Genomic DNA, 52,185 nt, shown 5'->3' on the forward strand with positions numbered 1-52,185 from the left:
CGACCTGGCCGTGCTGGCCGGAGCCGGCGCGCTGCTCGGCGACCGGTTCGGCGAGCGCGATGCCACGCTGCTGACGCTGCTGCTCGTCGCCGCCGTCTACGTGCCCCTCCGGGCCCCGTTGTGGCGCCTCGTCCGGCGTTGGGTCCTCGGGGAGCGGGACGATCCCTACCGGGTGGTCTCCCAGCTCGCGGCCCGGCTGGAGCGGTCCGACGGCGTCGAGGCGCAGCTCGTGGCGATCGCGGCGGCGGTCGCGGAGGCGTTCCGGTCGCCCTACGTCGGCGTCGAGGTCGAGCACGCCGGGGGCGAGCGGCTGGTGGCCGAGCACGGCCGGCGCCCGGCGGCGGTCCAGTCCCTCCCGATCGCCTACCGCGGCGAGGAGGTCGGCCGGCTCCTCCTGCCCAGGGACGGCGTCCGGGCGCACCTGGTCACCCGCGACGAGGGGCTGCTGGCCGACGTCGTGCGCCAGGCTGCGGCCGCCGCCCGGGCCAGCTCGCTCGCCGCCCAGCTGCAGCGGAGCCGGGAAGAGCTGGTGGCCGCCCGCGAGGAGGAACGGCGCCGGCTGCGCCGGGATCTGCACGACGGGCTGGGCCCCAGCCTCGGCGCCGTGGTCCTCCGCATCGACACCGCCCGCAACCTGACCTCCGCGGGGCGCGCGGAGGACGGCGACCGGCTGCTGCGCGCGGTCAGGGACGACGTCGCCGGCGCCCTGGCCGACGTCCGCCGGCTGGTGCACGACCTGCGGCCGCCGGCGCTGGACGACCTCGGCCTGGCCGGTGCCGTACGGCAGCAGGCGGATCGGCTCCTCGCGCCACGGGTCGCCGTCTCGGTCACCGCCGGTCCCGGTGCCGACGAGCTGCCGGCCGCCGTGGAGGTCGCCGCCTACCGGATCGCCTCCGAGGCGCTGGCCAACGTGGCGAAGCACTCCCGGGCCGGTTCCGCCACCGTCTCGCTGCACCGTGACGACGACGGGGCGCTGGTCCTCCGGGTCGCCGACGACGGGGCCGGGATCGATCCTGCGGCACCCGCGGGCGTCGGCCTGGTATCGCTGCGGGAGCGGGCCGCGGAACTGGGCGGCCGGTGCACGGTGGAGTGCCCCGACGAGGGCGGCACGGTGGTGCGGGCGATCCTGCCCGTGGAGAGGACCCGGTGATGACCTCGTCCGAGGAGCCCCTGCGGGTGGTGGTGGTCGACGACCACCCGGTGTACCGCGACGGCCTGGCGATGCTGCTGGGCTCGGTGCCGGGACTGCTCGTCGTGGGCACCGCCGCCGACGGCATCGACGCGGTCGCGCTGGCCCGCGAGGAGCAGCCCGACGTCGTGGTCATGGACGTGCAGATGCCGCGGCTGGACGGCATCGAGGCCACCCGCCGGATCACCACCGAGTCGCCGTCGGTCGGCGTCGTCGTGCTGACCATGAGCGAGGACGACGGCACCGTGTTCGCCGCCGTCCGCGCCGGGGCCCGCGGTTACCTGCTCAAGGGCGCCGACCAGGAGGAGGTCGTGCGGGCGGTGACCACGGTGGCCTCCGGCGGCGCCGTGTTCGGGGCGGCGCTGGCCCGGCGGATCACCGACTTCTTCGCCGCCGGGCCGGCCGGCCCCGGATCGGCGTTCCCCCAGCTGACCGCCCGCGAGCGGGAGGTGCTCGACCTGGTCGCCGCCGGGCGGTCCAACGCGCAGATCGCGGCCGCGCTCTACCTCTCCCCCAAGACGGTGCGCAACAACGTGTCGAACGTGCTGAGCAAGCTGCAGGTCACCGACCGGGCGCAGGCGATCGTGCGCGCCCGCGACGCCGGCCTGGGCCGCTGAGCACCGGGAATGGTGCTGCGGCGCGGCTCGTTCGACCTGGCATGACGACCTCCCCCGAGAAGCCCCAGGTCACCAAGACCGATGAGGAGTGGCGGGCGCAGCTGTCCCCGGAGGAGTACGCGGTGCTCCGCCAGGCCGGCACCGAGCGCGCCTGGACCGGTGAGTACGTCGACACCAAGACCGTCGGCGTCTACGAGTGCCGCGCGTGCGGCGCCGAGCTGTTCCGCTCGGAGACCAAGTTCGACTCGCACTGCGGCTGGCCGTCGTTCTACGAGGCCTCCGCCGAGGACAACGTCATCCTCCGCGAGGACCGAAGCTTCGGCATGATCCGCACCGAGGTGCTGTGCGCGACGTGCCACAGCCACCTGGGCCACCTGTTCGACGACGCCCCGCAGACGCCGACCGGCGACCGCTACTGCATCAACTCGGTGAGCATCAGGTTGCAGCCCGCTACGACATCGTGATCCTCCGGACCACACCGCGGCCAGGAGCCGTGCTCTGACACGGCGATCCTCCGGATCACACCGCGACCAGGTGCCGCGGCCGGGCTGCGCTGAGCTGTTCCGCGGTCGGCGTCGGGAGGCCTCCGGCCCCCGCGACGCCGACCGCCGGGCTCACTACGCGAGGTCGCGGACCAGCTCGGCGACCGGCTTGCGGGTGCCGGTGTAGAACGGCACCTCCTCGCGCACGTGCCGCCGGGCGCGGCTGGCCCGCAGGTCGCGCATCAGGTCGACGATGCGGTGCAGCTCGTCGGCCTCGAAGGCGAGCATCCACTCGTAGTCGCCCAGCCCGAACGAGGCCACCGTGTTGGCCCGCACGTCGGGGTAGGGGCGGGCCTGCATGCCGTGCTCCTTCAGCATGTCCCGCCGCTCCTCGTCGGGCAGCAGGTACCACTCGTAGGACCGCACGAACGGGTAGACGCAGACGAACCGCCGCGGCTCCTCGTCGGCCAGGAAGGCCGGGATGTGGCTGCGGTTGAACTCCGCCGGCCGGTGCAGCGCCATCTGCGACCACACCGGCTCCAGGCGCCGGCCCAGGGCGGTGCGGCGCAGGCGGGTGTAGGCGTCCTGCAGCGCCTCGGCCGACGAGGAGTGCCACCAGACCATGAGGTCGGCGTCGGCCCGCAGCCCGCTCACGTCGTAGGTGCCGCGGACGACGACGTCCTTGCCGGCCAGCTCCTCGACCAGCGCGGTGGCCTCGTCGGCGGCGGCGGACCGCTGCTCGTCGCCGAAGGGCTGCGCCAGCCGGAACACCGACCACATCGTGTACCGGATGGTGGCGTTGAGCTCGTTGGCCCGCTTGCCGGTGCTCCGCTCGTCCACCTGCTGCTCGCTCATGCCCCCATCTTCCTCCGCGCCGCGGACGACGCGAGGACCGGGCGGCTCAGGTGCTCGGGATCACCGACAGGTGCCGGCGGGTGCGTCCCGGCAGGCAGGCGAGCGCGGCCAGCGCCAGCGCGACGCCGTCCTCGACCAAGGCCGCCTGGGTGTCGGGCATCCGCTCCGCCGCCCACCGCCGCCAGGCCAGGCCGCCGAACGAGCCGGCCAGCGTGCCGGCGGCCCCCGCCACCACGGGGAGGGCGCCGTTCGCCAGCTCCCGCGCCGCCAGTCGCCACGCGCCCTCGGCACCGGCGAACAGCCGCGGCACCAGCGCCGCCGGCTCCGTGCGCGGCGGGATGCCCGACTGCTTGTCGGCGACCACCTCGACCAGCACCCCGGCCGCCGCGAAGGCCTTCTTCGCGCTGGACATCCGGCCGACGGCCCCGCGGCTGGCCGGAGCGGTCAGCACCGGCGCCGCGAAGCCGAGCGAGCTGCGGCTCCCGGCGGCCAGCCCGAGCACCGCCGCACGCAGGACCAGGCCCGGCCTTGCCGGGGCGCGCGGAGCCGTCCGCTCGCTCGGCGTGGGCACCGCCTCCAGCACCGCCTGCACCGCGCTGCCGTACGCGAGGTGCGGAACCGCGTCGGCCATCCAGTCCGCACCCGACCAGGTACGCGGATCGCCCACGCCCAGGGCGGCCACCGCGCCGTCGGTGACCGCCGCCGACGCCGCCCCGGCCAGCGCCGCTCCGACCGGGGCGGAGAACCGCACCCCCAGGGACCGGACGGTGCTGGCCAGGACACCCACGCCCAGGCCGTTCACGGTGCCGGCGAGCGCGCCGAGCGCGGTCCGCCGGGCGTCGCGGGCGGCGCCGCGGCCGGGGATCTCCCGTCCCGCCCGTGCGGCGACGGCATCGACCAAGCGCTCGGGCACCGTGCTCGCCGGGCGCCCGCGCGCAGCCATGTCGAGGTAGTTGACGGCGTCGAGGACGACGGTGCCCAGAGCACCGGCCGCCAGGCCACGGACGAAGGTGCCGGTCATGCTCCGACCCTGTGCTGCGACGGCGGCCCCGGCAACCGGAGGCTCAGCCGGTGGCCTCCTCCGCGGTCGCGGCACCGCGCCGGGGAGCGGGCGTGCGCGCGCCGGGTGTGCGGTGGGCGGGCGTGCGGTGGGCGTCGCGGCAGTCGGGGCAGGCGGCCATCCACACGTGGTGGCGCAGGCAGCGGACGGGGGTGACGGGGAACTGGTCGTGGCGGTGGATCGTGCTCACCGGACTTCCAACGCCGCGGCGGCACCGGTGATGCCCCGGTCGGCCGTGGTCCGCACCACGGGCGGGACGGGGCATCAGGTCAGCGCGTCGAGTGCCCGGTGGGCGTCGCGGATGCACGCGGGGATGCCCACCCCGCCGAACGCGGCCCCCGCGATGCCCAGTCCCGGGACCTCCGCGACGGCCGCGCGGGCGGCGTCCACGCGCGCCTGGTGCCCGACCAGGTACTGCGGCAGGCCACCGCCCCAGCGGACGACGGCGGTCTCCAGCGGCTCCGGGCGGGAGAGCCCCAGCAGATCGGCGACGTCGGCCACCACCGCGGCGGCCAGGTCGTCGTCGCCACGCTGCAGTTCGCCCTCGTCGCGGAACCGGCCCACCGACGAGCGCACCAGGAGCACGTCCCCGCCCAGGTGCGGCCACTTGGCCGAGGAGACCGTGACGCCCTTGACCAGCCGCCCGGTGACCGGCGGCACGAGCAGCCCGCTGCCGGCGTCGACGGGCTGCGCGGGGAAGGCCATGGCGACCACGGCCATCGAGGCGTACGGGATGCCCAGCAGCGGCTGCACCGCCCCGGGGGCGACGTCGGCGAGCAGCCGGGCCGCCTTGCCGGCGGGAGCGGTCACCAGCACGGCGTCGGCGCGCAGCACCTCCGGCGCACCCGCCGGGCCGACCGACACCTCGAACCCCGCGGGCGTCCGCCGGATCCCGTGCGCGGGGGTGCGCAGCCGGACCTCGGCCCGGGCCGCTGCCACCAGCGCCGCGGGCAGCGCGCCGATGCCCTCGTCGACCGTCTGGAACACGGGGCCGTCGGCGTCGCCCCGGCTCCGGTTCCCCGCCTCCCGGGCGGCCGCGGCCGCGGCCAGCATCGACTCCGCGCCCGGCAGGTGGGCGAACAGCGCCGGCATGGTCGCCTGCAGGGAGAGCTCGTCGGCCCGACCGGCGTAGACACCGCCCAGCAGCGGCTCGACCAGCCGGTCGACCACCTCGTCGCCGAGCCGCTCGCGCAGCAGCCCGCCGACCGCGACGTCGCCGTCCACGGCGAGCGGCGGCAGCTCCACCTCGGCCCGCACCCGGGCGACGCCCGCGGGCGAGAGGACGCCGTCGAGCCCGTCCGCCGACGCCGGCACGCCGAGCACGGTGCCGGCCGGGAGCGGGAAGCGGCCGTCGGGCAGCACGACCGACGCCTGGGTGGTGGCCGGCGCGACGAGCCGGTCCCCCAGCCCGAGGGCCTCGACCAGGCCGATCGCCTCGGGCACGCGGGCCAGCATCGCCTCGGGCCCGGTGTCGTACCAGTGCCCGGCCAGCTCGATGCGGTGCAGCTTCCCGCCGATCCGGTCACCGGCCTCGAGCACGACGATCTCGTCGTCGGGACGCCTGCGGCGCCACTCGAAGGCTGCGGCCAGCCCGGTGATGCCGGCCCCCACGACGACGAGCCGGGACCGGGTCATCGCGTGGTCAGCTCGTGGACGAGCTCGACGACGTGGGTGAGCACGTCCGGGTCGGTCTCGGGCAGCACCCCGTGCCCGAGGTTGAAGATGTGGCCGCGGGCGGCCTCCGCCTGCCGCACGACCCGGCGCACCTCCCGGTCGACCGTCGCCCGGTCGGCCAGCAGGACCGCCGGGTCCAGGTTGCCCTGCAGGGAGCGGTCGGGGCCCACGCGCCGCACGGCCTCGTCCAGCGGCACCCGCCAGTCGACCCCCACGACGTCGGCCCCGGCCTCGCCGATGAGCGGCAGCAGCTCCCCGGTGCCCACCCCGAAGTGGATCCGGGGGACGTCCCGCTCCCCCAGCCCGTCGAACGCCGCGCGCGAGTGCGGCAGCACCCGCTCGGCGTAGTCGGCGGCCGACAGCACGCCGGCCCAGGAGTCGAAGAGCTGCACCGCCGACGCCCCGGCGTCCACCTGGGCGCGCAGGAAGGTCGCCGCCGACGCCGAGAGCCGCTGCAGCAACCGGCTCCACGCCTCCGGCTCGGCGTACATGAACGCCTTCGTGCGGGCGTGCTCCTTGGAGGGACCGCCCTCGATCAGGTACGTGGCCAGGGTGAACGGCGCCCCGGCGAAGCCGATGAGCGGCGTGGGACCGAGCTCCGCGACCAGCGAGCGCACCGCCGTCTGGAGGAAGCCGAGCTGCTCGGGCGCCAGGTCGGGCAGCGCGTCGACGTCGGCGACGGTGCGCACCGGGTCGGCGACCACCGGCCCGATGCCCGGCTTGATCTCGATGTCCACACCGGCGACGACCAGCGGCAGCACGATGTCGGAGAAGAGGATGGCGGCGTCCACCCCGTGACGGCGGACCGGCTGCAGGGTGATCTCGGTGACCAGGTCGGGATCCTGGCAGGCCGCCAGCATCGCCGTGCCGGCGCGCAGGGCCCGGTACTCCGGCAGCGAGCGCCCGGCCTGGCGCATGAACCAGACGGGCGTGCGGCTCACCGGGAGGCCGCGAGCGGCACGGACGAGGTCGGAATCGGCCGGGGACGCCGACGCGGGAGCGGGACTCACGACCGCCGATCCTCCCAGACGGCCGGGCGGCACCGGTCCGCCGCGTCCTGCGGGCCTGCGGCGCGTCGGCGCCGCCGCGCCGCCTCCGGGCCTACTCTGCGGACGTGGAGCCGCGCAACCGGGCTGAAGCCGGGGACGGGAGCCGGGACGACGCCGTCCCGGCCGCCTTCCGCGCCGCCCTGGAGTCGCTGGCCGTGGTGCGCGTCCGCCCGGAGATCGAACTGGGCCGCATCCCCGCCCCGCAGCGGCTGGCCCCCTTCGCCTACGCGATCGGTGCCCGGGTGCCCGACCCCGACGCCGGGGACGACGAGGACGACCTGGAGATCGCCAGCGCGCGGTTCATCGTGCTGTTCGACCCGGAGGGCCACGAGGCGTGGCACGGCACCACGCGCTGCGTCGGCTACCTCTCCGCCGCCACCGACGAGCAGCTGGTCGACGACGCGATGTTCTCCGAGGTGGCGTGGAGCTGGCTCACCGACGCGCTGTCGGACTCCGGCGCGGCGCACCACACCGTCGGCGGCACCGTCACCCGCACCGCCTCGACCCGGTTCGGCGAGCTGGCCGGGCCCGAGCACTCCGTCGACGTCGAGATCCGCGCCTCCTGGACGGCCGACGGCGCTGACCTGGACCGGCACCTGCTGGCCTGGCTGGAGGTGCTCGGCAACGCCGCCGGGCTCCCGCCGCCCGGTGTCCGGCTGCTGGGTCCCTCCGACCGGGTCGGTAGCGAGACTCTCTAACATCGGTGCGGCACAGCGGCGCGGAGCCCGTTGCGCCGGTGCTCCTCCCCAGGATCGGCGCGGTCGGCCGCGGTGGACCCCGGCCCGGGCGCCGGTGACCGACAGACGAGGAGCGGCGAGAAGGTGGACGGCAACTGAGCACCGAGCCCACCCCCCAGCCACCGGAGGACCCGGCGGCCGCTGCGGCCCCCGAACCGACCCCGCTGCTGACCCCCCGCGACGGGCTGCCGCCGGTCATCGAGACCTCCACCCAGCTGGTGGAGTACGCCGAAGCACTGCGCGCGGGTCGCGGCCCCGTCGCCGTCGACGCCGAGCGGGCCTCCGGCTACCGCTACGGGCAGCGGGCCTACCTGGTGCAGCTGCGCCGCGACGGGTCGGGCACCGGCCTGCTCGACCCGATCCCCCTGCCCGACCTGTCGGTGCTGCAGGAGGCGATCGCCGACGCCGAGTGGGTGCTGCACGCGGCGAACCAGGACCTGCCCTGCCTGGCCGAGATCGGTCTGGTCCCCGGCCGAATCTTCGACACCGAGCTGGCCGCCCGCCTCGCGGGACTGCCCCGGGTCGGGCTCGGCGCCGTGGTCGAGTCGCTGCTCGGCTTCTCGCTGCAGAAGGGGCACTCCGCCGCCGACTGGAGCACCCGCCCGCTCCCCGAGGAGTGGCTGGTCTACGCCGCGCTCGACGTGGAGGTGCTGGTCGACCTGCGGGACGCGCTGGCCGCCATCCTCGAGGAGCAGGGCAAGACCGAGTGGGCGCGGCAGGAGTTCGAGGCGATCCTCGCCGCCGGCCCGCCGGCGCCCCGGCAGGACCCGTGGCGCCGCACCTCGGGCGTGCACGGCCTGCGCAGCCGGCGCCAGCTCGGCATGCTCAAGGCCATCTGGGAGGCGCGCGACGAGCTGGCCCGCAAGCGGGACGTCGCGCCCGGCCGGGTGCTGCCCGACTCGGCGATGGTCGCCGCCGTCCAGGCCGACCCGAAGAACGAGGGCGCCCTGCTGGAGCTGCCGGTGTTCCGCGGCCGGGCCAACCGCCGGCTGGTGGCGCACTGGTACAACGCGCTGGCCCGCGGCAAGGCGCTGCCGGAGGACGAGCTGCCGCCGCACAGCAGGCCCGGTGACGGGCCACCGCCGGTGAACCGGTGGGCCGACCGCGATCCGGCGGCCGCCGCCCGGCTGCAGGTGGTCCGCGCAGGGCTCGCCGAGCTGTCGGAGAAGCATGCCGTGCCGGTGGAGAACATCCTCTCCCCCGACCTGGTGCGCCGGCTGATGTGGAGCCCGCCGGAGCCTCGGGAGCCCGGCGCCGTGGCGGATGCGCTGCGGGCCGGCGGCGCCCGCGAGTGGCAGATCGAGCTCACCCGCGACCTGCTCGCCGACGCGATCACCCGCGCCTGAGGAAGGACCCCGACGCCCCCCACCGCTCGCACGCTCGCGGTGGGTCCCTGCGCCGGGGCCGCAGGAGGGCAGGTCCCTGCGCCGGGGTCAGGAGGACGAACGACGACGCCGGCGCCGCCCGCGGGGTGCGGACGACGCCGGCGCCGGCGTGGTCACCTGCCGCCCGCCGGCGCTGAGCACGGCGGGCGGCAGGGGTCATCGTCGGGCCGTGGCGGCCCGTCGGCGGGCGAGCGCGTCGACGCCCGCGGCGAGCAGGAGCACCCCGCCGGTGATGATGAAGTTGAGGTACGCGGCCACCCCCAGCAGCCCGAGCCCGTTGGCGATGATCGCGATGACGAGCCCACCCAGGACGGCGTCCCGGGCCCGGCCACGCCCACCGAAGAGGCTGGTGCCACCGATCACCGCGGCCCCCACCGCGTAGAGCAGGGTGTTCCCGGCACCGGCGTCCGGGGTGACCGAGCTGAGCCGGGAGACGGCGAAGATGCCGCTGAGCGCCGCCAGGCTGGAGGACAGGACGAAGACGCTCACCCGGATGCGGGTGACGTTGATACCCGCGCGCCGCGCCGCCTCCGCGTTCCCCCCGACCGCGTAGATGTGCCGGCCGTAGCTGGTGCGGCTCAGCACGAAGGTGAGCAGCAGCAGGAGCACGATGACGATCGGCACCGCGTAGGGGATGCCCTGCAGGTCGATCGCGGCGGCCAGCGCCCGGTCGACGCTGAGGATCGCCGTCGCCGCCAGCACGACCGCCGAGATGACCGCGACGCGGAGCAGGACGACGATCAGCGACTGGTGCGCCAGCCCCCGCGCCCGCTGGCTGCGCCACCGCCACAGCTCGGCGACGGCGTAGACCACCACGACCCCGATCGCCAGCACCCAGCCCCACACGACCGGGAGGTTCTGGTTGATCAGGCCGACGATGACCTCGTCCCGGACGGGCACGGTCCCACCCTGGCCGATCAGCCAGAGGGTGACGCCCTGCCAGCCCAGGAACAGCGCCAGGGTGACCACGAAGGACGGGATCCCGACGATGCCGACGAGGCTGCCGGTGAACAGCCCGATGAGCGCGCCGACCGCGACCGCGGCCAGCACGGCGACGTACCAGGCCACGTCCGCCTGCACCAGCAGCTGGGCGAGGACGGCGGCGCAGACACCGCTCACGACGCCGGCGGAGAGGTCGATCTCGCCCAGCAGCAGGACGAAGACCAGGCCCATCGCCAGCACCGTGATCGGGATGGCCTGGGTGAGCAGGTTGGCCAGGTTGATCGGCGTCAGGAACGTGTCCGGCCGCAGCACGGTGAACAGGATCCCCAGGACGACGATGCCCAGGATGGCCGGCAGCGCGCCGAGGTCACCGGCCCGCAGCTTGTTCACGTAGCCGCGGACGGCGCCGCCCAGGGAGTTGTCCTGCCGGTCGCCCTCGAAGCCGGCGGCCGGCTTGTGCGGCCCGCTCGCCTCCGCGGCGGTCAGGGTGTTGCTCGACATGGAAGTCCTCTCAGTCCTCGAGCGCGTCCGGCGCGAGCCCCAGCTCGCCGGAGCGGCCGGAGGTGATCAGCTCGATGACCTGGGTGCGGTCGACCTCGGAGATGGGGACGTCCGCGGCGACCCGACCCAGGTACAGGGCGGCGACCCGGTCGGCGACCTCGAACACGTCGACCATGTTGTGGGTGATGAACACGACGGCGTGGCCGGTGTCGGCGAGGCGGCGGACCAGGTCGAGCACCTGACGGGTCTGCGCGACGCCGAGCGCGGCGGTGGGCTCGTCCAGGATGACCAGCTTGGACTCCCAGAGGACGGCCTTGGCGATGGCGACCGTCTGCCGCTGCCCACCGGAGAGGCTGGACACCAGCTGGCGCACCGACTTCAGCGTGCGCACCGACAGCTTGGTGAGCGTGTCCCGCGCGGCCTCCTCCATCGAGGCCTCGTCCAGGACGATGCCACGCTTGCGCTCCCGGCCGAGGAACATGTTCTGGACGACGTCGAGGTTGTCGGCCAGCGCGAGGTCCTGGTAGACGACCTCGATGCCCAGGCGCGCCGCGTCGCGCGGGCCGTGCAGCTGCACCGGCCGGCCCTCGAACTCGACGGTGCCGGAGTCGATCGGGTGGATGCCGGCGATCGACTTGATCAGCGTGCTCTTGCCCGCGCCGTTGTCACCGACGAGCGCGGTGACCTTGCCGGGGTAGACGTCGAGGTGGACGTCGTGCAGGACCTGCACGGCCCCGAAACTCTTGTTGACCCCGCGCAGGCTGAGCGTGGGCTGGTCCGAGGTCGTGGTGGTCGGGCTCTGTTCGAGTGCGGACACCGATGCGTCCTTCCGCAGGGGGCCGGCCCGTCGGGGGCCGGAGGGAGACAGTCTGGTGCCCTGGGGTCCGCGGGTGGCCGGGGACCCGCAGGGCGGGCGGCAGAGGGCCGGGGCGCCCGACTGGTGGGCGCCCCGGCCGGACCGGCTCAGGAGATGCCGAGCTCCTCGCAGGCAGCCGCGTACTCGCCCGTGCAGACGTCCTCGGCCGACTGGTAGCCGTCCTCGATGACCTGGTTCACGTTGTCCCGGAAGATGGAGACCGGCTCGAGCAGCACCGCCGGCACCTCGCGCTCACCCTCGGGGTCCTCGACCGAGCCCTCCACCTCGGGCTCCTCGCCGTTGACGAGGGCGACCGCGAGCTCGGCCAGGGCGTTGGCCTCCTCCTCGATCGGCTTGTAGACGGTCATGCACTGACGCCCCGCGAGGATGTTCTGCAGCCCCTCGACCGTCGCGTCCTGACCGGTCACCGGCACCTGCCCGGCGACGTTGTTGCGGGCCAGGATCGACACGACCGCGTTGGCCAGGCCGTCGTTGGCGGCCAGCACGCCCTGGATGTCACCGCCGGCCTGGGTGTACATCTGCTCGAAGACCGTGGCGGCCTCCTGGTTGTCCCAGTCGCGGACGGCCTGCTCGGCCACGACGGTGTACTGGTCCATCGGGTCGAGGACCTCGTGCGCACCCTGCGAGAAGAGGGTGGCGTTGTTGTCGTCGGGCGATCCGTTGAGGAAGGCGATGTTCGCCGGCTCGTCACCCAGGCACTGGGCCAGGCCCTCGCCCTGCAGGCGACCGACCTGCACGTTGTCGAAGGAGACGTAGTAGTCGCTCTCCCCACCGAGGGTCAGCCGGTCGTAGTCGATCGTCTGCACGCCCTGCTGCTCGGCCTGGCGCTGGATCGCCGCGCCGGAAGCGGAGTCGAGGTTCGTGATCGCCAGGACGGTGACGCCCTCGGTGATCATCTGCTCGGCGATGGTGGCCATCCGCTGGGCGTCGCCCTGCGCGTTCTGGATGTCGTACTCGACACCGGCCTCGTCGAAGGCGGCCTCGAGGAGCGGGCGGTCCGCGGACTCCCAGCGGGCCGAGGACGCGGTGTCGGGGAGGATGACACCGATCTTGCCGGCGGCGTCACCGCCGTTGCCGCCACCGCTGCCACCATTGCCGCCGCTGTCGTCGCCACCACACGCGGCCAGCCCGAAGACCAGGGCCGCAGCGATCGCCGTCGTCACCGTGCGCCGTCGCGCCATGAGAGGGACCTCTATTTCGTTGGGGTTGCAGAGAAATTCCGGCGGGTCATCTTGCGCATCCGTTGCTTGTGACCGCAAGCACACCCTGAGGCCGTTGCCGGACCGTGATCCGGAACCCCCTCGATCGGGTCCGTGCCGCGCTTGGCCCGCCGGTTACCGACGGGTAACTTCTAGCCGGACGGGCCCCACCGGGCCCGCTACGAACTCCTGCGGAGGTCCCATGTCCCGCTCGCTGCGTGAGGTCGTCTTCGTCGACGGCGTGCGCACCCCCTTCGGCAAGGCCGGTCCGAAGGGCATCTACGCCGAGACGCGCGCCGACGACCTGGTCGTCCGCTGCATCCGCGAGCTGCTGCGCCGCAACCCGGCGCTGCCGGCCGACCGGGTCGACGAGGTGGCCATCGCCGCCACCACCCAGATCGGCGACCAGGGCCTGACCCTCGGCCGCACGGCCGCGCTGCTGGCCGGGCTGCCGAAGACGGTCCCCGGCTACTCGATCGACCGCATGTGCGCCGGCGCGATGACCGCGGTGACCACCACCGCGTCCGGCATCGCCTTCGGCGCCTACGACGTCGCCATCGCCGGCGGCGTCGAGCACATGGGCAACCACCCCATGGGCGAGGGCGTGGACCCGAACCCGCGGATCGTGAGCGAGAAGCTGGTCGACCCCTCCGCGCTGGTCATGGGCTCCACCGCCGAGAACCTGCACGACCGGTTCCCGCACCTGACCAAGGAGCGCGCCGACGCGTTCGCGCTGGCCAGCCAGCAGAAGTACGCCAAGGCCGTCGCCAACGGGCAGATCGGCCCGGAGCTGGTGACCGTGGCGACCCGCTCGGCCGAGCACGGCTGGGGCGTCGCCACCGTCGACGAGCCGCCGCGGCCGCAGACCACCCTCGAGGGTCTGGGCACGCTCAAGACGCCGTTCCGCCCGCACGGGCACGTGACCGCCGGCAACGCCGCCGGTCTCAACGACGGCGCCACCGGCTGCCTGCTCGCGGCCGAGGACGTCGCCCAGGAGCTGGGCCTCGACATCGGCATGCGCCTGGTCGGCTACGGCTTCGCCGGCGTCGAGCCCGAGGTCATGGGCATCGGCCCGGTGCCCTCGACCGAGAAGGCGCTGGCCCGCACCGGCCTCTCCATCTCCGACATCGGCCTGTTCGAGCTGAACGAGGCCTTCGCCATCCAGGTGCTGGCGTTCCTCGACCACTTCGGCATCGCCGACGACGACGAGCGCGTCAACCCGTGGGGCGGCGCGATCGCCGTCGGCCACCCGCTGGCGTCCTCCGGCGTCCGCCTCATGACCCAGCTGTCCCGCCAGTTCGCCGAGCGGCCCGACGTCCGCTACGGGCTGACCGCCATGTGCGTCGGCCTCGGCATGGGCGCCACCGTGATCTGGGAGAACCCGAACTGGGAGGGGTTCCAGAAGTGACGAACGCCGTCTTCGAGAACGAGGTCGTGACGCGCGCCCTGGTGCGGTTCGTGACCCACCCGGGCCTGGCCGGGGAGATCGCGCTGATCACCCTGGACAACGGGCACGACCACACCCGCCCCTCCACCTTCGGCCCGGGCGGCCTCGCGTCCCTGGACGCCGCACTGGACGAGGTCGCGGCGCACACGCCGGCCCCGGCGGCGATCGCCGTCATCGGCAAGCCGTTCATCTTCGCCGTCGGCGCCGACCTCTCCGGCGTCCCGTCGGTGACCGACGAGGCGACGGCACGGCAGATCGCCGAGACCGGCCACCGGGTGTTCCGGCGGCTCAAGGACTCGACGATCCCGACGTTCGCGTTCGTCAACGGCGTGGCGCTGGGCGGCGGCCTGGAGCTGGCGCTGCACTGCCACTACCGGACGATCAGCGGCACGGCCGCGGTCGCCTTCCCCGAGGCGTTCCTCGGGCTGGTGCCCGGCTGGGGCGGCACCCAGCTGCTGCCGAACCTCATCGGCATCGACGCCGCCGTCACCGTCATCGTCGAGAACGCCCTGGCGCAGAACAAGATGACGCCGGCGCCGAAGGCGGCGAAGCTGGGCATCGCCGACGCCCTGTTCGAGCCGGCCGACTTCCTGGAGCGGTCGATCGAGTGGGCCGTCGGCGTGCTCGACGGCTCGGTGGCGGTCTCCCGGCCCGAGGTCGACCGCTCGGCCTGGGACGACGCGATCACCCGCGCCCGCGGCATCGTGGCGGCCCGCACCCGCAACGCCTCCCCCGGCGCCGTCCGCACCGTCGAGCTGCTCGACCTGGCGCGGGCCGGTGTCGAGGGCGAGGCCTTCACCGCCGGCACCGCCGCCGAGGACGACGCACTCACCGAGCTGCTGATGAGCGACCCGCTGCGGGCCTCGCTCTACTCCTTCGACCTGGTGAACAAGCGGGCCAAGCGACCGGCCGGCGCGCCGGACAAGTCGCTGGCCCGGAAGGTCACCAAGGTCGGTGTCGTGGGCGCCGGGCTGATGGCCTCGCAGCTGGCGATGCTCTTCGTGCGCCAGCTGAAGGTGCCGGTGGTGCTCACCGACATCGACCAGGCGCGCGTGGACAAGGGCGTGGCCTACGTGCACGGCGAGCTGGACAAGCTGGCCCAGCGCGGGCGGCTCAGCTCCGACAAGCTCAACCAGCTCAAGGGCCTGGTCACCGGCTCGCTGTCCAAGGACGTCTTCGCCGACGCCGACCTCGTCATCGAGGCGGTCTTCGAGGAGATGTCGGTGAAGCAGCAGGTGTTCGCCGAGGTCGAGGCGGTCGTGTCCGAGACCTGCGTGCTGGCGACCAACACCTCGGCGCTGTCGGTGACCGAGATGGCCGCCAAGCTCGAGCACCCCGAGCGCGTGGTCGGCCTGCACTTCTTCAACCCGGTCGCCGTCCTCCCGCTGCTGGAGGTCGTGCGCGCCGAGCAGACCGACGACGCCACGCTGGCCACCGCCTTCGCCGTGGGCAGGTCGCTGAAGAAGAGCTGCGTGCTGGTGGCCGACGCCCCGGCGTTCGTGGTCAACCGGCTGCTCACCCGGTTCCTGGGCGAGGTCACCTCGGCCGTGGAGCAGGGGACGCCGGTCGAGGTGGCGGAGCGGGCGCTCGACCCGCTGGGCCTGCCCATGACGCCGTTCGAGCTGCTCTCGCTCGTCGGCCCCGCGGTCGCGCTGCACGTCGCCGAGCGCATGCACGAGGCATTCCCCGACCGGTTCGCCGTCGGCGAGGGGCTCAAGCGGGTCGTCGAGCTCGGCAAGTCGAGCGTCTTCGTCGAGCCGGGCGTCGTCGACCCGGAGCTGGCGGACGCCTTCGCCGGCGACCAGCCGCTCACCGCGGAGCAGGTGCACGACCGCGCGGCGGAGGCGCTGGCGCAGGAGATCCGGCTGATGCTGGACGAGGGCGTCGTGCAGGCGGTGCAGGACATCGACCTGTGCATGATCCTGGGTGCGGGGTGGCCGTTCTGGCTGGGCGGCATCTCGGCCTACCTGGACCGCACCGGCGTCTCGGAGAAGGTCACCGGCTCGCGGTTCCTCCCCCAGGGCGTGGCCTCCCTCCCCGCGTGATGATGATCAGGTGACCTGATCGTTCCGGGTCCTGGCTCACGGTCAGCGCTGAGCCAGGACCCCACACGGTGAGCCAGGACGCACGGCCCCGCACGTCGACGACGACGCGCGGGGCCGTTCGTCGTCCGCCACCGCTCAGCGGTAGCTGTCGACGTACTCCTCCGAGGGCGGGATCACCGTGATGACGTCGACCAGCACGCCCTCCGGGCCCGCGAGCACGAAGTGCCGCTGCCCGAACGCCTCGGTGCGCAGCGGCAGCACCGCGGTGAGCCCGGCGTCGAGGACGAGCCGGCGGTACTCGGCGTCCACGTCGTCGACCTCGATGTTGACCAGCACCCCGGCGGCAGCCGCGCCGCGGTGGGACGCCGGCACGGTCGGGTGGTCGGGATCGAGCACGGCGAGCTCCCAGCGCTCCCGCCGGAGGCTGACGTACCAGTCGGACTCGAAGGTCGGCTGGAAGCCGAGGTGCTGCCGGAAGAACCCTGCGGTCGCCTCGACGTCGTGGCTCATCAGCACGGGGTACACGCTCGTCACGGACATGACGGCTCCTTACGTACAGTCTGTCGGTAAGTGTCGCCGACGTTATACCTGCACGCTGTACGTATACAAGGAGGTCCGGTGCCACGACGCAGCCGGGAGGAGAGCGAGGCCACCGCCGCACGCGTGCTGGAGGCGGCCACCGAGCTGTTCGCCCGTGACGGGTACGCCCGGGTGGCCCTCGAGGCGGTCGCCGCGGCGGCCGGGGTCACGCGGGGCGCCGTCTACCACCACTACGCGGGCAAGGCCGAGCTGTTCCGCGCCGTGGTCAGCGGCGTCCAGTTGCGGGTGGCCGATGCGGTCGCAGCCGCAGCCGAGGCGGAGACCGACCCGTGGCGCGGGCTCGAGGCGGGCTGCCGGGCGTTCCTCGCGGCGAGCTCCGCGCCGGGGATGCGGCGGATCGTGCTCGTCGACGCGCCCGCCGTCCTCGGCTGGCAGGAGTGGCGGACGGCGGACGCCGCCGGGTCGGGGCGGCTGCTGGCCGAGGCGCTCACCCAGCTGCACGACGCCGGCCGGCTCGGGGACCGTCCGGTTGGCGCCACCGCAGCCCTGCTGTCGGGGGCCATGAACGAGGCCGCGCTGTGGATCGCGGCGGAGCCGGACACGGCCGCGGCGATCGAGGAGGCCTGGGCGCCCCTGTGCGACATGCTCCGCGCCCTGCGCCGCGACTGAACCGGCACCCGCCCGCCGTGCTGCGACGCCCGGGGTGGGACGCCCGTGCCCGGTCCCGTACCGCCCGGCGCGCCGGGACCGACCGCTCAGCCCCCTCCGGTCAGGAGCGGCTCACCCGACGCCGCGCACGGCCTCCTCGGTGATGTGCACCCCCTCGGCGAAGCGGGCGGCCTGCTCCGGCGACCAGCCCAGCGCCCGCGGGACCTGGACGGCGACCGGCTGGCCGGTCACCGGGTCGACGTAGTGCAGCAGGTGCTCGACGCCGATGTCGACGGCTCCCGGCGAGTCCGGATCGACACCGCCGTCCACGACCACGCCGTCGGTCGTCCCGACACGGACCGGCACTCCCCCGGACGGGGCGGGAGCGTGCGTCGAGCGCAGCAGCACGGTCAGCTTTCCCGCGTACTGCGCCGGGTCGGTGTTCTCCGCGTCGGCCGGCGCGATGGTGAGCGCGTGCTCGGTGACCCCCTGCACGACCCACCCCTGCGGCACCGCGTCCACCACGAAGCCGGCCGGCTGGACACCGGTGTAGTCGACCAGCGCGATCCCGGCCGTCGCGATCCGGGGCGGCTCGTCCGGCGGCGCGGACGGCGGCACCGCACCGCCGCCCAGCAGAGCGGCGCCGGCCAGCGCGCCGGCCGCGAGCAGCCCGGCGACGCCGGAACGCCGGACCCGCCGACGGGCCAGCGCACGACGACCGCGGGCGAGGTCGGCCCGCACGGTCTCGGGTCGCACGGTGGTGTCGACCGAGGCGGCGGCCTCGCGGAGCAGCGCGGAGAGGTTCACCGGTTCCTCCCGCAGGTCGAGGCGGTGCGGTTGTCGTCGACGGGTACCGGACCCGCCCGATCGGGTGTGGCATCCGGCACCGGGGCCGCACCCAGCGCGCGACGCAGGTGCTCCAGCGCGCGCGAGGTCTGGCTCTTGACGGTGCCCTGCGAGCAGTTCAGGACGTCCGCGGTCTCCGCGACGCTGAGCTCGTGCAGGTAGCGGAAGACGACGGCGGCCCGCATCCGCGGCGGGAGCTCGGCCAGCGCCGCCCCCACCCGGCCCAGCCGGTCGTCGGTCTCGGCGGGCGCGTGGTCGGCCGCCACGTCGGGGAGCTCTCCGTGGGAGCGCTCGCGTCGCCGCCACGGGCGTCGTGACTCGTCGACCAGGGTGTTGACGAGGATGCGTCGCGCGTAGGCCAGGCGGGCCTGGGGCGCGCGGACCCAGTGCCAGGCCAGGTAGAGCCGGGTGAGGGCGATCTGCACGAGGTCCTCGGCGAGATGGGTGTCCCCCGCGGCCAGCATGGTCGCGGTCCGCAGCAGGTCACCGCGGTGGCGGACCACGAAGTCGTGGAACGCCTCGTCCCGAGCCGTCCTCACGGCATGTCCGTTCCGTGCATGACTGGAAGACGGAACCGGCGTCGCGGAGGTTGCATGACCGCCGGCCCCGCCGGACGGACTCAGCGGAACTTGGCGGTCAGGCTCTCCATCGTGCGGTTCACCGACGCGACCTTGATGTGCGAGAGCCCACCGGCGGCGCCGGCCGCGAGCATCGCCTCGTGCGCGGCCCGCAGCGTCGCCCACACCTCGTCGGCCTCGCCCTCGAGGGTCGTGCCGAGCGCCCCGACCTCGTAGCGCAGCCCCGACGCCTGGATGACGGCGATCGCCGCCTCCACGTGGGCGTGCGGGTCCTCCGCGGTGCCGGGCGGCGACGGCGCCACCTGGATCTCGGCGATGACGGTCATCGCCGGCCCTCCTCGACCGACTCGACGACGTGCTCGTCGCGGGACTCGGCGAGCCGGGCCGTCCACTCGGCTATCCGGCGGGCGACGTCCTGCTCGGTCAGCCCCGCGTCGGCCAGCACCTGGCCACGGCTGCCGTGCTCGAAGAACTGCTGCGGCAGGCCGAGGGTGCGCACCGGCACGTCCACGTCCCGGTCCTGCAGCGCCTGGGAGAGCGTGGTCCCCACTCCCCCGGCGCGACCCCCGTCCTCGACGGTGACCACCAGGCGGGAGCCGGCGGCGAGCTCGAGCAGCTCTTCGGAGACCGGCAGCACCCACCGCGGGTCGACGACGGTCACCTCGATGCCGTGGTCGGCAGCGCGCTCGGCGACCGCCAGGCACATCGGCACCATGGAACCGACGGCGACCAGCAGCACGTCCCGCCGCTCGCCGCGGCGCAGCACGTCGACCGGCCCGCGCCGCTCGACCGCCGGGATGTCCGCCGGCAGGGAGCCCTTCGGGAACCGCACGACCGACGGCCCGTCGGAGACCTCCACCGCCTCGCGCAGCTCCTCGCGCAGGGTGGCCTCGTCGCGCGGCGCGGCCAGCCGCAACCCCGGGACGACCGAGAGGATCGACATGTCCCACATGCCGTTGTGCGAGGCGCCGTCCTCACCGGTCACCCCGGCGCGGTCGAGCACCACCGTCACCGGCTGGCGGTGCAGCGCGACGTCCATGAGCAGCTGGTCGAACGCCCGGTTGAGGAAGGTGGAGTAGACCGCGACCACCGGGTGCATCCCGGCCATCGCCAGCCCGGCGGCGGAGGTGAGCGCGTGCTGCTCGGCGATGCCGACGTCGAAGGTGCGCTCGGGGAACCGCTCGGCGAACGGCGCCAGCCCCGTCGGGTGCAGCATCGCTGCCGTGATGGCGACGACGTCGGGACGCTCGGCGCCGACCCGCACCAGCTCGTCGGCGAAGGCGTCCGTCCAGGGCCGCCCGGTCTTGCGGGCGCTGGTCCCGCTGTCGGGGTCGAAGACGCCGGTGGCGTGCCAGGCGTCGATCTGGTCGGTCTCGGCCGGCGGGTAGCCGAAGCCCTTGGTGGTGACGGCGTGCACGATCACCGGCCCACCGAACGAGCGGGCCCGCCGCAGCGCGGACTCCATCATCTCGACGTCGTGACCGTCGACCGGGCCGACGTACTTCATGCCGAGGTCCTCGAACATGCCCTGCGGTGACAGGACGTCCTTCAGCCCCTTCTTGATCGCGTGCAGCGCGTCGTAGAGCTTGGTGCCGACGACGGGGGCCCGGTGCAGCGCCTGCCGGACGGCGGCCAGCGCCTCCTCGTACCCGGGGCGCAGCCGCAGGGTGGCGAGTGCGTCGGCGACCCCGCCGATCGTGGGCGAGTAGGAGCGCCCGTTGTCGTTGACCACGATGACGACCGGGCGGTCCTGGGCCGCGGCGATGTTGTTCAGCGCCTCCCAGGCCATGCCGCCGGTCAGTGCGCCGTCCCCGATCACCGCGACGACGGGGCGGGAGTCACCGCGGATGGCGAAGGCCTTGGCCAGGCCGTCGGCGTAGGACAGCGACGTCGAGGCGTGGCTGTTCTCCACCCAGTCGTGCTCGCTCTCGGCGCGGCTGGGGTATCCGGAGAGCCCACCTCGCTGGCGCAGCCGCTCGAAGCCCTCGACCCGGCCGGTCAGCATCTTGTGCACGTAGGACTGGTGGCCGGTGTCGAAGACGATGGGCTCGCGCGGGGAGTCGAACACCCGGTGCAGGGCGATCGTCAGCTCGACGCAGCCGAGGTTCGGGCCGAGGTGCCCCCCGGTCCTGGCCACGCTGGTGACCAGGGCGTCACGGACCTCCGCCGCGAGGGCGGGCAGCTGCTCGGGGGGAAGGGCTCGAAGGTCCTCCGGACCCCGCAGCGATCGCAGGAGCGGCACGGTGCGGCGGTGTCCTCTCGGTCTGGGCGGAGGCTGCTGAGCAGCCGCCGACCCACTGTAGCTGCGCTTCACGGGTACTTCCGGTCGAGCGGGTGCTGCGGATGCAGCTCACAGCGCCCCGGTTCGCTCCACAGGGGCTCCACTCGTCGCTCACCCCGCGCTCACAGCCGGGGAACCCACCGTTCACCCCGCAGCGCACCGCCGACCACCTCCACCCCGCGGGCGGCGGCGGCCAGCCGGGCACCCTCCCGTTCGTAGGCACCCATCGCCGCCTCGATGGCCTCGGGCGGGAGCTGGTCGGCGAGCTCGACGCGCAGGGTGCGCCAGCCGGCGCGGGCGGCCTCGAGGCCGGCGGCGACGTGGTCCCCGGCGAACCGGGCCAGCAGCACGGGATACCGGCGGAGCACCTCGTGCGCGCGGTAGTCCGGCGGGACGAGGTCGAACAGCCAGGCGACGGCGGTGCGCTCCCAGTCGGGCGCGCCGGGTGGGCGCACCTCCTCCGGCCAGCCCGGCGGCAGCGTCCTGTCCACGGCGCCAGTCTGCCGCACCGGTCGAACATCCGTTCGACGGCGTGCCGGTGCCCGGGTGCCCGCGTCAGCCGGCGGGCGGCGCCGTCGTCAGGAGCCGACCTGCCGCTTGAGCCAGAACTGCTCGAACCCCCAGGTGCCGGCACCGCTGGAGTGGTAGCTGACGAGCTCCCACCCCTCGGCACCGAGCTTGTTGAGCACCGAGCTGGTGTCGCCCTGCTGCCGTTCCGACTGACCGCCGGGGAGCTTGACGCTCACTCCGGCCCGCTGCGACTCGGCGTCGTTCGCGGTGATGACCGAGGCGTATTCCCACGTGGGCACAGGGAGACGGTATCCAATGGGCGTCCGGCGGGTGACGGCAGCAGGACGGGAGGCGGTTCCGTCGCGGTCACCGACCGGCCGGCACCAGCAGCGCCACGCACTCCACGTGGGCGGTCATCGGGAAGGCGTCGAACCCGCGCAGCGCGGCCAGCCGGTAGCCGGCCTCCCCGAACGCCGCGACGTCCCGGCCCAGCGCGGCAGGGTCGCAGGCCACGTAGACGACGGCGCGGGCGCCGCTGCCGGCCAGCAGCCGGCTCACCGCCGTCCCGGCACCGGCGCGGGGCGGGTCCAGGACGACGACGTCGGGCGCGGCGCCGAGCTCGGCGAGCAGGCCCGCCAGCCCGTCGGCGTCCACCTCGCCCTGCCACACCTCGGCCTGCGGGAGCGCGGCCAGGTTGGCGTCGGCCGCGGCGCAGGCGCCCGGGTCCTGCTCCACGCACACCACCCGGCCCTGCTCGCCGACGGCGGGGGCGAGAGCACCGCCGAAGAGGCCCGCGCCGGCGTAGAGGTCGAGGACGAGCTCCCCTGGACCCGCCGCGGCGAACTCCGCCACCGCCGCGACGAGCGCGTCGGCCGCGGCCGGGTGCACCTGCCAGAAGCCGGTGCCCTCGACCTCCCAGTCGCGCCCGCCCGCCCGCCGCTCGGCGCGGCCGGCCGGCTCCGCGGGCAGTTCCTCCCCCGCCCGCAGCACTTCGGTGGCCTGCACCCGGCCCCGGCGGTCCAGCCGGGCGGTGGTCACCGTGCCCGCCGAGTCGACCGAGACGTCGACCGCGCCCGCCCCCGGCCAGCGCCGTCCGAGCACCGCCCGCGCCGCCGGCTCCACGGTGATCGGGCAGTCGTCGAGGAGCACCACGTCGTGCGACCGGTGCCGCCGCAGGCCGGGCGCGCCGCCGTGGTCGACGGCGAAGCGGGCCCGCGAGCGCCACCGCAGGGCGCCACCGGGCAGCTCCTCGACGGCGAGGCCGGCCACCACCGGGTCCTCGGGGTCGAGCCTGCCGAGCCGGACCAGCTGCTCCCGTACCACCGCGGCCTTGAGCCGGTGCTGCTCGGCCGGCTCCACGTGCTGCCAGTCGCAGCCGCCGCACTTCCCGGGGCCGCTGTACGGGCAGGGGCGCTCGACCCGTCCCGGTGCCGCGACCAGCACCTCGACGGCATCGGCGCGGCAGAAGCCGGGGTGCCGGTCCTCGGTCACCCGGACCCGCACCCGCTCGCCCGGCAGGGTGTGCCGGACGAACACCACCCGGCCCTCGTGCCGGGCGACGCAGTGCCCGCCGTGCGCGACCGGACCGACCTCGACCTCGAACTCCCGCCCGAGCCATCCCAGGCCCTTGGGAGCGTCGGGCGCCTTGGCCGCGGTGCGCCTGCGGCCCCGCTGCAGGGCCCCGCCCCGAGCCTGCGTGGGGCGGGGGGCAGCGGCGGCCCCGTCCCGAGGCTCGCCCCGAGCCTGCGAGGGGTGAGGAGAACGGGGTCCTTCATCCATACGGGGTCACGTCCATCTCGTCGTCGGTGTAGCCCCGCCGGAGGTCACCGGGCGCGGGCCCGCCGCGCCGCCCGTCGGCGTCGTCGTCGTGCCCGGCGGTGCTCTCCAGCTGCCACGGCACCGTGGTGATCATGACCCCCGGCTGGAACTGCAGCCGGGCGCGCAGCCGCAGCGCGCTCTGGTTGTGCAGGACGTTCTCCCACCAGTGGCCGACGACGTACTGCGGCACGAAGACCACCACGAGCTCGCGCGGGCTGTCCCGCCGGATGCTCTTGACGTAGTCGAGCACCGGGCGGGTGATCTCCCGGTACGGCGACTCCAGCACGGTCAGCGGCACCGGGATGTCGTAGCGCTGCCAGTCGGCCTGCAGCGCCCAGGTCTCGGCGTCGTCGACGTTGACCGTCAGCGCGGTGAGCGCGTCGGGACGGGTCGCCCGGGCGAAGGCCAGCGCGCGCAACGTCGGCTTGTGCACCCTGGAGACGAGGACGACGGCGTGCACCTTGCTCGGCAGCGTGCGGGCGTCGGTGTCGGGTTCCAGCTGCTGAGACACGTTCGAGTAGTGCCGGTTGATGGCTCTCATCAGGAGGAACAGCACCGGCATGGCCAGCAGCACCAGCCAGGCGCCGCGGGTGAACTTGGTGACCACGATGATCAGCAGCACGACGGTGGTGAGCGACCCGCCGACGAAGTTGATCGCCTGGGAACGGCGCATGCGCCGGCGGGTGACGGGGTCGTCCTCCGCGCGCAGCTCCCGGTTCCAGTGCCGCACCATCCCCCACTGGCCGATGGTGAAGCTGGTGAACACCCCGATGATGTAGAGCTGGATCAGCCGGGTCACGTCGGCCTCGAAGACGACGATCAGCAGCCCGGCGAAGCCGGCCAGCAGCAGGATGCCGTTGCTGTACACCAGCTTGTCGCCGCGGGTGTGCAGCTGCCGGGGCAGGAAGCGGTCCTGGGCCAGCACCGATCCCAGCAGCGGGAAGCCGTTGAACGCGGTGTTGGCGGCCAGGATGAGGATGAGCGCGGTGGCGGCCTGGATGTAGTAGAAGCCGACCGAGGTGTCGCCGCCGAAGGTCGCCGCGGCCAGCTGGGCGATGACCGTGCGCTGCGGCTCGGTCTCGCAGGCGGTGAAGCCCACCAGGTCGCAGGGGAACTCGGTGTACTTGACGTCGCCGAGCAGGGCCAGCGCGGTGACCCCGGCGAACATGAAGGCGGCCAGCCCGCCCATGAGCGCGAGCGTCGTGGCGGCGTTGCGGCTCTTCGGCGGCCGGAACGCCGGAACGCCGTTGGCGATCGCCTCGACCCCGGTCAGCGCGGTGCAGCCGGAGGCGAAGGCGCGGAGCGCGAAGAACACCAGCGCCAGCCCCGCCACCTGCTCGTAACCGGGTTCCGGGGTGATCGAGTACTGGGCGCTCTCGGCGACGACCGGGTTGTCGGTGAAGAAGTCCCGGATGAGGCCGGTGACGATCATGATCATGATCCCGGCCACGAACATGTACGTCGGCAGCGCGAAGGTCCGGCCCGACTCGCGCAGCCCGCGCAGGTTCGCCGCCGCGAGGATCGCCACCAGGCCCAGCGCGATGGCCACGCGGTGCTCGTTGAGCGCGGGGAAGGCGGAGATGATGTTGTCGGTGCCGGCCGAGACCGACACCGCCACGGTGAGCACGTAGTCGACCAGCAGCGCGCTGGCCACGACGAGGCCGGCGAACTGGCCGTGGTTCTTCATCGCGACCTCGTAGTCGCCGCCACCGGAGGGGTAGGCACGCACCACCTGCCGGTAGGAGAGCACCACCGTGATCAGCAGGAGCACGACGAGCAGCGCGAGCCAGGGGGCCAGGTAGAGGAACGCCGTGCCCGCCAGGGTCAGCACGATCAGGATCTCCTGGGTGGCGTAGGCCACGGAGGAGAGCGGGTCGCTGGCGAAGATCGGCAGCGCGAGCCGCTTGGGCAGCAGGGACTCCCCCGCCCGGTCGCTGCGCACGGGGCGGCCGAGGACGAGGCGTTTCGGGAGTTGTCCGAGGTCGGACAGGCTTGGCACGGCGCGATGGTACGGACGTGCGGGAGGCCCGCGGGCGTGACTCGGCGCACCTCGCCCCGACGGGGGGATACCGGCGTCCTGCCCGCTGGCGGACCGTGCGCGGGTGTAGCTTCGCGACCGGTGATGCGCGGGCGGTCCGCGCCGGCGCCGCCGGAGATCTGCGGGAGTGACGCGCGTGCACGTGGTCGTGATGGGCTGCGGCCGTGTCGGCTCGGCCATCGCCCGGCGCCTGGAGCAGATCGGGCACAGCGTGGCCGTGATCGACCAGGACCCCGAGTCCTTCCGGCGGCTCGGCCCGGAGTTCACCGGGCGCCAGATCAAGGGCCTCGGATTCGACCGGCAGACCCTGCTGGACGCCGGCATCGACTCCGCGGGCGCCTTCGCGGCGGTCAGCAGCGGCGACAACTCCAACATCATCTCGGCCCGCGTGGCGCGGGAGACCTTCGGCGTCCAGCACGTCGTGGCCCGCATCTACGACTCCAAGCGGGCCGAGGTCTACGAGCGCATGGGCATCCCGAGCGTCGCCACCGTCCCCTGGACGGTGAACCGGCTGCTGCGCGAACTCCTCTCGGTCAAGGTGAGCGAGCTGTGGCGCGAGCCCACCGGCAAGGTGCTGCTGGTGCGCGTGACGGTCACCGACGCCTGGGTGGGGCGCAAGCTCGCCGCCCTCGAGGCGGCCACCGGGGCCCGCGCGGCCTGGCTGGTCCGCTTCGGTGAAGCCCAGCTGCCCACGCCGGTCACGGTGCTCCAGGACGGCGACCAGCTCGTCGTCGCCGTCACCGACGAGCTGACCGCACGCGTGCACGAGGTCGTCGAGCGCGGCCCCCAGGAGGGGAGTCACTGATGCGGGTCGCGATCGTCGGGGCCGGCGCAGTGGGACGGTCCATCGCGGGGGAACTCCTGGGTTACGGCCACACCGTCATGCTCATCGAGAAGGACAGCCGCAAGGTCCGCACCCGGTCGGTGCCCGGCGCGGAGTGGGTGCAGGCCGACGCCTGCGAGGTCTCCTCGCTGGAGGAGGCGCAGCTGGCCACCTGCGACGTCGTGGTGGCCGCGACCGGCGACGACAAGGCCAACCTCGTCGTCTCGCTGCTGGCCAAGACCGAGTTCGCGGTCAATCGCGTGGTCGCCAGGGTCAAGGACCCGCGCAACGAGTGGCTCTACACCGAGGCGTGGGGCGTCGACGTCGCCGTCTCCACCCCCCGGGTGCTGGCCGCCCTGGTCGAGGAGGCCGTGTCGGTGGGCGACGTCGTCCGGCTCATGAGCTTCCGCAAGGGCGCGGCCAACCTGGTGGAGATCACCCTGGGCGACGACACCCCCTGGGTCGGCCACGCCCTGCGCGAGGTGCCGCTGCCCCGCGAGACGGTGCTGACGACGATCCTCCGCGGCGACCGGGTCATCACCCCGTCGCCGGACGAACCGCTGGAGTCCGGCGACGAGCTGCTGTTCGTGTCGCACGGCGACACCGAGGAGGAGCTGCAGCACGTCTTCGCGCCGGACGGCCCGGGCCGCACCGACCGCTGAACGAGCGACCCCGTCCTCCTCATCCCTCGCAGGCTCGGGGTGAGCCTCTCGACGGGGCCGCAGCGTGCCCCTGCACCGGAGTCGTGATCAGGTGACGGGCGGGCCGGGCGCGCGGTGCCGGTGCAGCCGGGCGACCACCCACAGGGTCACCACCAGCACGACCGCGGTGAGCGGCAGGCCGAGCACGACCGACGCCGTGCCGAGCAGCTCCACCTCGTCGGCGCGGTAGAGCACCCACTGCACCCCTGCCCGCAGGAAGAACGAGGCCGCCCAGAGCGCGGTCAGCCAGGAGTAGGCGCGCAGCAGCCGGGGCTCCCGGCGCCAGTGCAGCTGCGGCACCGCCGCCGGGTCGGGCACCGGCGGCGCGGTGGCGGGCGCGGGCGCGTCCTCGCGCGCCGCCCGACGACTCCAGGGCAGCGAGTGGGTGGCCATCGCGCCGAGGTGGCTCGGCGCCAGGAACTCGGCCACCACCCCGACCAGCGGCCAGCGCAGCGGGATCGAGCCCAGGAGCACCACCCCGACCACCAGGCTGCGGACGATGCCGAGCACGAAGAAGTCGCGGGCCTGACCGGTGTTGGCGGCGATGGCCACCGCGATGCCGACCCCGACCAGGCCGCTCACCGCCTGCTGCACGCTCTGCCGGCGGCTCAGCCGCAGCACGAAGACCGCGACCGCCGCGACCACCGCCGCCCAGATGCCGGTGCGCAGCCCGGCGATGCCGTTGGCCACGATGAAGGCGACCGTGGGCAGCGTGGCGTCGAGCATGCCGCGCCAGCCACCGAGCTGCGCCAGCAGCTGCTCGCGGTCGAACGGGGAGGCCGGCGCGCCCGCCTCGGGAACGTGCTCGCCGTCGCCCGGCCGGCCCGCTGCGGTCACCTTCGTCTCCCCCGATCGCTGCCCGGCCCACGCATGACGGCTCCCCGCCGCTGGGCGGTGGTCAGCCGGCGCTCAGCTCGTACCAGGGGTTGTAGATGACCTGCCGGCCCTCGAAGGAGGCGAACCGCCCCCGCGCGGTCAGCGACCGACCGGGCTCGATGCCCGCGATCCGCCGCCGGCCCAGCCACACCAGCGTCACCGACCCCGAACCGTCGAACAGCTCGGCCTCGAGCGTGGGCACCGTCTCGCGCGGCGTGTAGACGACCGACTTCAGCCGACCGGTGACGGTGACCACCGCGCCCTTGCGGCAGGTGCTGACCGGCTCGCAGCCGGCGGTGGCCGTTCCCGCGCGCAGCTCCTGCGCGTCGATGGCGTGGTCGTCGGCGGTGAGTCGCTGCAACGTGCGCGACCACCAGCCCGCCGGTCGGGTCTCCGTCACGGTTCCAGCGTAGTGCGCCACGGTGCCCACGGGGACGCGCGCGGGTGTTCCCTGCATCGCGTCGTCAGGCCGGGCCGGCAGCCGGCCCGCCGTCCGGCGACCGCGGGCCCGCAGCCGTCCCCGGGGCGGGCCGCTGCGCGGCCAGCTGGGCCGCGGCCTGCGGGGGCAGGGCGAGCGGGAGCGGCTCGCGCACCGGCATGGGCTCGCTGCCCCGGACGACGACGATGCCGCGGAACGCCGTCTCCAACGCCGCCGCCTCGGCCTCGGCGCCCGCGGCCGCGGAACCGCTGAGCAGCCCCCGCAGGAACCAGCGGGGTCCGTCCACGCCGAGGAAGCGGGCCGGTCGCCGGACCGGCGGCTGGGCGGCCTGCCCGGGCTGCGCCGGCGGGGCCGCCACGACGGTGCCGACGAGCTCCGCGCCGAACGGGCCCTCCACCTCGCGCAGCGACGCGCCCTGACCCGAGGCGCTGCGGGCCAGCTCGGCGCGGACGTCGTCCCAGATGCCGGCCGCCCGGGGCGCGGCGAAGGCCGCGATCTGCAGCAGCGAGTCCCCGTGGCGCAGGGTCGCGCCGATCACCTTCTGCTGCTGGTTGAGCTCCACCCGCAGGTCCATGCCGGGCAGTGCGGGCAGCCGGATCGCACCCAGGTCGATGCGCGCCAGACCGTCGTCGGGCGCGTCGGCCTCGTCCCAGGGACCGCTCGTGGGCGGGACGTCCCGGATGCGCTGCTGCGGCTCCGGGGGGACGCCCCGCTCGCGCAGGCTGCGGTCGATGCGGTTGCGCCGTCGTCCGAACGGCATGTCAGTTCCCCTCGGGTGCTGGAGTGTCGGAGGACCCGGCCGCACCGGCCTGGTACCCGCCGGTGGAGCCGTGCCCACCCCCGCCGCGCTCGCTGGGCGGCAGCTCGGGGACCGGCACGAACCGCGCGCGGACCACCGGCTGCACCACGAGCTGCGCGATGCGGTCGCCGCGCGACAGGCGCAGCGGGGCGGCCGGGTCGAGGTTGATGAGGTTGACCATGATCTCGCCCCGGTACCCCGCGTCGATGGTGCCGGGCGCGTTGACCATGCTGAGCCCGACCCGGTGCGCCAGCCCCGAGCGCGGGTGCACGAAACCGGCGTAGCCCTCCGGGATGGCCACCGCGACGCCGGTGCTCACCAGCCGCCGCTCGAAGGGGGCCAGCTCGACGTCCTCGGCTGCTGCCAGGTCGGCGCCCGCGTCACCGGCCAGCGCGTAGCGCGGGACGGCGGCGTCGGGTGCGGTGAGGAGGACGGGCACGTCCAGCTCGGCGGAGGGATCGGGCACGTCGGCGACCCTATAAGGTCCCCGCCTTCACGCTCCGGGCCCGCGCAGGTCGGACAGGACGCGGCGCGCCAGGCCCTCGGTCGCCCGGCGGTTGACCCGGCCGGAGAGCGCGGCGCCGACGAGGAAGGGGGCCGCGCCGGGGACGGCACCGGCCAGCCGGCGGGTCATGCGCCGGCGCAGGGCGCGCATACCGGCGGTGCCCAGGACGGAGCCGAGCCCCGCGGCGCCGACGCCGGCCACGGCCCGCTGCTGCGACCAGCCGGCCAGGTATGCCTGGGCGCGCGCGGCGGCGTCCCCGGGAGGTCGTCGGCCGTGCAGCTCGTGCAGCTCACCGATGAGGACGACCTCCACCGCGGCCACCAGCACCGTCTCCGCCCCCAGCTCCAGGGGCACGGCGAGCAGCGACGGCGGCGCGAACCAGTGCGCGGCGGACAGCCCGCCGGTGGCCGCGCCGATCCCGGAGGTGGCCCGGCCGGCGCGCTGGACGAGCGCCTCGGCGATCTCGTCGTCCGAGAGACCGGGATGGGCGGCGCGCAGCCGCTCCCGGTCACGGATCGGCAGTCGGGGCACCGCGGCCGCCAGGAGGTCGCCCAGCAGGGCGCCAGGTGCCCGGCCGTCCCCGCCGGGAACCCGGGCGTCGGCCGGGCCGGGCGTCGGCGGGCCGCTGCCCCCTGCGCCGAACGCTCCGGCCACGGCGCCGGCGACGGCACCGACGACGTCGCGCAGGCCGCCTCCGGCCGCCCGGTCGGCGCCGCTCCCGGTCAGCCCGGCGACGGCGTCGGCGACGGCCCGCCCGGCGCGCGCCAGGGGGCCTTCCTCGACCGGCGCGGCGCCGTCCGACGGCGCCACCGGTCGTGGCGGCGGGACGTCACGCGGCGCCCCGGTCCGCGGCCCCTCGGTCATCGGTCCCCCAGGTGAGGTACTGGAACGGCCCCCGTGCAGGGTCCCGCCGCGAGCCTGCGAGTGGCGGGGGGCACGGGGGTCCTTTCAGGCGCAGTCGCGGCAGAGCAGCTGGTCGCCGCGGGTGGAGGCCAGACGGCTGCGGTGCTGCACCAGGAAGCAGCGCGAGCAGGTGAACTCGTCCTCCTGCTTGGGCAGGACGCGGACGGTCAGCTCCTCGTTCGACAGGTCCGCTCCGGGGAGCTCGAGGTTCTCGTTGAAGTCGGTCTCGTCGACGTCGACCGACGAGGACTGGGCCTCGGCCCGGCGAGCCTTCAGCTCCTCGAGCGAGTCCTCGCCGAGCTCGTCGGTCTCGTTGCGGCGCGGGGCGTCGTAGTCGGTGGCCATGGGGTGTGCCCCTCCTCCGGGGTTCTCGCGGGCGTCGTGCCCGCTCGTCTGACGCGGCGCGGGGTGCGCGCCGTCGTCCTGGCCGATCGCCGGTGGGCGACCGGTGGGTCGGTGTGGGGCGTCCCTCACCGGGCGCCCGTCCACTGCGCCGGCCTCTCCTCGCGGAGTGGCCAGCAGCCCCCCAACGCCGTCCGGCCCCGATTTGTGCCCGACTCCGCGGAGGTGACACATCGGGCCCGGGAAGGGCCGGGCGGGCGGCGGAGCGCCAGAGGTTACCCTGCGCCGGTGGCGACTCCCCCAGGTGCTGATCCAGCCGTCGTCGGGCCGTACCTGGCCTCCGTCCTCGGGGAGGAGCGATGGCGATCGGTGGACGTCGAGCTGATCGCCGCGGGCATGTCCAACCTCACCTACGTGGTGACGCCCGAGGGCGGGTCCGCGGACGACGCGGTGATCCTCCGGCGTCCGCCGACGGGCGCCGTGCTGGCCACCGCGCACGACATGGCCCGCGAGCACCGGGTGATCTCCGCGCTGGTCCCCACGCCGGTGCCGGTGCCGCGGACACTGCACCTGTGCACCGACACGAGCGTGCTGGGCGCGCCGTTCTACGTGATGGAGCGCGTCGTCGGCCTGCACGTCATCGACCGGATCCCGGAGGGCTACGCCGACGATCCCGCCCGGCGGCGCGCGATCGGCGAGGGCCTGGTCGACGTCCTGGCCGATCTGCACTCGGTCGACCACGTCGCGGTGGGCCTGGGCGACTTCGGCCGACCGGAGGGCTTCATGCCCCGCCAGGTGCGTCGCTGGACCCAGCAGTGGGAGGCGACCCGCGACCGCGAGCGTCCGGGGTTGGACGCCCTCGCCGCCCGGCTGGCGGAGACCGTGCCCACCACCCAGCGGCACGGGATCGTCCACGGCGACTTCCGGCTGGACAACTGCCTCCTCGACCCGGAGGTGCCCGGCCGCGTCCGGGCGGTGCTGGACTGGGAGATGTCGACCCTGGGCGACCCGCTGGCCGACCTGGGCATGCTCCACGTCTACTGGCCGCAGGCCGGGGAGCGGAGCGTCGCCGGGCAGAGCACGGTGACGGCCCTGGAGGGCTTCCCCACCCGCGCGGAGGTCGCGGCACGCTACGCCGAGCGCAGCGGCCTGGACCTCTCCGACCTGCCCTGGTACGTGGGCTTCGCCTACTTCAAGTTCGCGGCGATCGTCGCCGGCATCGTCGCCCGCTCGGCCGCCGGAGCCATGGCGGGCAAGGATACGGCGGGCTACGCCGACCGGATCGACCCCTGCGTCGAGCGGGGACGCGCCGCGCTGGACGACGGTGCGATCTAGGGACGCCGTCCGCCCCTAAGCTCGCTGCTGACAGCCGTCCGCACCAGTCGTCGGCGCCGTCCGTCCCGTCCCGGCCGGTCGGCCCCCCGCCTGCCGGATCCCGCCCGAGGAGCATTCCCGTGACCGAGCGCACCGTCCAGCCTCCGGTGCGCCCGCGCAGTGGCCGTCGCCCGCTCCCCCCGCTGATCTTCCTGCTGGTCCTCGCGCTGGCCGCCGGAGCGGTGTGGTGGACGGTGGTCCGGCAGGACCGGGAGCAGCAGGCCGCGGACGCGCGGGCGTGCGCCACCGCGGAGGCGGCGCCCCCGTCGCTGGACCCGGCAGCCGTCTCGGTGCGGGTCCTCAACGCCACGGACCAGGGCGGGCTCGCGCAGACGGTGGCCGACGAGCTCGCCGCACGCGGCTTCACGGTGAGCGAGGTCGCGAACGACCCGAGCAGCCGCGAGGTGGAGGGCGTCGGGGAGGTCCGCCACGGCTCGCCGGGCAACGACGCCGCACGCTTCCTCGCGGTGCACGCGCCGGGCGTCGGGGACTACCGCGACACCCGGGCCACCGCGGTCGTCGACCTCGTCCTCGGCCCCGAGTTCACCTTCCCCGACAGCCTGGCCACCCCCGAGGAGGTCGAGACGGCGCTCACCGCGCCGGAGAGCGCCGCCGAGGACTGCTGAGCCGCACTGCCGGTCAGCGGTGCAGCTCGGACACCAGCGCGAGGAAGGGCTCGGCCACCGAGGGCGCCACCGCGACGACCATCGGCTCGCCGACCGGCGTGCCGTCGAGGCCCGTCACCACCGCGCCCGCCTCGGCGGCCACCAGCGCGCCGGCCGCGTGGTCCCACGGGTTCAGGTCGAGCTCGTAGTAGGCGTCCACCCGGCCGGCTGCCACGGCGCAGAGGTCCAGCGCGGCACTGCCGAACCGCCGGATGTCCCGCACGCGCGTGACCAGCTGCGCCACCACCGCGCCCTGGGCCCTCCGCTGCTCGACCCGGTAGCCGAAGCCGGTTGCGACCATCGTCCGGTCCAGCGCCTCCGGCGTCGGAACGGTGAGCCGGCGCGGCGGCCGCCCGGGCGACTCCAGCCACGCGCCGCCGCCGGACGTCGCCGAGAACAGCTCCCCGGTGGCCACGTTGAGCACCACGCCGGCCCGCACCACCCCGTCGACCTCGGCGGCCACCGAGACGGCGTAGGCCGGGATGCCGTAGAGGAAGTTCACGGTGCCGTCGATCGGGTCGACGATCCACCGCACCCCGCTCGTCCCCTCGCGTGCGGCCCCCTCCTCCCCCAGCACCCCGTCCGCCGGCCGGGCGGCGAGCAGCCGCCGCACCAGCAGCTCCTCGCTGGCGGTGTCCACCGCCGTGACGACGTCGACGGGGCTGGACTTGGTGGTGACGTGCTCGCCGGCGGACTCCCGCCCGCGGGCCACCAGGGCGGCGGCCTCCCGTGCGGCCGTCACCGCGAGCTCCAGCAGCGCGCCCGGTGCCGGCCGGTCGGAGGGAAGTGCGTGCGCAGAGGTCATGCGGCGATCCTGCCGCAGGGAGGGGACCCCTCGTCGGGGCCCGCTGCGAGCATGCGAGCTGCAAGGGGCGAGGGGGCCTTCCACTAGCCTGTCGGCGTGCAGGGCTTCGGGGTGGACATCGGCGGCAGCGGCATCAAGGGGTGCCTGGTCGACCTGGACGAGGGACGGCTGATCGGGGAGCGGCTGCGCATCGAGACGCCGCAGCCGTCGCTGCCCGAGCCCGTCTTCGACGTCGTGGCTCGCATCGTCGGGTCGTTCGGGTGGTCCGGACGCGTGGGGGTGACCTTCCCGGGGGTGCTCAAGTCGGGCGTCGCGCACACGGCCGCGAACGTCGACAAGACCTGGCTGGGCACGGACCTCGCCGCGGGGGTCGCCCAGCGCGTCCCCGGCCCGGTGGAGACGCTGAACGACGCCGACGCCGCAGGACTGGCCGAGATGCGCTACGGCGCCGGCCGCGACCGGCGCGGGGTGGTGCTCATGCTCACGTTCGGCACGGGCATCGGCAGCGCGCTGTTCGTCGACGGGAAGCTGGTGCCCAACACCGAGTTCGGTCACATCCAGGTCGACGGCGAGGACGGCGAGAAGCGCGCCTCCGCGGCCGCCCGGGAGCGGGAGGAGCTCAGCTACCCCGAGTGGGCGCAGCGCGTCGACCGCTACCTCGACGTCCTGGAGGCCGGCGTCTGGCCGGACCTGATCATCGTGGGCGGCGGGGTCAGCAAGAAGGCCCACAAGTGGGTCCCGCTGCTGTCCACGCGCACCCCGGTGGTGCCCGCGGAGCTGCAGAACGACGCCGGGATCGTCGGGGCCGCGCTGGCTGCGGCCGAGCGCGGCGAGGCCTGACCGCGGCGTCCCGGCGCCGGGTGACCCTCCCGGGGTGAGCCGACCGCCCCCTCGGAGCGAGGGGCCGGGGTGCGAGGCGCTGGTTTCACCCGGCGACGTCGTTACAATGGTGGAGCCCCAGCCCGCCGCGCTCCAGCCGGGAGGGATTCCCATACCCGATCGTGGCCAAACGCCGCGCCGGTCCGTGGGGTCCCCTCCCGCTCCGAGCACAGGGCCGGAGCCGCTGCCCGCGGGCCACACGGTCCCCCGGGGAACGCACCCAGCACGGGAAGGAACCTGAGTGCCCGCCGATCAGCCAGCACCGGAAGCAGCCGCAGCGAGCACCCCGCGCGCCAGGACGGCCGCAGCCGGTACCCGTGCCAAGAAGCCGGCCGGCGAGCCGGCCGCTGCGCGGAAGAAGGCACCGGCCAAGGCCGCCGGTACCACGACCGCGGCCAAGGGCCGCGCAAAGCCGGCGATCACCCCGTCCACGGCGGCCGGCGAGGGCACGGTCCTCACCGCGGTGGCCAGCGAGGACGGCGCGGTCGCGGTCGTCGACGCCGGCTCCGAGGGCCTCAAGCTCGACGAGACGGTCGTCACCGGCAAGGACGGTGTCGAGGTCGCCGCCGAGGAGGAGACCGCCGAGGGCGGCACCGACTTCGAGTGGGACGAGGAGGAGGAGTCCGAGGCCCTCCGCCAGGCCCGCAAGGACGCCGAGCTCACCGCCTCGGCCGACTCGGTCCGCGCCTACCTCAAGCAGATCGGCAAGGTCGCGCTGCTCAACGCCGAGGAGGAGGTCGACCTCGCCAAGCGCATCGAGGCCGGCCTCTACGGCGCCGAGCGGCTGCGCCAGGCCGAGGAGGAGGGCCAGAAGCTCTCCCCGCAGATGCGCCGCGACCTCAACTGGATCGTCCGCGACGGCGAGCGCGCCAAGAACCACCTGCTGGAGGCCAACCTCCGCCTCGTGGTCTCCCTGGCCAAGCGCTACACCGGCCGCGGCATGGCGTTCCTGGACCTGATCCAGGAGGGCAACCTCGGCCTGATCCGCGCGGTCGAGAAGTTCGACTACACCAAGGGCTACAAGTTCTCCACCTACGCCACGTGGTGGATCCGCCAGGCCATCACCCGCGCCATGGCCGACCAGGCCCGCACCATCCGCATCCCGGTGCACATGGTCGAGGTCATCAACAAGCTCGGCCGCATCCAGCGCGAGCTCCTCCAGGACCTGGGCCGCGAGCCCACCCCGGAGGAGCTGGCCAAGGAGATGGACATCACCCCGGACAAGGTGCTGGAGATCCAGCAGTACGCCCGGGAGCCGATCAGCCTCGACCAGACCATCGGCGACGAGGGCGACAGCCAGCTCGGCGACTTCATCGAGGACTCCGAGGCCGTCGTCGCCGTCGACGCCGTCAGCTTCACCCTGATGCAGGACCAGCTGACCAGCGTGCTGCAGACCCTCTCCGAGCGGGAGGCCGGCGTGGTCCGGCTGCGCTTCGGCCTCACCGACGGCCAGCCGCGCACCCTCGACGAGATCGGCCAGGTCTACGGCGTGACCCGTGAGCGGATCCGTCAGATCGAGTCGAAGACGATGTCGAAGCTGCGCCACCCCAGCCGCTCCCAGGTGCTGCGCGACTACCTGGACTAGGCCGCCGGCACCGGTCCCGGACGCCGCCGCCGGCCTCGCACAGCGCCATGACCCGGACGGGGCACGGAGTGCCGGTGGCGGTGTACGCCGACACCTGTCGGGTAGACGGCGTAGCGTGGGGCCCGTCAGAACAGCAGCGGACCCACGGCCGGACCGGTCACCCGACGGCCCGGCAGATGATCACCAGCACGTGCACCACCCGTCCCAGCCAGTGACGTCCCCTGCTGAACCCGCTCCACCCACGCCCGGCGTGTTACGGACTCATCTCAATCGGCGAGTCCGGGATGAACCGGGCGGGAACGGGAATCCGAGGGGCCATCCTGGCGCTGTGCAGGAGGCCGATCCGCAGCCGCGGGTCCGTGCGGTAGAGAGCGAGTGATGACCCAGATGACCCAGACGCTGACGACGACCCCCGCCGCCGACGACCTGGTCGTGCCCTTCCACTGCGACCGCTGCGGCGCACTTGCCAAGGTCCGTGTCGTGCTCGCCAACGGCAGCGACCTCGTGTTCTGCGGACACCACGCCCGCGAGTACGAGGGCAAGCTGCGTGACATCGCCGTCGACATCATCGACACTGAGGGCGAGCAGCGCGTAACTGCGTGAGAGAGGCGCTATCGTCGCGCCCGCGATGACCGCCTCACCCGACGACGCCGCCGCGTCCGACGTCCCGCCTCGTGCGGGCGCCGGGCCGGCGGCTCCGTCGTCTGTGGGGACCCCCGGTCGGCGGCGACCGGAGGAAACCCCCATGTCCCAGCACCACCCCGCATCCGACGAGACGGTGCGCATGCGTCCCGACGCCGGCGACGGGCCACCACCGCCCACGGGCTCGGTCCCGGCCTACCAGGCCGGGGCGGACGACACCCGTCCGGTGGGCCGGGACTGGCAGCCCGGCACGCCCGCTGCGTCCCCGGTCACTGCGGAGAACGCCGCCACCGGGTCGGACCCGGTGGACGACGACGCCGCCAGCACCCGCCGCATACCGGTGGACGCGGAGGCACCCGCCGCGGACGACGACAGCGCGCGAACCGGCGTCATCCCTCCCGTCGACGACCACGACGCCACGGACGCCACGGACGCCGCGCCCCCCGAGCCGGCCACCCAGGACGCCGATGCCGCCGGTCCCCCGCCGCCGGGACAGGAGGACCACGGCGGCCCTCGTGGCCCCTGGTGGCGGCGCCGCGCCGCCCTGGTCCCCGCCGGTGTCCTGGCCGCGCTGGCCGCCCTCTACGGCATCGACCTGGTCGCGTCCTCCGGCGAGGTGCCGCGGAACACCGTCGTCGCCGGTGTCGACGTCGGCGGGCTCTCCCCCGCGATGGCGGCCCAGCGGCTGGAGGAGCAGCTCGCCCCCCGGGTCGTGGCCGACCACCCCGTCACCGCCGCCGACGTGACGGCCACCCTCTCCCCCGCCACGGCGGGGATCACCCTCGACGTCCCCCGCACCGTGGACGCGGCCGAGGAGCAGCCGCTCAACCCCTGGACGCGCCTGGTCACGCTCGTCTCCGACCGCGAGGTGGAGCCGGTGATCACCGGCGAGGAGACGGCGCTGAACGCGCAGATCGAGGCCATCGCCGCACAGGTCGACCGCGCTCCGCAGGACGCCACGATCGCCATCGAGGGCACCACGCCGTCGGTCGTGGAGCCGGTGGACGGCCGGACCCTCGACCGGGAGGGCGCCGCCGACGCGATCACCGACGCCCTGGCCTCCGGCGGGGACCCCAGCACGCCGATCGAGCTGCCCGTGGAAGAGACCCCCGTCCGGGTCGACGCCGAGGAGGCCCGCCGCGTCCTCGAGGAGACGGTCACCCCCGCGCTCTCCGCGCCCGTCCAGGTCGTGAGCCAGGACGGCACCACCTCGGCCGAGGTGCCGGTGACGGCGATCGCCGACGCGCTCGCCTTCACCCCCGAGAACGACGGCGAGCTCGCCGTCGAGCTGGACCCCGGGTCGCTGCAGGCGGCGCTCGGCGACGAGCTGTCGGTCTTCGGCGCCCCGGCGCAGGACGCCACCTTCGACGTCTCCGGCGGCTCGGTGCGCGTCGTCCCGTCGGTCGACGGCACCGGTATCGCGCCGGCTCGGCTGGCCGAGCAGCTGCTGCCGGTGCTGACCGAGGACGCGCCCCGGACCGTCACCGCCGAACTGGGCCCTGTCCCCGCGGACTTCACCACCGAGGAGGCCGAGGCCCTCGGCATCCGGGAGGAGATCTCCAGCTTCACCACCAACATCGGCAACCCGGCCAGCGGGACGAACATCCGGGTGGTGGCCGAAGAGGTCGACGGCGCGATCGTCATGCCCGGGGAGACGTTCAGCCTGAACGGCTTCACCGGACCCCGCGGTCTGGCGCAGGGCTACGTCGAGGCCGGCGTCATCAACAACGGCGAGTTCACCACCGCCGTGGGCGGCGGCATCAGCCAGTTCGCCACGACGATGTTCAACGCCGTCTTCTTCGCCGGTCTCGAGGACGTCTTCCACAAGCCGCACAGCTACTACATCAGCCGCTACCCGGCCGGCCGCGAGGCGACGGTCTACTACGACTCGATCGACCTCAAGTGGCGCAACGACGGGGACACGGGCGTCTACATCGACACCGCCTGGACGCCGGGCACCATCACCGTCACCTTCTACGGGACCCCGCGCTACGAGATCGAGTCGATCAGCAGCGAGCGCTACAACATCCGCCAGCCGGTCGTGCAGAACAAGCCGGACAGCCCGACCTGCGAGCCCCAGTCCGGGTCGACCGGGTTCGACATCACGGTGACCCGCGTCTTCCGCGACCTGGACACGGGTGCGGAGATCAAGCGGGAGCCCTTCCGCACGCGCTACGCCGCCGAACCCGTGATCAACTGCGTCCCCGCCGAGGAGCCGGCCCCGCCGGGCCCCGAGGGCACCGCACCGGGCGGCTCGCCCGCGCCCGGAGGCCGGCGCCCGCCGCGTCCTTGGGCGGCCTGACGCCGGCCGCCCGAGGCGTTCCGCGGGGCGCCGGCGCCGGGAGTCCCGCCGGTCCCCGCTGGCGCGGCGTGCACACTGTGCAGGTGAGCGCCGTCCTCCCCAGCGGCTCGCCCGCCCGGGCCGGCGCGGACGAGCCGGAGCCCCCCGTTCCCGGCGCATCCGGCGCAACCCGGGCCGATGTGCCACCGCCCTCCCGGCTGCGCCGGTGGCCGACCCCGCTGCGGGTGCCCCTGCAGGTGCTCGGGCGCACGCTGGCCAAGGCCTGGCAGGACCGCATCATCGGCCTGTCGGCCGAGGCGGCGTTCTGGCAGATCCTGTCGGTACCGCCGCTGCTCATCGGGTTGCTCGGCTCGCTGGGCTACCTGGGCTCCCTCATCGGCGATGACGCGGTCACGATGATCGAGGAACAACTGCTGAACGCCTCCTCCGAGGTGCTGACCGACGACGTCGTCGACGACCTGGTACGGCCTACGCTGGCCGACATCCTGGGCTCGGGCCGGCTGGAGGTGGTCAGCGTCGGCTTCCTGGTCTCGCTGTGGGCGGGGTCCTCGGCGACCGCGACCTTCATGAACACCATCGTCATCGCCTACGACCAGCGCGACGTGCGTGGCCCGATCCGCACCCGGCTGAAGGCGCTGTGGCTGTTCGTCGTCGGGCTTCTCCTCGCGGTGCTGACGCTCCCGCTCCTGGTGCTCGGCCGCGGCACGCTGGTCGGCCTCGTCCCGGCCGACTGGCGGAGCACCACCGACATGCTGATCAACGCCGTGTACTGGCCGCTCGTGGTGATCGGGTTGCTGCTGGCGCTCACCAGCTTCTTCCACGTGACCCTGCCGAACCGGCTGCCGTGGCGTCGGCACCTGCCCGGCGCGCTGCTCAGCCTCGGGTTCTTCCTGGTGGCCGCGCTGCTGCTGCGCGCCTACGTCGGCAGCTTCCTCACCACCGCCCTGCCCTACGGAGCGCTGGCGGCACCGATCGGCGCCCTGCTGTTCTGCTTCTTCTTCGGCATGGCGGTGCTCCTGGGTGCGGAGCTCAACGCCACCATCCAGGCCCGCTGGCCGGCGCCGCTGCGCCGGCACGAGCGCCGCCGCCGGGAGCGGCGGCAGGCCAAGCTCGACGAGGAGGCCCGCCGGCTCGGCCTGCGGTAGCGCTACTCCTTGCGGAGCTGCTGGTAGACCTCCTTGCACGCCGGGCACACCGGGCTACCGGGCTTGGGGCTCTTGGTCACCGGGAAGACCTCGCCGCACAGCGCCTCGACCATGGTGCCCATGACGGCGCTCTCGGCGATCTTGTTCTTCTTGACGTAGTGGAAGACCTCGTTGGCGTTGCCGGTGTCGGAGTCGCGGACGTCCGGCCGCTCGAGGATGTCGCTGCTGCTCATGCGGTCTCCCTGTTCGACGGTGCAGTCGTGCGACGGCCGCGCGGCCGGGATCGCCGCGGTGCTCGGCGCACCCGGCGACCATTCTGACAGGGTGCCGGCCGCGAACACCGCTCCCCGCCCGGTCCTGTCCCCCGAGGTCGCCGACGGCCGGCGGCCGCCGCCGTCGCAGCGGCGCTCCGCACCGGCGCGGTCGTGACCTGCGCGGCCGGGGTGGTCGGTCAGCCCGGAGCGCGCCGGCCCGCCCTCACCGGCTATCCCTCGATGACGCGCCCCGTCCGGGCGGGGTTCTCCAGCACCCGGTCCGGCCGGGCATCCACCCCGGCGAGGCGGGTCCGGCTCTTGGGCGGCCGGTCGTTGGCCATGACGACCGCGACCCACGGCAGCACCGTGCCGAGGATCGCCAGGATGATCATCAGCCAGACGATCTTGTAGAAGACGGCAGCCAGGATCAGCGCCAGACCGCGGATCGCCATGGTGATCACGTAGCGCCGCCTGCGGGCGGCCTGCTGGTCGGTCAGGCTTGGCGCAGCTTCGGTGATCAGCACCGGCTCCGGCTTGCGCGACCGCGGGAACTGCTGGCTCGAGGCCACGGGCACCCTTCCCTCCGCTGGCCGGTGGCCGCGGGGGATCAGCCCCGCCGGCTCCCCGGACCACCCCCATGGTGCCACCGGGCGGGGCCCGGTGCAGGGGCCCCGGTCAGCCCGTCGTCACCTGCTTCGCCGCCTTCGCGGCCCGCTTCTGCTCCTGCTTGAACGCCCGCACCTCGGCCAGGGTCTCCGGGCCGGTGATATCGGCGACCGAGCGCCGGGAGCCGTCGGCGCCGTAGTCACCGGCCGCCTCCCGCCAGCCGGGCGGGGTGACGTCGTACTGCTTCCCGAGCAGCGCGAGGAAGATCTTCGACTTCTGCGCCCCGAAGCCCGGCAGCTGGTTCAGCCGCCTCAGCACCGTGGCGCCGTCGGGTGCGTCGGCCCACAGCCCCTCCACGCGGCCGTCGTAGCGCTCGACGAGGGTCCGGCACACCTCCTGGGCGCGGCCGGCCATCGAACCGGGGTAGCGGTGCAACGCCGGCGGTCCCTGGAACACCCGCACGAGCTCCTCGGGGTCCATCGCCGCCAGCTGCTCGGCCGAGAGGCTGTCCACGCCGAGCCGGTCGGCCAGCAGGCGCGGGGCCCCGAAGGCCCGCTCCATGGGGAACTGCTGGTCCAGCAGCATCCCGATCAGCAGCGCGAGCGGGTCTCGGCTCAGCAGCTCGTCGGCGGCGTCGTCCTGGGCGATGCGCAAGGTGGTCACGTCGGAGATGGTGCCGTAGAGCGGTCCTGCCGCAATCACCCTCGGACAAGGGGCAGCGTCTCGATGGCGAGTTCCTGTGAGGTCAGGGACAGAGCGCTGATCGGAACACCCTTCCTGCGATCGGCGCAGAACGGTGGGAGCGAGAGGTGTGGGTGGGTGGCGATGCGTGTGGTCAGCTGGCTGGGTCGGCGGGCCGGGCTGCGGCCGGACCGCTGGGCTCGGGATGACGCCATGCGGCGACACTCCGCACCGCCCAGCTCGTACGGGTGACGCCCAGGCCGACCAGCCGGCGCAGCGCCGGACCGGCGGGACTGCCGCCGACGTGGACGGTGATGGCGTGGAGGCCCCGTACGCCGTGCGGGAAGGGTGTTGTGGTCTCCTCCTCCTGCCACTGGCCGGTGGTCGTGCGGCACCGGACGCGCAGCCGGTGCGTACCGGGCGTGGCCGCCCATCGGGCCGCCCATGGCCGCCAGGCGTCCGGGCCGAGGTCGACGCCGAGGGTGGCCTCGGTCCACGGGCCGCCGTCGATCTGCAGCTGCACGCGATCGACGCCGATGGGCGGCGCCCAGACGTAGCCGCGGATGGTGACCTCGCCGGGCTGGATGTGGGCATGCGGGCCGGGGGCGTCGATGCGGGAGGCCGGGTGCACCGGGTAGGTGCCGTCGGTCCAGCCGCGCGAGCCCCAGTAGGACGGCGGAGGTGTCGCGGTGACGGTCAGGCGCCGCAACCACTTGAGGTTGCCGTCCTGCCCGTGCCGGCCGGAGACGAGCAGGCGGGCGGGGCTGCCGTGCTCGCGGGGCAGTGGTTGCCCGGCCATCCCGACGGCGAGGAAGCCGTGCCGGCGGGCCACGGCCAGCGGTAGCACGTTGGCGTAGCCGTCGACGGCCTCGGCGACCAGCCAGCCGTCGTCGTCAGTCACGCCGGCCCGCTCGAGCAGGTCGGCCAGGCCGAAGCCGGTCCAGCGGGCGCAGCCCATCCGGTCGCCGCCGACGGGGTTGTGCACGCAGATCACCAGCAGGTCGCGCTCCTCCAGGGGCAGGGCGAGGAGCTCGCGGAGGGTCAGGGACAGCGGCCGCTCCACCTCGCCGTCCACCTCGAGTCGCCAGGTGCCGAGGTCGGTGCGCGGCTCGGGGACGGTGACGTCGATGACGACCAGCTCGCCGGGCTCGGCCAGGAGCGGGGCGACGCCCGGCTGCGGTGCCGCGTCGGCGGCAGGCACCGGCGGCAGCGACCGGACGGGGGTCGGCAACGCCACCTGGTCGCGCAGCGCGGCGGCGCCACGGCGACGTGCGCGGCGGTCCGTGGCGACGACCGCGCCCGTGGCCCCCGCGGCGGCGGCCAGCACCGCCGACGGCGGTACCGTCAGCGGGGCGACCGCGACCGCGGCCGCGGCGGTGAACATGCCGGCGGCCGTGGCGGCTGCGGTGTCCCGGGCCGAGGCGTCGCCGCGGCGCAGCGCGAGGTAGCCGCCGACGGCGTGCGGAGCAGCGGCCACGGCGGCACCGAGCAGCGGGCGACGGCCGGCCACGGTGCCGCCAGCGGCGGCGGCGAGGCCGCTGGCACCGGCCGCGAGCACGGCCAGGCCGGGCTTGTCGGCCCGGCCGACGAGGGCGACGCCGCCGTCGACGAGCATCGCGGGGGCGGCGTCGACCAGGCCGCGGGCCAGGCCGGAGGACGGTGAGCGGCCACGGCGCGTGGCGGAGGCGGCGATCTCACCGGCCGCGGCGGCGAGCAGCCCGGCGAGCAGGCCGGTCCGCGCGGGACGTGCAGCAGGGGTGGGGTGGTGGGCCATCCAGGGCTCCTCGGGTGCGCGGTCGGTCGCGGATCAGTGGCTCGGTGGGCTGAGGCCGACGCTAGGAACGGACCGCCGGCGTCACGCCGGGAGAACCGCCGGGATTGCCGGGGCCGGGCCGGTGGGCTGCTGCGGCCCGGCGGCGTCCGCGATGAGCCGGGCGGCCAGCGCCCGGGCGTGAGCGCCGAGGAGGCGAGCAGAGCGGAGCCGCGGCAGGTCTGCCAGGGCAGGCCGGGAACGTGCCGGCCGGGAACGTCGCGCCGGCCGGTCCGGGCACCCGGGGAGAACCTCCAGGTCGGTTCCGGACGCCCGCACGGCGCCGGAGCAGGCCCGAGCCCTGCGGCTAGTCGACCGGAAGAGCGGTGAGCTCCGCCCGGGAGGCCACGCCGAGCTTGCTGAACACGTTGCGCAGGTGGAAGTCGACGGTGCGGGGGGACACGAACAGCCGCGCCGCGACGTCCCGATTCGACAGGCCCTGCCGGACGAGTGCGGCGACCTGGCGCTCCTGCGCGGTCAGTTCGGTGGTGGTGGTGACGTCGCGGCGGCGGGCGGTTTCCCCGGAGGCGCGCAGCTCCTGGGCGGCCCGTTCGGCGTAGGGCGCGGCGCCGAGCTCCTCGAAGACGGTGAGCGCGGCCCGCAGGTGCTCGCGGGCGTCGACCCGCCGCCGGGTGCGCCGCAGGTGCTCACCGAAGGCAAGCTGGGTGCGGGCCCGGTCGGGCAGCCGCGGTGAGGCGGCGTGCGCATCGAGGCCGGCCAGGAAGTGCTTCTCGGCGTCCGGGCCGTCGGCGAGCAGCGCGCGGCCGTGCTCGGTGACGGCGACCGCCGAGGCGATGCCGGTGGCCGCGGCGAACTGCTCGACCTCGGCCAGCCACGTGCGCACGACGTCGGTCCGGCCGGCGCGGACGGCGATGTCGAAGACGTCCAGGGCGGCCATGCGGCGCAGCATCGGGTTCTGCAGCTGCTCCAGGTGGTGCAGCGCGGGCGCGGGCCGGTCGGCGCCGCGCAGCGCCTGCGCCCAGTGCGCCAGGTCGGTGACGAGGCTGTCGGTGATTCCGACCGGGTGCGCCGCGCGGACCGCGGCGACGTCGGCGAGGTGACGGCTGGCGGCATCGTCCCCGCGCAGGGCCGCGATCACCGCCAGCTGCGCGGTGGGCAGGGCGGTCAGCCCAGTGGAGCCGGTGCTCGCGGTCAGCGGCAGCGCCTCGGCGGCGGCTGCGGCCGCTCTCGTCCACGCCCCGGTCGCCAGCTGCGCGGGGAACCCGCGGGTGAGGGCGTGCTCGACCATGTTGAGCGCGCCGGCGCGGCGGGCGGCGGTCAGCTGCTCGGCGTGCAGCCGCAGGCTGCGCTCGTCGTCGTCGATGAGCCAGGCGGCGATGCCGAGGTTGGGCTGCAGCACGTGGTCGCCGTCGAGCGGCTCGGCGTCGGTCAGGTCGAACGCGCGCCGGAACGCGGCCGCGGCGTGCGCCCAGTCCCGCCGGCCGACGGCGGCGAACCCCTGCAGCAGCTCCCAGGCCGCCCGGCCGGTGGCCGGTGCGTCGGCGGGAGGTTGGCCGACCAGCGTGGCGGGGTCGACCGGGCGCGGGGAGCGCGCCCCGAACGCCGACAGCGCCGCGGCGAGCATCGCCAGCGGCCGCGCGATCGCCTCGTCGGCTGTGGCGGCGAGGGTGGCGGCCTCCAGGACGAGGTCGTAGCCGTCGTCGAGGGAGTGGGTGTTCCACTCGATCTGGCCCTGCAGCAGCAGCAGCCGTGCGCGCTGCACCGGGTGGGTGAGGTCGGCCGCGGCGGCGGCCGCCAGCCCGGCGGCGTGCGACGGATGGGCGCCGAGCCAGGCCGAGGAGGCAGCGGAGAACAGCCGCCGGCCGCGGGCGGCGCTGTCGACGGTCAGTTCGGCCGCGCGGGCCCAGGCGGCGGAGGCGGCCTCGTGTCCTCCGCGGGCGGCGGCGCGCTCGGCGACGCCGTCGAGCGCGCCGACCACCGTCTCGTCGGGCCGATCGGCCGCCGCGGCCAGGTGCCAGGCGCGCCTGTCGAGGTCGGCGCCGAGGACGTCGGCCAGCGCTCGGTGGGCAGCGCGGCGCTGCGCGCTGGTGGCCGCCCGGTACACCGCCGAGCGGACCAGCGGGTGGTACAGCGCCAGGGTGTCGCCGTCGACGCGGAGCAGCCCGATCCCCTCCGCCTCGTCCAGGGCGTCGTCGGCGATGTCGAGACGCGAGGCGGCGTCGCGGACCACGGTCAGCCGGCCCGTGTCGTCGGCTGCGACCAGGAGCAGCAGCCGCTGGGCCGGCGCGCTCAGGCGACGGACCCGGTCGAGGAACCCGCGCTCGACCCCGCCGGTCAACGGAAGCGGGGTCGGCAGCGGCGCCCGCCCGGCCAGCTGGTCACCGGTCAGCGCGGCGGCGAGCTCACCGAGCGCGAGCGGGTTGCCACCGGTCGCGGTCACCAGCCGGTCGCGCACCGCCGGGTCGACCTCACCGTTGCCCTGGGCGGTCAGCAGCTCCTCGGCGTCGGCACCGCTCACGCCACCGAGCACGGCGGTGGGAAGATCGGGCGCCTCGAAGCCGTAGCCCTCGCCCTCGCGGGCGGCGAACAGCAGCGCGACGCGCTCGGCCTGCAGCCGGCGAGCGACGAACAGCAGCGCCGCGGCCGAGGCGTCATCGAGCCAGTGCGCATCGTCGACCACGACCAGCACCGGGGCCTCCTCGGCGGCGTCGGCGAGCAGGCTCAGCGTTCCCAGGAACGCCAGGAACCGATCGCCCTCGCCGTCGGCCTCGCCCAGTGCCGCGCCCAGCGCGGCGGCCTGCCGCGCCGGTAGCGCGTCCAGGCGGGCGCGCAGCGGCCACAGCAGCCGCTGCAACGCGGCGAACGCCAGCGGCGACTCCGATTCCACCCCCGACGTGCGCAGCACTTGCATGCCGGCCGCAGCGCTGACCGCGTCGGCCAGCAGCGTCGACTTGCCCGACCCGGCCACGCCGCGGATCACCAGGGATCCGCCGGCCCCGGCGCGGGCGGCGCCGAGCAGCGCAGCGATCGCCGCGCGTTCGGCATCCCGTCCGGCCAGCACGAACGGGACCGTACCGACCGCAGCGGACAGGTCCCGTGATCGCGATCCCGGTGGTTTTCCCGGCGTGAGGGCCCTCGACGGCGGCGAGCGTGGCAGCCAGACCCGCAGACCCACCTCGAGGAGGAGCCATGTCGGCCCACCCCACCATCGAACCGGCGGCGCCCGCTCACCAGCACCCGCACGCCTGCGGCCACGGTCACGCGGCACCTGCCGCGGACGAGCCGCGCCGGCCGTGGACGGTCTTCGCGCTGATGATCGCCGCCCAGTTCATGGTCATCCTGGACGTGTCGGTGGTGAACGTCGCCCTGCCGTCCATCAGCGAGTCCCTGCGCCTGTCGGCCGCGGACTACCAGTGGACGATCAGCGCCTACGTGCTGCTGTCGGGCGGGCTGCTGCTGCTCGGCGGCCGGATCGCCGACCTGCTCGACCGGCGCCGCGCGGCCCTCGCCGGTATCGCCCTGTTCACCGCCGCGTCGCTGGTCAGCGGTCTGGCGCAGACCCCGCTCACGCTCATCGGAGCCCGGGCGGCGCAGGGTGCCGGTGCGGCACTGCTCACCCCGGCCGCCTTGTCGATCATCATGACCGCCTACGCCGGAAAGCAGCGGCAGACCGCGCTCGCGGTGTGGGGCACCGTCGGCAGCCTCGGCATCGCCGCCGGCGTGCTCTTCGGCGGGGCGCTGACCAGCGCGCTGGGCTGGCGGGCGGTCTTCTTCATCAACGTGCCGATCGGCATCGCCGTCGTGCTCGGCACCCTGCGCACCGTGACCCGCGGCAACGCGAGGACCGGTGCGCTGCGCCGCCTCGACGTGCCCGGTGCGCTCACCCTGGTCGGCGGGCTGCTGGCCCTGGTGTTCGGCATCGAGGCCACCCGCTCGGCCGGCTGGGCCGCGCCGCGCACCTGGCTCGCGCTGGTCGCCGCCGCCGCCCTGCTCACGACGTTCGCCCGGCTCGAGCGGCGCGCCGCCGATCCGCTCATCCCGCCGGCCACCTGGCGGATGCGGTCGCTGGTCTCGGCCTCGGCGGTGATGGCCGGTGTCACCGGTGTGGTGGTCGGCGCGATCTTCCTGACCTCGCTGTACCTGCAGGCCATCGTGGGCTCGACGCCGGTCGTGGCCGGCTTGCAGTTCCTGCCGCTGGCCGCCGCGATCACCCTCGCCGCCGCCGCTGCGTCGAAGGTCATCGGCCACCTCGGCGCCCGCACCCTCATCCTCGGCGGGTTGGTCGTGCTGGCCGCCGGCGTGCTGCTGCTGGCCACGAGCGCCGGCGGCACCTCCTACGCCGCCCACGTGCTGCCCGGCTTCCTGCTCGTCGGTGCCGGTGTCGGCCCGATGTTCGTGGCCATCGCCGTCGCCGCGATGAGCGACGTGCCCGCCGAGCGCTCCGGGCTGGCCTCGGGGCTGATGATGACCGGCCACGAGATCGGCGCCGCCCTCGGCGTCGCCGCGCTCACCGCCGTCGCCGGCAACCTCGCCACCTCCGCCGGGCTCATCGACGGCTACGGCCGGGCGTTCGCCGTCACCGCCGCCGTCCTCGCCGCGCTGTTCGTGCTCACCGCACTCGCCGTTCCCGGCGGCAAGCCCCCGGCCGGCACCGCCGGGCACGGGCACGGGCACGGGCACGGGCACTGACCCGGCCGATCCCAGCACAGATCCCGGCGATTTCCCCGGTGAGAGGCACCCACCCCGGCGTCGAGGCTCCTCCCGACCGACGCCGCACCCACGCACCAGGAGCTCCCCATGCTGTCCGGCACCCCGCGCACCTTCATCGGCGCCACCACCTTCCGCGTCACCGGGATGACCTGCGCGCACTGCCGCCAGGCGGTCACCGAGCGGATCGCCGCCGTCGACGGCGTCGAGACCGTCACCGTCGACCTGGCCAGCGGCATGGCCACCGTCACCGCCACCCGGCCGGTGGACCGCGCCGACATCGCCGCCGCGATCGAGGCGGCCGGCTACCGCGTCCTGCCCTGACCGCCCGGCGGCGGAAGCCCGCGATGCTCCCGCCGCCGGCGCTCCCCCACTCCCTGCACCGCCCGCACGAAGGGACACCCGCCGTGAACCTGCTCCACGAGGAGCTCTTCCACGCCCGCCAGGCCGAACTGCTCCACGACGCCCGCACCCACCAGCTCGCGCGGGCGGCCGTGGCCCGCTCCCTGCGCCGCCGCACCCGCTGACCACCCGCCTCACACGCCCCCTGGAGACGCCATGCCCGCCCGCCCTCTTCTCCCACCGCACCCTCGGCCCGCCTCTGCAGGAGAGACCATGACCCGCTCCTCCGCCGTCCCGGCCGCCGCGACGACGGAAGACGAGCCGCCGATCGCCGCCCGCGCCATCGACCTGGTCAAGACCTACGGCCGCGGCGAGGCCACCGTCCGAGCCCTGGACGGCGCCTCGGTCGCGATCCCCGCCGGTGAGTTCACCGCCGTCATGGGTCCCTCCGGGTCGGGCAAGTCGACCCTCGTGCACGCCCTCGCCGGCCTCGACGCCGTCGACTCCGGCCGGGTCCTCCTCGGCGACACCGACCTGACCACCCTGTCCGAGCGCGACCGCACCCTGCTGCGTCGCGAGCGGATCGGCTTCGTCTTCCAGGCCTTCAACCTCATCCCGGCGCTGACCGCCGCCGAGAACATCAGCTTGCCGCTCACGCTCGCCGGCGAGCGCCCCGACCCGGCGTGGCAGGAGGAGCTGGTGGCGATGCTGGGCTTGGGTGACCGGCTCGACCACCGCCCGGCGCAGCTGTCCGGGGGGCAGCAGCAGCGCGTCGCCGTCGGCCGGGCGCTGATCGCCCGCCCAGAGCTGGTCTTCGCCGACGAGCCGACCGGCAACCTCGACTCCCGCGCCGGCGCCGCGCTGCTGTCCTTCCTGCGCAACGCCACCCGCACGCTGGGCCAGACGATCGTCATGGTCACCCACGATCCGGTCGCGGCCGCCTCCGCCGACCGCGTCGTCTTCCTCGCCGACGGCCGCATCGTCGACGAGCTGCCCGACCCCACCGCCGAGACGGTGCTCGCCCGCATGGCCGGCCTCGACACGCGAGCGGGGGTGTGAGCCGAGATGTTCCGTCTGGCTCTCGCCAACGCGCTCGCGCACCGGTCCCGGCTCGCGCTGACCTGGCTGGCCGTCGCGCTCGGTGTCGCGTTCGCCGCCGGCAGCCTCGTGCTCACCGACACCAGCAGTCGACTGCTCGACGAGCAGTTCCGCGCCACCGCCGCCGGCGTCGACCTCACCGTCCGGGGTGCGGCCGCCTTCGACGCCGCGATGGGGGTCGAGGTGCAGCGCGACCCGCTACCGGTCGGCCTCGCCGACCGCATCGCTGCCACCCCCGGTGTCGACCGGGTCCGGGCGGTGGTCTCGGGTCCAGGGCAGCTGCAGGTCGACGGGCAGTCCGTGGGACTGGCGGGGCCGACCATCCTCGCCTCCTGGGCCGAGGCCCCGTTCACCGCCTACAGCCTGCGGGCCGGCCGCGCCCCGGCCGGTGACGGGGAGGTGGTGCTCGACTCGGCGACCGCCGCCGAGCACGGCATCGCTCTCGGCGACACCGTCACCGTGTCGGCGACCGCCAGCCGGCAGCTGCGCGTGGTCGGCCTGACCGGCGTCGGGGACGGCGACGGCTTGGCCAACAGCACGGTGGCGCTGGTCGACCTGCCCACCGCGCAGGCGCTGCTCGACCTCGGCGCCGGAGTCACCTCGCTCGACGTGCTCGCCGCCGACGACGTCGCCGTGACCGATCTGCGCGGCGATCTGGCCTCCGCCCTCGGCGAGGACTACGCCGTGGCCAACGCCCAGGACGCCGCCGCCGCCAGCGCCGACGCCGCCAAGGAGAGCATCGACTACCTGCGCATCGTGCTGCTGGCGCTGGCCGCCGCCGGTCTCGTCGTCGGCGGGTTCCTGATCGCCAACACCTTCGGCATCGTGCTCACCCAGCGCGCCGGGGAGCTGGCGCTGCTGCGTGCCGCCGGAGCCACCGGCCGGCAGGTGTTCGTCTCCGTGCTCGGTGAGGCGCTGCTGGTCGGCGTCACCGGCGCCGCGGGCGGCACCGCCGCCGGAGTCGGCGCCGCCTACGCCCTGCGGGGGCTGGCCTCCGGCGTCGGATTGGCGCTGCCCGACGGCCCGCTGACCGTCACCGCCCGCACGATCGTCGTCGGGCTGGCCGCCGGCACGGTGATCACGCTGCTGGCCGTGCTGGGTCCGGCCCGACGGGCTGCCCGTACCGCGCCGGTGGAGGCCATGCGTAGCTCCGACCCCGTGCCGACGGCCCCCCGACGCGGCCGGCTGATCGCCGGCTGGGCGGCCTCCGCACTCAGCCTGGCGGGCCTGCTTGCCGCCGCGCTGCTGCGCGACATCGCCGGCGTAGCGCTGGGCGCGGTGCTGCTGCTGTTCGGCCTGATCGTGCTGAGCCCCGTGCTGACGCCGCGGCTCGCGCTCGCGGTCGGCCGGCCGCTCACCGGCCTCGGCGTGCCCGGCCAGCTGGCCCGGGAGTCCGTGGTGCGCAACCCGCGGCGTACCGCAGCCACCGCGATGGCCCTGGCGCTGAGCCTGGCGCTGATCGGCTTCGTCACGGTGCTCGGCAGCTCGGTGAAGGCCATCGGAGCGACCACCGGTGAGGCGATCACCGCCGACCTGCTGGTGCAGAGCAGCCGCGACGAGATGCTCGGCGGACTGTCCCCGCAGATCGCCGCCCGCGTCGCCGCCCTGCCCGAGGTCGCCACCGTCTCCGCGGTCCGCTACGGCCACTGGCTCGACGCCGGCACGACCAGCGCGCTCACCGCGGTCGACCCGGCCACCCTGCCCCGTGTCGCCGACATCGACATGACCGCCGGCGACCTGGCCGCCCTCACCGACGGCGGCATAGTGCTCGCCGACAGCGTTGCTGCCGAGCGCGGCCTGTCCGTCGGCGACACTCTCGCGCTGACCCTCCCGCGCGATGGTGACCAGCGGCTGCGGGTGGTCGGGCTGATGGCCGACGACTCCGCCCGCGCGCTGTCCACCAGCTACGTCATCTCCCTGGACACCTACGCCGCCCACTTCAGCGAGAACGTCGACGCCACCGTCTACGTCGCCCTCGCCGACGGCACCGACCCGGCCCACGCGCGGACGGCGCTGCGCACAGCGGTCGCCGACTTCCCCAACGCCGAGGTGCTCGACCAGGCCGAGGCCGCGGCCGGTCGGGCCGCCGCCGTGGACCAGGTGCTCGGTCTGATCACCGTGCTGCTCGGGTTCGCCGTGCTGATCGCGCTGCTGGGCATCACCAACACCCTGGCGCTGTCCATCGTCGAGCGGACCCGCGAGATCGGCCTGTTGCGCGCGGTCGGCATGACCCGCGGGCAGCTGGCCGGCATGGTCCGCGCCGAGGCGGCGCTGATCGCCGCCGTCGCCGCGGTCGTGGGCGTCGGTCTGGGTCTCGGTCTGGCCGCGGCCACCCTGGCCGGGTTGTCCGGGGACAACCCGTTTGTCATGGAGGTCCCCGTGGTCAGGCTGCTCGCCGTCACCGCCGCGGCGGTGCTCGCCGGCCTGGCCGCCGGGCTGCTGCCCGCCCGCAGGGCCGCGAGGCTCGACGTGCTCACCGCCATCGCCACCCGCTGACCACCGGGAGCCGGGCCCGGCTCCACGGGCCCCGGGGCCGGGGCGCGGCGGCCCCCCCCCCCCCCCCCCCCCCCCCCCGCCCCCCCCCCCCCCCCCCCCCCCCCCCCCCGCCGCCCGCGCCCCCCCC

50 protein-coding genes (1 of these 50 only partly in view) are annotated in these 52,185 nt (G+C 74.9%); 21 read left to right on the forward strand and 29 right to left on the reverse strand.

From position 1 onward, the window contains the following. The 3 genes in view from ACI79K_RS02360 to msrB are tightly spaced (at most 41 nt apart) and all read left to right on the forward strand, a layout consistent with a single transcriptional unit that may run on beyond the window. Window positions 1–1,150 carry the 3' portion of a sensor histidine kinase gene (locus ACI79K_RS02360; protein ID WP_456587787.1) on the forward strand. It extends 980 nt beyond the left edge of the window, so only the last 1,150 of its 2,130 coding nucleotides appear in the window; its start codon lies off the left edge, out of view; the stop codon is at window positions 1,148–1,150. Then, window positions 1,150–1,806 carry a response regulator gene (locus tag ACI79K_RS02365; RefSeq protein WP_456587786.1) on the forward strand — a complete coding sequence of 219 codons (657 nt, stop codon included), beginning with the start codon at window positions 1,150–1,152 and terminating at the stop codon, window positions 1,804–1,806. Before ACI79K_RS02360 ends, ACI79K_RS02365 begins: the two co-directional genes overlap by 1 nt. Window positions 1,807–1,847: 41 nt before the next feature. Continuing rightward, window positions 1,848–2,270 (forward strand): peptide-methionine (R)-S-oxide reductase MsrB, encoded by a 423-nt coding sequence (msrB, locus tag ACI79K_RS02370; RefSeq protein ID WP_456587785.1) that lies wholly within the window; start codon window positions 1,848–1,850, stop codon window positions 2,268–2,270. A 153-nt stretch (window positions 2,271–2,423) separates the two neighbouring features. Here the strand turns inward: msrB and hemQ are convergent, their stop codons facing one another. The 5 genes from hemQ to hemE form a co-directional block, all read right to left on the reverse strand. After that, on the reverse strand, window positions 2,424–3,143 hold the full coding sequence (gene hemQ / locus ACI79K_RS02375) for a hydrogen peroxide-dependent heme synthase (protein WP_456587784.1): 720 nt from the start codon (window positions 3,141–3,143) through the stop codon (window positions 2,424–2,426). Between the two features lie 46 nt (window positions 3,144–3,189). Next, window positions 3,190–4,164, reverse strand: a complete 975-nt coding sequence (locus ACI79K_RS02380) for a hypothetical protein (protein WP_456598860.1) — start codon at window positions 4,162–4,164, stop codon at window positions 3,190–3,192. 43 nt (window positions 4,165–4,207) lie between these two features. Next, window positions 4,208–4,393 (reverse strand): hypothetical protein, encoded by a 186-nt coding sequence (locus tag ACI79K_RS02385; RefSeq protein WP_456587782.1) that lies wholly within the window; start codon window positions 4,391–4,393, stop codon window positions 4,208–4,210. A 74-nt stretch (window positions 4,394–4,467) separates the two neighbouring features. Beyond that, window positions 4,468–5,838, reverse strand: coding sequence for a protoporphyrinogen oxidase (hemG, locus tag ACI79K_RS02390; protein WP_456598861.1), 1,371 nt, complete (start codon window positions 5,836–5,838; stop codon window positions 4,468–4,470). Beyond that, window positions 5,835–6,887 (reverse strand): uroporphyrinogen decarboxylase, encoded by a 1,053-nt coding sequence (gene hemE / locus ACI79K_RS02395; protein WP_456598862.1) that lies wholly within the window; start codon window positions 6,885–6,887, stop codon window positions 5,835–5,837. The genes hemG and hemE overlap by 4 nt, the downstream gene beginning before the upstream one ends. A 104-nt stretch (window positions 6,888–6,991) precedes the next feature. On the opposite strand from hemE, the gene ACI79K_RS02400 reads away from it, so the two are divergent. Together ACI79K_RS02400 and ACI79K_RS02405 are read left to right on the forward strand one after the other, a co-directional pair. Beyond that, complete coding sequence (locus ACI79K_RS02400; RefSeq protein ID WP_456587779.1) at window positions 6,992–7,624, forward strand: DUF3000 domain-containing protein; 633 nt, start codon at window positions 6,992–6,994, stop codon at window positions 7,622–7,624. A gap of 257 nt (window positions 7,625–7,881) precedes the next feature. Beyond that, window positions 7,882–9,009 carry an HRDC domain-containing protein gene (locus tag ACI79K_RS02405; RefSeq protein ID WP_456598863.1) on the forward strand — a complete coding sequence of 376 codons (1,128 nt, stop codon included), beginning with the start codon at window positions 7,882–7,884 and terminating at the stop codon, window positions 9,007–9,009. Between the two features lie 195 nt (window positions 9,010–9,204). On the opposite strand, the gene ACI79K_RS02410 is transcribed toward ACI79K_RS02405, so the two are convergent. The 3 genes from ACI79K_RS02410 to ACI79K_RS02420 all read right to left on the reverse strand — a co-directional run bounded on the left by ACI79K_RS02410 (window position 9,205) and on the right by ACI79K_RS02420 (window position 12,549). Beyond that, a complete protein-coding gene (locus ACI79K_RS02410) occupies window positions 9,205–10,491 on the reverse strand; it encodes a sugar ABC transporter permease (RefSeq protein WP_456598864.1) in 1,287 nt (428 codons plus the stop codon). A gap of 10 nt (window positions 10,492–10,501) precedes the next feature. Beyond that, window positions 10,502–11,308, reverse strand: a complete 807-nt coding sequence (locus ACI79K_RS02415) for an ATP-binding cassette domain-containing protein (protein WP_456598865.1) — start codon at window positions 11,306–11,308, stop codon at window positions 10,502–10,504. A gap of 146 nt (window positions 11,309–11,454) precedes the next feature. After that, window positions 11,455–12,549, reverse strand: a complete 1,095-nt coding sequence (locus ACI79K_RS02420) for a sugar ABC transporter substrate-binding protein (protein WP_456598866.1) — start codon at window positions 12,547–12,549, stop codon at window positions 11,455–11,457. A 220-nt stretch (window positions 12,550–12,769) separates the two neighbouring features. Here ACI79K_RS02420 and ACI79K_RS02425 point away from each other — a divergent pair, with 220 nt between their 5' ends. Both ACI79K_RS02425 and ACI79K_RS02430 read left to right on the forward strand, forming a co-directional pair. Continuing rightward, on the forward strand, window positions 12,770–13,975 hold the full coding sequence (locus ACI79K_RS02425; protein ID WP_456587774.1) for a thiolase family protein: 1,206 nt from the start codon (window positions 12,770–12,772) through the stop codon (window positions 13,973–13,975). Beyond that, entirely contained in the window at window positions 13,972–16,059 is a 2,088-nt protein-coding gene (locus tag ACI79K_RS02430) for a 3-hydroxyacyl-CoA dehydrogenase NAD-binding domain-containing protein (protein WP_456598867.1), read from the forward strand. The genes ACI79K_RS02425 and ACI79K_RS02430 overlap by 4 nt, the downstream gene beginning before the upstream one ends. A gap of 135 nt (window positions 16,060–16,194) precedes the next feature. Here the strand turns inward: ACI79K_RS02430 and ACI79K_RS02435 are convergent, their stop codons facing one another. Next, window positions 16,195–16,599, reverse strand: a complete 405-nt coding sequence (locus ACI79K_RS02435; protein WP_456598868.1) for a VOC family protein — start codon at window positions 16,597–16,599, stop codon at window positions 16,195–16,197. A 78-nt stretch (window positions 16,600–16,677) separates the two neighbouring features. Between ACI79K_RS02435 and ACI79K_RS02440 the strand changes: the two genes are divergently transcribed. Further along, window positions 16,678–17,268, forward strand: coding sequence for a TetR family transcriptional regulator (locus tag ACI79K_RS02440; RefSeq protein WP_456598869.1), 591 nt, complete (start codon window positions 16,678–16,680; stop codon window positions 17,266–17,268). A 111-nt stretch (window positions 17,269–17,379) separates the two neighbouring features. Here the strand turns inward: ACI79K_RS02440 and ACI79K_RS02445 are convergent, their stop codons facing one another. The 8 genes from ACI79K_RS02445 to ACI79K_RS02480 all read right to left on the reverse strand — a co-directional run bounded on the left by ACI79K_RS02445 (window position 17,380) and on the right by ACI79K_RS02480 (window position 25,279). Continuing rightward, a complete protein-coding gene (locus tag ACI79K_RS02445) occupies window positions 17,380–18,054 on the reverse strand; it encodes a hypothetical protein (protein ID WP_456587770.1) in 675 nt (224 codons plus the stop codon). Next, the gene (locus ACI79K_RS02450; RefSeq protein WP_456598870.1) at window positions 18,051–18,632 is read right to left on the reverse strand and encodes a SigE family RNA polymerase sigma factor; all 582 of its coding nucleotides are present in this window, start codon (window positions 18,630–18,632) and stop codon (window positions 18,051–18,053) included. The genes ACI79K_RS02445 and ACI79K_RS02450 overlap by 4 nt, the downstream gene beginning before the upstream one ends. A gap of 80 nt (window positions 18,633–18,712) precedes the next feature. Further along, window positions 18,713–18,997 (reverse strand): thiamine-binding protein, encoded by a 285-nt coding sequence (locus tag ACI79K_RS02455; protein ID WP_456596430.1) that lies wholly within the window; start codon window positions 18,995–18,997, stop codon window positions 18,713–18,715. After that, window positions 18,994–20,913 carry a 1-deoxy-D-xylulose-5-phosphate synthase gene (gene dxs, locus ACI79K_RS02460; protein ID WP_456598871.1) on the reverse strand — a complete coding sequence of 640 codons (1,920 nt, stop codon included), beginning with the start codon at window positions 20,911–20,913 and terminating at the stop codon, window positions 18,994–18,996. Before dxs ends, ACI79K_RS02455 begins: the two co-directional genes overlap by 4 nt. A 161-nt stretch (window positions 20,914–21,074) precedes the next feature. Then, complete coding sequence (locus ACI79K_RS02465; RefSeq protein WP_456587766.1) at window positions 21,075–21,443, reverse strand: hypothetical protein; 369 nt, start codon at window positions 21,441–21,443, stop codon at window positions 21,075–21,077. An 87-nt stretch (window positions 21,444–21,530) separates the two neighbouring features. After that, entirely contained in the window at window positions 21,531–21,761 is a 231-nt protein-coding gene (locus tag ACI79K_RS02470; protein WP_456587765.1) for a DUF4177 domain-containing protein, read from the reverse strand. A gap of 67 nt (window positions 21,762–21,828) precedes the next feature. Then, complete coding sequence (locus ACI79K_RS02475) at window positions 21,829–23,139, reverse strand: class I SAM-dependent RNA methyltransferase (protein WP_456598883.1); 1,311 nt, start codon at window positions 23,137–23,139, stop codon at window positions 21,829–21,831. 94 nt (window positions 23,140–23,233) lie between these two features. Then, window positions 23,234–25,279: an APC family permease gene (locus tag ACI79K_RS02480; RefSeq protein WP_456598872.1), complete on the reverse strand. Its 2,046-nt coding sequence runs from the start codon at window positions 25,277–25,279 to the stop codon at window positions 23,234–23,236. Window positions 25,280–25,454: 175 nt separating this feature from the next. Here ACI79K_RS02480 and ACI79K_RS02485 point away from each other — a divergent pair, with 175 nt between their 5' ends. After that, window positions 25,455–26,123: a potassium channel family protein gene (locus tag ACI79K_RS02485; protein ID WP_456587762.1), complete on the forward strand. Its 669-nt coding sequence runs from the start codon at window positions 25,455–25,457 to the stop codon at window positions 26,121–26,123. After that, on the forward strand, window positions 26,123–26,803 hold the full coding sequence (locus tag ACI79K_RS02490; RefSeq protein ID WP_456587761.1) for a potassium channel family protein: 681 nt from the start codon (window positions 26,123–26,125) through the stop codon (window positions 26,801–26,803). Before ACI79K_RS02485 ends, ACI79K_RS02490 begins: the two co-directional genes overlap by 1 nt. Window positions 26,804–26,890: 87 nt before the next feature. Here ACI79K_RS02490 and ACI79K_RS02495 read toward each other — a convergent pair whose 3' ends face one another. From ACI79K_RS02495 to ACI79K_RS02520, 6 genes are all read right to left on the reverse strand, one after another. Beyond that, on the reverse strand, window positions 26,891–27,679 hold the full coding sequence (locus ACI79K_RS02495; protein WP_456587760.1) for a DUF3159 domain-containing protein: 789 nt from the start codon (window positions 27,677–27,679) through the stop codon (window positions 26,891–26,893). Window positions 27,680–27,740: 61 nt separating this feature from the next. Continuing rightward, window positions 27,741–28,118, reverse strand: a complete 378-nt coding sequence (locus tag ACI79K_RS02500; protein WP_456596426.1) for an OB-fold nucleic acid binding domain-containing protein — start codon at window positions 28,116–28,118, stop codon at window positions 27,741–27,743. A 64-nt stretch (window positions 28,119–28,182) separates the two neighbouring features. Continuing rightward, window positions 28,183–28,917: a DUF3710 domain-containing protein gene (locus tag ACI79K_RS02505; RefSeq protein WP_456596425.1), complete on the reverse strand. Its 735-nt coding sequence runs from the start codon at window positions 28,915–28,917 to the stop codon at window positions 28,183–28,185. 1 nt (window position 28,918) lies between these two features. Continuing rightward, complete coding sequence (gene dut, locus ACI79K_RS02510; protein WP_456596424.1) at window positions 28,919–29,422, reverse strand: dUTP diphosphatase; 504 nt, start codon at window positions 29,420–29,422, stop codon at window positions 28,919–28,921. A 27-nt stretch (window positions 29,423–29,449) separates the two neighbouring features. Beyond that, window positions 29,450–30,325 carry a hypothetical protein gene (locus ACI79K_RS02515; RefSeq protein ID WP_456598873.1) on the reverse strand — a complete coding sequence of 292 codons (876 nt, stop codon included), beginning with the start codon at window positions 30,323–30,325 and terminating at the stop codon, window positions 29,450–29,452. Window positions 30,326–30,409: 84 nt separating this feature from the next. Beyond that, the gene (locus tag ACI79K_RS02520) at window positions 30,410–30,709 is read right to left on the reverse strand and encodes a DUF4193 domain-containing protein (RefSeq protein ID WP_456587755.1); all 300 of its coding nucleotides are present in this window, start codon (window positions 30,707–30,709) and stop codon (window positions 30,410–30,412) included. Window positions 30,710–30,994: 285 nt separating this feature from the next. On the opposite strand from ACI79K_RS02520, the gene ACI79K_RS02525 reads away from it, so the two are divergent. Further along, window positions 30,995–32,041, forward strand: coding sequence for a phosphotransferase family protein (locus ACI79K_RS02525; protein WP_456598874.1), 1,047 nt, complete (start codon window positions 30,995–30,997; stop codon window positions 32,039–32,041). 119 nt (window positions 32,042–32,160) lie between these two features. Further along, window positions 32,161–32,706, forward strand: coding sequence for a LytR C-terminal domain-containing protein (locus ACI79K_RS02530; protein WP_456587753.1), 546 nt, complete (start codon window positions 32,161–32,163; stop codon window positions 32,704–32,706). Window positions 32,707–32,719: 13 nt separating this feature from the next. On the opposite strand, the gene ACI79K_RS02535 is transcribed toward ACI79K_RS02530, so the two are convergent. Beyond that, the gene (locus ACI79K_RS02535) at window positions 32,720–33,550 is read right to left on the reverse strand and encodes an inositol monophosphatase family protein (protein ID WP_456587752.1); all 831 of its coding nucleotides are present in this window, start codon (window positions 33,548–33,550) and stop codon (window positions 32,720–32,722) included. A 96-nt stretch (window positions 33,551–33,646) separates the two neighbouring features. Between ACI79K_RS02535 and ppgK the strand changes: the two genes are divergently transcribed. The 5 genes from ppgK (at window position 33,647) to ACI79K_RS02560 (ending at window position 40,103) form a co-directional block, all read left to right on the forward strand. Next, window positions 33,647–34,390: a polyphosphate--glucose phosphotransferase gene (gene ppgK, locus ACI79K_RS02540; RefSeq protein ID WP_456587751.1), complete on the forward strand. Its 744-nt coding sequence runs from the start codon at window positions 33,647–33,649 to the stop codon at window positions 34,388–34,390. 280 nt (window positions 34,391–34,670) lie between these two features. Beyond that, window positions 34,671–36,014: an RNA polymerase sigma factor gene (locus tag ACI79K_RS02545; protein WP_456587750.1), complete on the forward strand. Its 1,344-nt coding sequence runs from the start codon at window positions 34,671–34,673 to the stop codon at window positions 36,012–36,014. A 378-nt stretch (window positions 36,015–36,392) separates the two neighbouring features. After that, the gene (locus ACI79K_RS02550) at window positions 36,393–36,617 is read left to right on the forward strand and encodes a DUF7455 domain-containing protein (RefSeq protein WP_091930645.1); all 225 of its coding nucleotides are present in this window, start codon (window positions 36,393–36,395) and stop codon (window positions 36,615–36,617) included. 142 nt (window positions 36,618–36,759) lie between these two features. Further along, a complete protein-coding gene (locus ACI79K_RS02555; RefSeq protein ID WP_456598875.1) occupies window positions 36,760–38,958 on the forward strand; it encodes a VanW family protein in 2,199 nt (732 codons plus the stop codon). A gap of 83 nt (window positions 38,959–39,041) precedes the next feature. Further along, window positions 39,042–40,103, forward strand: coding sequence for a YihY/virulence factor BrkB family protein (locus ACI79K_RS02560; protein WP_456587748.1), 1,062 nt, complete (start codon window positions 39,042–39,044; stop codon window positions 40,101–40,103). Window positions 40,104–40,105: 2 nt separating this feature from the next. Here the strand turns inward: ACI79K_RS02560 and ACI79K_RS02565 are convergent, their stop codons facing one another. From ACI79K_RS02565 to ACI79K_RS02585, 5 genes are all read right to left on the reverse strand, one after another. After that, complete coding sequence (locus ACI79K_RS02565) at window positions 40,106–40,336, reverse strand: DUF3039 domain-containing protein (RefSeq protein WP_456587747.1); 231 nt, start codon at window positions 40,334–40,336, stop codon at window positions 40,106–40,108. Between the two features lie 251 nt (window positions 40,337–40,587). Then, on the reverse strand, window positions 40,588–40,932 hold the full coding sequence (locus tag ACI79K_RS02570; protein WP_456587746.1) for a DUF3099 domain-containing protein: 345 nt from the start codon (window positions 40,930–40,932) through the stop codon (window positions 40,588–40,590). A gap of 100 nt (window positions 40,933–41,032) precedes the next feature. Beyond that, a complete protein-coding gene (locus ACI79K_RS02575) occupies window positions 41,033–41,626 on the reverse strand; it encodes an HhH-GPD-type base excision DNA repair protein (protein ID WP_456587745.1) in 594 nt (197 codons plus the stop codon). Window positions 41,627–41,798: 172 nt separating this feature from the next. Then, a complete protein-coding gene (locus ACI79K_RS02580) occupies window positions 41,799–43,418 on the reverse strand; it encodes a molybdopterin-dependent oxidoreductase (RefSeq protein WP_456598876.1) in 1,620 nt (539 codons plus the stop codon). 343 nt (window positions 43,419–43,761) lie between these two features. Beyond that, entirely contained in the window at window positions 43,762–46,476 is a 2,715-nt protein-coding gene (locus tag ACI79K_RS02585; RefSeq protein WP_456598877.1) for an AAA family ATPase, read from the reverse strand. A 128-nt stretch (window positions 46,477–46,604) separates the two neighbouring features. Between ACI79K_RS02585 and ACI79K_RS02590 the strand changes: the two genes are divergently transcribed. From ACI79K_RS02590 to ACI79K_RS02605, 4 genes are all read left to right on the forward strand, one after another. Further along, window positions 46,605–48,104, forward strand: a complete 1,500-nt coding sequence (locus ACI79K_RS02590; protein ID WP_456598878.1) for an MFS transporter — start codon at window positions 46,605–46,607, stop codon at window positions 48,102–48,104. A 108-nt stretch (window positions 48,105–48,212) separates the two neighbouring features. After that, window positions 48,213–48,446, forward strand: a complete 234-nt coding sequence (locus tag ACI79K_RS02595; RefSeq protein WP_456598879.1) for a heavy-metal-associated domain-containing protein — start codon at window positions 48,213–48,215, stop codon at window positions 48,444–48,446. 291 nt (window positions 48,447–48,737) lie between these two features. Further along, the gene (locus ACI79K_RS02600; RefSeq protein WP_456598880.1) at window positions 48,738–49,523 is read left to right on the forward strand and encodes an ABC transporter ATP-binding protein; all 786 of its coding nucleotides are present in this window, start codon (window positions 48,738–48,740) and stop codon (window positions 49,521–49,523) included. Window positions 49,524–49,529: 6 nt separating this feature from the next. Next, window positions 49,530–52,058, forward strand: coding sequence for an FtsX-like permease family protein (locus ACI79K_RS02605; RefSeq protein ID WP_456598881.1), 2,529 nt, complete (start codon window positions 49,530–49,532; stop codon window positions 52,056–52,058). The last annotated feature ends 127 nt before the right edge of the window (window positions 52,059–52,185 follow it).

The sequence above is a fragment of the Blastococcus sp. SYSU DS0616 genome, from assembly GCF_054051015.1.

Coding starts and splice junctions, on each gene's coding strand:
- ACI79K_RS02435 (WP_456598868.1), bottom strand. CDS start 16,599: ATGTCCGTGACGAGCGTGTACCCCGTGCTGATGAGCCACGACGTCGAG.
- ACI79K_RS02425 (WP_456587774.1), top strand. CDS start 12,770: ATGTCCCGCTCGCTGCGTGAGGTCGTCTTCGTCGACGGCGTGCGCACC.
- ACI79K_RS02455 (WP_456596430.1), bottom strand. CDS start 18,997: ATGACCGTCATCGCCGAGATCCAGGTGGCGCCGTCGCCGCCCGGCACC.
- ACI79K_RS02515 (WP_456598873.1), bottom strand. CDS start 30,325: ATGACCGAGGGGCCGCGGACCGGGGCGCCGCGTGACGTCCCGCCGCCA.
- ACI79K_RS02595 (WP_456598879.1), top strand. CDS start 48,213: ATGCTGTCCGGCACCCCGCGCACCTTCATCGGCGCCACCACCTTCCGC.
- ACI79K_RS02420 (WP_456598866.1), bottom strand. CDS start 12,549: ATGGCGCGACGGCGCACGGTGACGACGGCGATCGCTGCGGCCCTGGTC.
- ACI79K_RS02520 (WP_456587755.1), bottom strand. CDS start 30,709: ATGGCCACCGACTACGACGCCCCGCGCCGCAACGAGACCGACGAGCTC.
- ACI79K_RS02605 (WP_456598881.1), top strand. CDS start 49,530: ATGTTCCGTCTGGCTCTCGCCAACGCGCTCGCGCACCGGTCCCGGCTC.
- ACI79K_RS02600 (WP_456598880.1), top strand. CDS start 48,738: ATGACCCGCTCCTCCGCCGTCCCGGCCGCCGCGACGACGGAAGACGAG.
- ACI79K_RS02565 (WP_456587747.1), bottom strand. CDS start 40,336: ATGAGCAGCAGCGACATCCTCGAGCGGCCGGACGTCCGCGACTCCGAC.
- ACI79K_RS02380 (WP_456598860.1), bottom strand. CDS start 4,164: ATGACCGGCACCTTCGTCCGTGGCCTGGCGGCCGGTGCTCTGGGCACC.
- ACI79K_RS02505 (WP_456596425.1), bottom strand. CDS start 28,917: ATGCCGTTCGGACGACGGCGCAACCGCATCGACCGCAGCCTGCGCGAG.
- ACI79K_RS02555 (WP_456598875.1), top strand. CDS start 36,760: ATGTCCCAGCACCACCCCGCATCCGACGAGACGGTGCGCATGCGTCCC.
- ACI79K_RS02580 (WP_456598876.1), bottom strand. CDS start 43,418: ATGGCCCACCACCCCACCCCTGCTGCACGTCCCGCGCGGACCGGCCTG.
- ACI79K_RS02410 (WP_456598864.1), bottom strand. CDS start 10,491: ATGTCGAGCAACACCCTGACCGCCGCGGAGGCGAGCGGGCCGCACAAG.
- ACI79K_RS02490 (WP_456587761.1), top strand. CDS start 26,123: ATGCGGGTCGCGATCGTCGGGGCCGGCGCAGTGGGACGGTCCATCGCG.
- hemG (WP_456598861.1), bottom strand. CDS start 5,838: ATGACCCGGTCCCGGCTCGTCGTCGTGGGGGCCGGCATCACCGGGCTG.
- ACI79K_RS02550 (WP_091930645.1), top strand. CDS start 36,393: ATGACCCAGATGACCCAGACGCTGACGACGACCCCCGCCGCCGACGAC.
- ACI79K_RS02535 (WP_456587752.1), bottom strand. CDS start 33,550: ATGACCTCTGCGCACGCACTTCCCTCCGACCGGCCGGCACCGGGCGCG.
- hemQ (WP_456587784.1), bottom strand. CDS start 3,143: ATGAGCGAGCAGCAGGTGGACGAGCGGAGCACCGGCAAGCGGGCCAAC.
- ACI79K_RS02365 (WP_456587786.1), top strand. CDS start 1,150: ATGACCTCGTCCGAGGAGCCCCTGCGGGTGGTGGTGGTCGACGACCAC.
- msrB (WP_456587785.1), top strand. CDS start 1,848: ATGACGACCTCCCCCGAGAAGCCCCAGGTCACCAAGACCGATGAGGAG.
- ACI79K_RS02590 (WP_456598878.1), top strand. CDS start 46,605: ATGTCGGCCCACCCCACCATCGAACCGGCGGCGCCCGCTCACCAGCAC.